The sequence below is a fragment of the Xanthomonas sp. DAR33341 genome, from assembly GCF_003992815.1.
GTDB classification, from domain to species: domain Bacteria; phylum Pseudomonadota; class Gammaproteobacteria; order Xanthomonadales; family Xanthomonadaceae; genus Xanthomonas; species Xanthomonas cissicola.
The window spans coordinates 1-57,671 of the sequence record NZ_QEYV01000039.1; the positions used below are offsets into that span (position 1 = coordinate 1).

46 protein-coding genes and 1 riboswitch (1 of these 47 running past the window's edge) are annotated in these 57,671 nt (G+C 64.3%); of the genes, 28 read left to right on the plus strand and 18 right to left on the minus strand.

What is annotated here, in order from left to right; genetic code table 11:
* Window positions 1-35: 35 nt before the first annotated feature.
* The 3 genes from flgM to EO156_RS20540 all read left to right on the plus strand — a co-directional run bounded on the left by flgM (window position 36) and on the right by EO156_RS20540 (window position 2,088).
* A complete protein-coding gene (flgM, locus tag EO156_RS20530) occupies window positions 36-347 on the plus strand; it encodes a flagellar biosynthesis anti-sigma factor FlgM (protein WP_003482943.1) in 312 nt (103 codons plus the stop codon).
* Window positions 348-362: 15 nt separating this feature from the next.
* Entirely contained in the window at window positions 363-695 is a 333-nt protein-coding gene (locus EO156_RS20535; protein WP_003482942.1) for a flagella protein, read from the plus strand.
* A 166-nt stretch (window positions 696-861) separates the two neighbouring features.
* Window positions 862-2,088, plus strand: coding sequence for an ATP-binding protein (locus EO156_RS20540; protein WP_003482941.1), 1,227 nt, complete (start codon window positions 862-864; stop codon window positions 2,086-2,088).
* A 127-nt stretch (window positions 2,089-2,215) separates the two neighbouring features.
* Here the strand turns inward: EO156_RS20540 and EO156_RS20545 are convergent, their stop codons facing one another.
* On the minus strand, window positions 2,216-3,937 hold the full coding sequence (locus tag EO156_RS20545) for an EAL domain-containing protein (RefSeq protein ID WP_016848733.1): 1,722 nt from the start codon (window positions 3,935-3,937) through the stop codon (window positions 2,216-2,218).
* 3 nt (window positions 3,938-3,940) lie between these two features.
* Window positions 3,941-6,073: a PAS domain S-box protein gene (locus EO156_RS20550; RefSeq protein WP_016848734.1), complete on the minus strand. Its 2,133-nt coding sequence runs from the start codon at window positions 6,071-6,073 to the stop codon at window positions 3,941-3,943.
* A gap of 120 nt (window positions 6,074-6,193) precedes the next feature.
* Between EO156_RS20550 and EO156_RS20555 the strand changes: the two genes are divergently transcribed.
* A complete protein-coding gene (locus tag EO156_RS20555; RefSeq protein ID WP_016848735.1) occupies window positions 6,194-8,980 on the plus strand; it encodes an EAL domain-containing protein in 2,787 nt (928 codons plus the stop codon).
* Window positions 8,981-9,942: 962 nt separating this feature from the next.
* Here the strand turns inward: EO156_RS20555 and EO156_RS20560 are convergent.
* The 5 genes from EO156_RS20560 to EO156_RS20580 form a co-directional block, all read right to left on the minus strand.
* Window positions 9,943-10,227: a hypothetical protein gene (locus EO156_RS20560; protein ID WP_003482934.1), complete on the minus strand. Its 285-nt coding sequence runs from the start codon at window positions 10,225-10,227 to the stop codon at window positions 9,943-9,945.
* A gap of 86 nt (window positions 10,228-10,313) precedes the next feature.
* On the minus strand, window positions 10,314-11,591 hold the full coding sequence (locus EO156_RS20565; RefSeq protein ID WP_014090132.1) for a methyl-accepting chemotaxis protein: 1,278 nt from the start codon (window positions 11,589-11,591) through the stop codon (window positions 10,314-10,316).
* A 59-nt stretch (window positions 11,592-11,650) separates the two neighbouring features.
* On the minus strand, window positions 11,651-12,265 hold the full coding sequence (gene hflD / locus EO156_RS20570) for a high frequency lysogenization protein HflD (protein ID WP_007964280.1): 615 nt from the start codon (window positions 12,263-12,265) through the stop codon (window positions 11,651-11,653).
* Window positions 12,265-13,401 (minus strand): tRNA 2-thiouridine(34) synthase MnmA, encoded by a 1,137-nt coding sequence (gene mnmA / locus EO156_RS20575; protein ID WP_016848736.1) that lies wholly within the window; start codon window positions 13,399-13,401, stop codon window positions 12,265-12,267. The genes hflD and mnmA overlap by 1 nt, the downstream gene beginning before the upstream one ends.
* Entirely contained in the window at window positions 13,398-13,856 is a 459-nt protein-coding gene (locus tag EO156_RS20580) for an NUDIX hydrolase (RefSeq protein ID WP_003482927.1), read from the minus strand. The genes mnmA and EO156_RS20580 overlap by 4 nt, the downstream gene beginning before the upstream one ends.
* A 250-nt stretch (window positions 13,857-14,106) precedes the next feature.
* Here EO156_RS20580 and clpS point away from each other — a divergent pair, with 250 nt between their 5' ends.
* Window positions 14,107-14,427: an ATP-dependent Clp protease adapter ClpS gene (gene clpS / locus EO156_RS20585; RefSeq protein WP_016848737.1), complete on the plus strand. Its 321-nt coding sequence runs from the start codon at window positions 14,107-14,109 to the stop codon at window positions 14,425-14,427.
* A gap of 142 nt (window positions 14,428-14,569) precedes the next feature.
* Entirely contained in the window at window positions 14,570-16,852 is a 2,283-nt protein-coding gene (gene clpA / locus EO156_RS20590) for an ATP-dependent Clp protease ATP-binding subunit ClpA (protein ID WP_003482920.1), read from the plus strand.
* Between the two features lie 282 nt (window positions 16,853-17,134).
* Here clpA and infA read toward each other — a convergent pair whose 3' ends face one another.
* The 4 genes from infA to trxB all read right to left on the minus strand — a co-directional run bounded on the left by infA (window position 17,135) and on the right by trxB (window position 20,590).
* Entirely contained in the window at window positions 17,135-17,353 is a 219-nt protein-coding gene (gene infA, locus EO156_RS20595) for a translation initiation factor IF-1 (RefSeq protein ID WP_002813418.1), read from the minus strand.
* An 80-nt stretch (window positions 17,354-17,433) separates the two neighbouring features.
* On the minus strand, window positions 17,434-18,183 hold the full coding sequence (aat, locus tag EO156_RS20600) for a leucyl/phenylalanyl-tRNA--protein transferase (RefSeq protein ID WP_003482914.1): 750 nt from the start codon (window positions 18,181-18,183) through the stop codon (window positions 17,434-17,436).
* A gap of 262 nt (window positions 18,184-18,445) precedes the next feature.
* Entirely contained in the window at window positions 18,446-19,564 is a 1,119-nt protein-coding gene (locus EO156_RS20605) for a GNAT family N-acetyltransferase (RefSeq protein ID WP_016848738.1), read from the minus strand.
* A gap of 57 nt (window positions 19,565-19,621) precedes the next feature.
* On the minus strand, window positions 19,622-20,590 hold the full coding sequence (trxB, locus tag EO156_RS20610) for a thioredoxin-disulfide reductase (protein WP_016848739.1): 969 nt from the start codon (window positions 20,588-20,590) through the stop codon (window positions 19,622-19,624).
* Between the two features lie 283 nt (window positions 20,591-20,873).
* Between trxB and EO156_RS20615 the strand changes: the two genes are divergently transcribed.
* From EO156_RS20615 to lolA, 3 genes are all read left to right on the plus strand, one after another.
* The gene (locus EO156_RS20615) at window positions 20,874-23,231 is read left to right on the plus strand and encodes a DNA translocase FtsK (RefSeq protein ID WP_016848740.1); all 2,358 of its coding nucleotides are present in this window, start codon (window positions 20,874-20,876) and stop codon (window positions 23,229-23,231) included.
* Window positions 23,232-23,381: 150 nt separating this feature from the next.
* A complete protein-coding gene (locus EO156_RS20620) occupies window positions 23,382-25,310 on the plus strand; it encodes a DUF3857 and transglutaminase domain-containing protein (RefSeq protein WP_050595537.1) in 1,929 nt (642 codons plus the stop codon).
* A gap of 64 nt (window positions 25,311-25,374) precedes the next feature.
* Window positions 25,375-26,046 (plus strand): outer membrane lipoprotein chaperone LolA, encoded by a 672-nt coding sequence (gene lolA, locus EO156_RS20625; RefSeq protein WP_015472033.1) that lies wholly within the window; start codon window positions 25,375-25,377, stop codon window positions 26,044-26,046.
* 121 nt (window positions 26,047-26,167) lie between these two features.
* Here the strand turns inward: lolA and xopZ are convergent, their stop codons facing one another.
* On the minus strand, window positions 26,168-30,403 hold the full coding sequence (gene xopZ, locus EO156_RS20630) for a XopZ family type III secretion system effector (RefSeq protein WP_016848742.1): 4,236 nt from the start codon (window positions 30,401-30,403) through the stop codon (window positions 26,168-26,170).
* A 169-nt stretch (window positions 30,404-30,572) separates the two neighbouring features.
* On the opposite strand from xopZ, the gene EO156_RS20635 reads away from it, so the two are divergent.
* A complete protein-coding gene (locus EO156_RS20635; RefSeq protein WP_003482897.1) occupies window positions 30,573-31,946 on the plus strand; it encodes a replication-associated recombination protein A in 1,374 nt (457 codons plus the stop codon).
* Window positions 31,947-31,948: 2 nt separating this feature from the next.
* Window positions 31,949-32,016: riboswitch (Fluoride riboswitch) on the plus strand.
* A 108-nt stretch (window positions 32,017-32,124) separates the two neighbouring features.
* A complete protein-coding gene (gene crcB / locus EO156_RS20640) occupies window positions 32,125-32,526 on the plus strand; it encodes a fluoride efflux transporter CrcB (RefSeq protein ID WP_016848743.1) in 402 nt (133 codons plus the stop codon).
* 316 nt (window positions 32,527-32,842) lie between these two features.
* Here the strand turns inward: crcB and EO156_RS20650 are convergent, their stop codons facing one another.
* From EO156_RS20650 to EO156_RS20660, 3 genes are all read right to left on the minus strand, one after another.
* Window positions 32,843-34,048 (minus strand): acetyl-CoA C-acyltransferase, encoded by a 1,206-nt coding sequence (locus tag EO156_RS20650; protein WP_016848744.1) that lies wholly within the window; start codon window positions 34,046-34,048, stop codon window positions 32,843-32,845.
* Between the two features lie 156 nt (window positions 34,049-34,204).
* Window positions 34,205-36,577: a 3-hydroxyacyl-CoA dehydrogenase/enoyl-CoA hydratase family protein gene (locus tag EO156_RS20655; protein WP_016848745.1), complete on the minus strand. Its 2,373-nt coding sequence runs from the start codon at window positions 36,575-36,577 to the stop codon at window positions 34,205-34,207.
* A 24-nt stretch (window positions 36,578-36,601) separates the two neighbouring features.
* On the minus strand, window positions 36,602-37,234 hold the full coding sequence (locus tag EO156_RS20660) for a TetR/AcrR family transcriptional regulator (protein ID WP_003482890.1): 633 nt from the start codon (window positions 37,232-37,234) through the stop codon (window positions 36,602-36,604).
* A 218-nt stretch (window positions 37,235-37,452) separates the two neighbouring features.
* Between EO156_RS20660 and ndk the strand changes: the two genes are divergently transcribed.
* The 8 genes from ndk (at window position 37,453) to glp (ending at window position 45,623) form a co-directional block, all read left to right on the plus strand.
* Window positions 37,453-37,878 (plus strand): nucleoside-diphosphate kinase, encoded by a 426-nt coding sequence (gene ndk / locus EO156_RS20665; RefSeq protein WP_016848746.1) that lies wholly within the window; start codon window positions 37,453-37,455, stop codon window positions 37,876-37,878.
* 30 nt (window positions 37,879-37,908) lie between these two features.
* Window positions 37,909-39,102, plus strand: coding sequence for a 23S rRNA (adenine(2503)-C(2))-methyltransferase RlmN (gene rlmN, locus EO156_RS20670; RefSeq protein ID WP_005914477.1), 1,194 nt, complete (start codon window positions 37,909-37,911; stop codon window positions 39,100-39,102).
* 10 nt (window positions 39,103-39,112) lie between these two features.
* A complete protein-coding gene (gene pilW / locus EO156_RS20675; protein ID WP_016848748.1) occupies window positions 39,113-39,901 on the plus strand; it encodes a type IV pilus biogenesis/stability protein PilW in 789 nt (262 codons plus the stop codon).
* Entirely contained in the window at window positions 39,898-40,758 is an 861-nt protein-coding gene (locus tag EO156_RS20680; RefSeq protein ID WP_016848749.1) for a helix-turn-helix domain-containing protein, read from the plus strand. The genes pilW and EO156_RS20680 overlap by 4 nt, the downstream gene beginning before the upstream one ends.
* Before the next feature lie 70 nt (window positions 40,759-40,828).
* Entirely contained in the window at window positions 40,829-41,467 is a 639-nt protein-coding gene (locus EO156_RS20685; protein ID WP_016848750.1) for a tetratricopeptide repeat protein, read from the plus strand.
* Window positions 41,467-42,684 carry an outer membrane protein assembly factor BamB gene (gene bamB / locus EO156_RS20690; RefSeq protein ID WP_011051284.1) on the plus strand — a complete coding sequence of 406 codons (1,218 nt, stop codon included), beginning with the start codon at window positions 41,467-41,469 and terminating at the stop codon, window positions 42,682-42,684. Before EO156_RS20685 ends, bamB begins: the two co-directional genes overlap by 1 nt.
* A 10-nt stretch (window positions 42,685-42,694) precedes the next feature.
* Window positions 42,695-44,092, plus strand: a complete 1,398-nt coding sequence (gene der, locus EO156_RS20695) for a ribosome biogenesis GTPase Der (RefSeq protein WP_003482878.1) — start codon at window positions 42,695-42,697, stop codon at window positions 44,090-44,092.
* Window positions 44,093-44,402: 310 nt separating this feature from the next.
* Window positions 44,403-45,623: a gephyrin-like molybdotransferase Glp gene (gene glp, locus EO156_RS20700; RefSeq protein WP_016848751.1), complete on the plus strand. Its 1,221-nt coding sequence runs from the start codon at window positions 44,403-44,405 to the stop codon at window positions 45,621-45,623.
* Between the two features lie 351 nt (window positions 45,624-45,974).
* On the opposite strand, the gene moeB is transcribed toward glp, so the two are convergent.
* Entirely contained in the window at window positions 45,975-47,180 is a 1,206-nt protein-coding gene (gene moeB / locus EO156_RS20705; protein ID WP_016848752.1) for a molybdopterin-synthase adenylyltransferase MoeB, read from the minus strand.
* A 183-nt stretch (window positions 47,181-47,363) separates the two neighbouring features.
* On the opposite strand from moeB, the gene EO156_RS20715 reads away from it, so the two are divergent.
* From EO156_RS20715 to EO156_RS20735, 5 genes are all read left to right on the plus strand, one after another.
* Window positions 47,364-50,027 (plus strand): TonB-dependent receptor, encoded by a 2,664-nt coding sequence (locus EO156_RS20715; protein WP_033482713.1) that lies wholly within the window; start codon window positions 47,364-47,366, stop codon window positions 50,025-50,027.
* Window positions 50,028-50,109: 82 nt separating this feature from the next.
* Entirely contained in the window at window positions 50,110-50,325 is a 216-nt protein-coding gene (locus EO156_RS20720; RefSeq protein WP_003482865.1) for a hypothetical protein, read from the plus strand.
* 377 nt (window positions 50,326-50,702) lie between these two features.
* Window positions 50,703-51,287 carry a DUF4142 domain-containing protein gene (locus tag EO156_RS20725; RefSeq protein ID WP_016848754.1) on the plus strand — a complete coding sequence of 195 codons (585 nt, stop codon included), beginning with the start codon at window positions 50,703-50,705 and terminating at the stop codon, window positions 51,285-51,287.
* Window positions 51,288-51,290: 3 nt separating this feature from the next.
* Window positions 51,291-51,821, plus strand: coding sequence for a hypothetical protein (locus tag EO156_RS20730; protein WP_011051290.1), 531 nt, complete (start codon window positions 51,291-51,293; stop codon window positions 51,819-51,821).
* Between the two features lie 13 nt (window positions 51,822-51,834).
* A complete protein-coding gene (locus EO156_RS20735; RefSeq protein WP_005914488.1) occupies window positions 51,835-53,004 on the plus strand; it encodes a zinc-dependent alcohol dehydrogenase in 1,170 nt (389 codons plus the stop codon).
* A 194-nt stretch (window positions 53,005-53,198) separates the two neighbouring features.
* Here the strand turns inward: EO156_RS20735 and EO156_RS20740 are convergent, their stop codons facing one another.
* Window positions 53,199-53,969, minus strand: a complete 771-nt coding sequence (locus EO156_RS20740; protein ID WP_026006777.1) for an OBAP family protein — start codon at window positions 53,967-53,969, stop codon at window positions 53,199-53,201.
* Between the two features lie 147 nt (window positions 53,970-54,116).
* Between EO156_RS20740 and xth the strand changes: the two genes are divergently transcribed.
* On the plus strand, window positions 54,117-55,109 hold the full coding sequence (gene xth / locus EO156_RS20745) for an exodeoxyribonuclease III (RefSeq protein ID WP_005933347.1): 993 nt from the start codon (window positions 54,117-54,119) through the stop codon (window positions 55,107-55,109).
* A 36-nt stretch (window positions 55,110-55,145) separates the two neighbouring features.
* Here the strand turns inward: xth and EO156_RS20750 are convergent, their stop codons facing one another.
* Window positions 55,146-55,421 carry a PQ-loop domain-containing transporter gene (locus EO156_RS20750; protein WP_005916089.1) on the minus strand — a complete coding sequence of 92 codons (276 nt, stop codon included), beginning with the start codon at window positions 55,419-55,421 and terminating at the stop codon, window positions 55,146-55,148.
* A gap of 180 nt (window positions 55,422-55,601) precedes the next feature.
* On the opposite strand from EO156_RS20750, the gene EO156_RS20755 reads away from it, so the two are divergent.
* The 3 genes in view from EO156_RS20755 to EO156_RS20765 are tightly spaced (at most 37 nt apart) and all read left to right on the plus strand, a layout consistent with a single transcriptional unit that may run on beyond the window.
* Complete coding sequence (locus EO156_RS20755) at window positions 55,602-56,876, plus strand: molybdopterin molybdotransferase MoeA (RefSeq protein ID WP_016848756.1); 1,275 nt, start codon at window positions 55,602-55,604, stop codon at window positions 56,874-56,876.
* Between the two features lie 37 nt (window positions 56,877-56,913).
* On the plus strand, window positions 56,914-57,483 hold the full coding sequence (locus tag EO156_RS20760) for a molybdenum cofactor guanylyltransferase (RefSeq protein WP_016848757.1): 570 nt from the start codon (window positions 56,914-56,916) through the stop codon (window positions 57,481-57,483).
* Window positions 57,467-57,671: the 5' portion of a hypothetical protein gene (locus tag EO156_RS20765; RefSeq protein ID WP_005933360.1), read on the plus strand. Its footprint extends 158 nt past the window's final position; 205 of the gene's 363 nt are visible here — the first part of the coding sequence; its start codon is at window positions 57,467-57,469; its stop codon lies beyond the right edge, outside the window. The genes EO156_RS20760 and EO156_RS20765 overlap by 17 nt, the downstream gene beginning before the upstream one ends.

Sequence of the window (57,671 nt, forward strand, 5' to 3'; positions counted from 1 at the left end):
CGTTATCCCCTACGACCTGTAGAGGAGTTCCTGACATGACCCAGAAAATCGAAGGCAATCTACCGACCGCTGCCACCCTTCGCACCACGGCCACCAGCAGCAAGATCGCTTCGGCCGGCGAAGATCGCGCGTCCCCGGTTGCCGCAACCCCGCCGACCGACAGCGTCAAGTTGACCGGCGAAGCCACCAACCTGCAGAACCTGCAGCGCGAGCTTTCGCAGTCCTCGGCGATCGACACCGGTCGCGTCCAGGCGGTGAAGGATGCATTGCAGAACGGCAGCTATTCCATCAACCCGGACGCCATCGCCAGCCGCATGATGGATCTGAATCAGCAACTGGCGGGTTGATCCCCGACTGAAAGGATGAACGTGAACGAGTTCCTGCAACGTCTCAGCGATGCGCTGGCCGGCGAACGCCAGGCATTACTCGAGAACGACATCGACGGGCTGATGCGACACACGCAGGACAAGCTCTCGGCGCTGCAAGCGCTGGAAGCGGCGATGCCTGCAGGCGAAGAAGAGCGGCTGCGTGAGCTGGCCGAAGCCAATCGCGCCAATGGTGCGCTGTTGGCACGCCGGCGCCGCGAAGTGAACTGGGCGCTGCGCCACCTCGGCCGCACCGAAAGTGCGCCGTCCTACGATGCCAAGGGGCAATCGAGCGTACTGCGCGGCGGGCGTTCGTTGGCCGTGGCCTGAGTTGCACGCTGTTTCGTGGCACACCCGGTGGCAGATGGTGCGGCAGGCTTAGGCGAGCAGGCAGGTGCCGTTCGCTCTGCGACGCGCCGCCGGCTAATGCAAAACGACAATACGGAGCGTCAATGGTTCGGCGTATATTGAGGCATCCTCTACGCCGCCTGCTCCCGTGACCGCCAAGTTTTTTCTCAATCAAGCCTTATTGCCGTCCCCGGATATCCTGCGCGCCTTCGGCGACCAGATGATGGAGGGGCTGCTGCTGTTCCGCGCAGACGGAAAGCTGATTCTGGCCAATGCCATCGCACGCCAGAGCCTGTGCAAGGAAGACCCCACCGACGATCGCAATCTGGGCGAGCGCATCTCGCAGGTATTGCCATCGGATGCACTCAATCAAGCGCGCAGCAAGGGCAGCTGGACCGGCAGCCTGCCGGTTGCCGACCGGGTGGTCATTGCGCACCTGTATTACAACGAAGAGTGCGGGCCCGGGCATTTTCTGGCGCTGTTCCACAACATCGAAGGCCAGCAGGATTACGAGCGCGAGCTGCAACAGCGCCACGCCGAATTACGCCAGGCCTATCTGCGCTTGAACGGTGCGCAGGACAAATTGCTGCAATCGGAAAAAATGGCGTCCATCGGCCAGTTGGCCGCAGGCGTGGCGCACGAAATCAATAATCCGATCGGTTATGTGCACTCCAATTTGGGCAGCCTGCAGGAATATCTGCGTAGCCTGTTCACCCTGATCGAAGCGTATGAGCGCGCGCTGCAGGCGCCGGACCCCAAGGCGCTGATTCCGGAAATCGACGAGATCCGCAACCGCGCCGACATCGACTTCATCAGCCGCGATCTGCCGCAACTGATGGCCGAATCGCGCGAAGGCATCGAGCGGGTGACCCGCATCGTGCGCGACCTCAAGGACTTCTCGTACTCTGACCGGTCCGAGTCGTGGAAGATGGTCGACCTGCATGCGGGCCTCGAATCCACCATCAACATCATCTGGAACGAGCTCAAGTACAAGGTCACGCTGGAGCGCAACTACGCCGAGCTGCCGCTGGTGGAGTGCCTGCCATCCGAGCTCAACCAGGTCTACATGAACATGCTGCTCAATGCCGGCCAGGCCATCGTCGAGCGCGGCACGATTGCCGTGACCACCGGTCGCGACGAAGCAGAAAACGTCTGGATCCAGTTCCAGGACAGCGGCGCCGGCATTGCCCCGGATCTGCTGCAGCGCATCTTCGACCCCTTCTTCACCACCAAACCGGTCGGCAGCGGCACCGGCCTGGGTCTGTCGATTTCCTACGGCATCATCAACAAGCACCACGGCCGCATCGACGTGGAAAGCACGCCGGGGCAGGGCGCCAGTTTCAGGATCACGCTACCGATCCGGCAGCCGCGGTAGCGCTGACGCGCTGGGAATGGGGAAGGGGGAATCGGTAAAGCAGCTTTCCGCTCGCTTGATCTGGCTGCGTGTCTGAGAAGCAACAAGACGCAGAGGTCTGCTCTACCGATTCCCCAATCCCGATTCCCTATTCCCGGCCGTTACGCAACTCATCATGCGTGCGGAACGCCTGGCGAATATGCTCGCGCAGTTCGTCGTCGTTCCAGGGTTTGGTCAGGAAACGGTAGATCGCGCCGCGGTTGATGGCCTCGGTGACGGTGGCCAGGTCGGTGTAGCCGGAGAGCACCAGGCGCACCGTGTCGGGGTAGAGCATCTTGACCCGTCCCAGGAATTCGGTGCCGCTCATGTCGCTCATGCGCTGGTCGGACAGGATCACCTGTACATCGTTGGTGGCCAGCAGGTCGAAGGCGTCGCGCACGTTGCCGGCCGCCAGAATCCGGTAACCGTCGCGGCGGAACAGGCGCACCAGCGAGCGCAGCACGTTTTCTTCGTCGTCCAGCAGCAAGAGCGTGCGGTCGGGGCGGCTTTCGGCGAACGATTCCGGGCGCAGGTAGCGCCGCCGTAGTGCCATGCCCGCCGACTCGGCCGACATCGGCTCGCCGAACAGGTAGCCCTGGAAGATGTCGCAATCGTTACGGCGCAAAAAGCCCAGCTGCGCCTGCGATTCCACGCCATTGGCAATCACCGTCATGCCGAGCTGGTGGCCCATGGCGATGATGGCGCGCGCGATCGCCGCCTCGCGGCTGCCGGCCGGTGCGCTCTTGATGAAGCTGCGGTCGATCTTGAGCCGGTCCACCGGGTAGCGCACCAGCGCGCTCAGGCTGGAATCGCCGGTGCCGAAGTTGTCCAGGCTCAGGCTGATGCCTTCGTTGCGCAGGTTGGCCATCGTCTCGTGGACGAAGTTGACGTTGTTGGTCAACGCGCTTTCGTTGATCTCCAGCGTGACGAACTGCGCCGGTACACCGGCAGTCTGCAGCATCGCCATCACTTCGTTGAAGAAGCCCGGGCGCAGCAACTGCAGCGTGGAAACATTCACTGCGATGCTGAAATCGTCGAAACCCTGGTCGCGCCACAGCCGCGCCTGGCACACCGCGTTCTGCAGCACCCATTCGCCGATCTGCACGATCACGCCCAGGCGCTCGGCGGTACGCATGAAGCGTTCCGGCACCAGCATGCCCAGGGTGGGCGACTGCCAGCGCAGCAGCGCTTCCATGCCCACGATGCGGCCATCGCGCGCACTCACCAGCGGTTGGTAGCGCAGGCGCAATTCGCCGTGCGGAATCGCATCGACGATCTGCCGCGCAATGATGCTTTCGCTATGCGCGTTGGTGGCCGAGTTGCGCGTGTATAGCCGCACCGTGTTGCCGCCTTCGCGCGCGGCCTGGTAGCTGGCTTCTTCGGCGTAATCCAGCAGCGTGGACAAGGAGGTGGAATGTTCCGGACACAGGCTGATGCCGACCTTGCCGGTCATGAACAAGGTATACGGCAGCACCGACAGCGGCAGTTCCAGTTGCTGGCGGATTTCCTCGGCAAAATCTTCCGGCAAGGGCGTGTCGTCGCGGCGCACCGCCACAACCACCATTTCATCGCTGCCGTGGCGCCACAGCTTGCCGCGCGCGCCTAGAAATTCCTGCAGCCTGCGCGCTGCCAGCGTCAGCGCCTGGTCGCCGACCTCGCCACTCATGTTCTCGTTGATCGAGGCGAAGTGATCGATATCGACGTGGAAGATCATCAGCGGCGGGCCGCCGGACGCGGCCGCATCCACCAGGTGCAGCAATTCGGGATTGCCCGCGCCAAGCCGGGTGGGCTTGACGATTTCCAGTCCGGGCGGGATTACGGGGCTCCACATGACTCAACGTCCACCATCGTCGTGGACGGACTCGCCGACCGGGTGATAGGGCAGGCGCAACGTCACGCGCGTGCCTGCTCCGGGAGCCGATTCTATCGCGAGCGTGCCGCCGACGGTTTGCGCACGCTCACGCATCACGATCAGCCCCAGCCCACGCGGACCCTCCGGCTCGAAGCCATCGCCGTCATCGCTGACTTCCAGGCGGAAACTGTCGCCGTCGATCGAATGCAGACGCAGGTGCACTTCGCCGGCGCAGGCGTGCCGCAGCGCGTTGGTCAGGCTTTCCTGCGCGATCCGGAAGCAGGCCTGTTCGATCTCGTTGCCCGGCCGTTCGTCCAGCGCCTGAATATCCAGCTCCAGCCGCACTTGCGAGGCGCGGAACAGCATCGACGCCTGCCAGCGCAGCGCTGCCTCCAGGCCCAGGGCATCGAGTTGTGGCGGGCGCAACAGCATCGACAGATTGCGCAGCTTGGTCACCGTGGTATCGGCCAGCGACACCACTTCCAGCAGGTCCTCGCGGCGCGCGTCCGCGTCCGGCTCATCCAGGGCCGCGTGCGCGGACAACTTCATCGCGGTGATCGCTTGTCCGATGTCGTCATGCAGGTCGCGCGAGATGGCGCGCCGCTCATCTTCTTGCAACGAAAACAGACGTTTGGCCATCGCCTGCAGCTCGACATTGCTCTCGGCCAGGGCATCGCGCATGCGCTCGGGTTCGCTCAGATCGCGCACCACCAGCAACTTGCAGCTGCGTCCGCCATAGCGGATGTCGCCGGCCGACAGACCTGCGTAGAAGGTGCTGCCGTCGCGACGACGCATCGCGCGTGCGCTGGAGACCGGCTCATTGCGATCGCTGCCTGCGCGCAGGTAGTCGCGCACCACCGGCAGGTCGTTGTCGCCCACCAGGGTCTGCAGCGGTTCGCCCAGGATGGTTTCGCCCTGGAAGCCGAACTGGGCCGAGCCGGCCGCGTTGGCGTACATCACATGCTCGTCGGCGAGAATCAGCACCCCGTCGGGCAGCACGCGCACCAGTTCGCGAAACTGCTCCTCGCGTTCGCGCAGCAGCCGGCGCGATTGCTCGCGTTCGCTCACATCCTGCAAGGTGCCGTGCACATGGCGCACGCCGCTGGGGCTGGTCACGCTTTCGGCGCGCAGATGCACCGTGCGCGGTTGCGAATCGCCACCGGTCAGCGGCAGCAGCACATCGATCTGCACCTGGCCACCGGTACACATGTCTTCGATCATGCGTTCGATGCGCGCCTGGGTCGCGCTGTCGGAGGCGGTCAGCAATTCTTCCAGCCGATGCTCGCGACGATGCATCGGTACGCTGCGCCCCAGCAGGCGGTAGACCGCTGGCGAATAGCGGCCCAGGCCGGTCGTGCGATCCAGTTGCCAGGAGCCCAGCCGCGCGATGCTCTGCGCCTCCTCCAGCCGTTCGAGTGCCTCGTCGCGCAGATCTTGCGCCTGGCGCTCTTCGCTGCGGTCAACGGTGACGACCAGGCGGGCAGGGCCGCTGGCCAGATGCAGCTGGTTGCTCCGCACCTCGACATGCCGCGTGCCGCTGCGCGTCATCAGGTCTTCGTTCAACACGCAGGTGGCATCTCCCTTGCTGCGGATCTGCGCAATGATCTCTTCCAGCCGCTCGCCATCGGCATTGGGCCAGATCGCCTGCAGCGTCTGCTGCAGGAACTCGTCGCGTTCCCAGCCGAAGAATTCCAGCGCCGCCGGATTGGCGTCGAGGATGCGCATGGTGGCCAGGTCGTAGATGAAGGCCGGGCTGGGCAGTGCCATGAACTTGGCTTGCAGCAACGCCTCGGACTGCGCCAGCTGGGCGTACTCGTTCACGATCAAGCCCGTGAAGCGGCGCAGCACCAGGTGGATGACGATGCTGGACAGCACCAGAAAGCTCGCATCAGACCAGCGCTCCGGCATGGCGGCGCCGGCCAGGTAGAGCAACCGGTTGCCCAGCAGCAGCCAGATCACGCCCACCAGCAGATACAGGCCGGTCAGGGTCCACAGGCCTTGCTGCAGGCGCTCGGCGAGACGAAGACAGGAGACGGGGGCTGACGAAAATGCGGGCGCGGCGACGGGCTGTTGCATGGATCCGCGGACGACCTTGAGTGCTGGCGATGCGGCCATCTTAGCCGTAACTCGGGCCGGTTCGGTCCAGCTCGCAACAGGTGGCTCAACTATTCGCCGGCACTGCCGTTATCCATTGCGACCCCGAAGGCCGGGGTCGATTCTTCGGAGTGTTCCAGAGTGGACTCAGGCGTCATTGCAAGCATGCTGCAGCACCCGCTGACCTCGGCGGTGGTGTTGTTGGATGCGCATGGCCAGCCTCTGGCGGCCAACCGCGTTGCGCAATCCCTCGGATTGCCGGCAACCCTTGGCGCATACGCCGATGTGTTGGAAAGCAGCCGTGCCCAGCTGGCCGACAGCGGGGGCATGGCGCCCTGCGTGTTGCCGGGCAGCGGCGGCGGGCGGCTGGAGGGCTGGCTGCGCGCGGTCTGCGACGAGCAGGGCCAGATCATGGCGTTCACCCTGAGCATTCCAGAACCGAAGGGTGCCGATGGCACCAGTCGCTGGGAGATGGGCCTGGACAGCGCCGACCACGGCTTGTGGGATTGGGATATTCCGGCCGATGTGGTGTATCGCTCCGAGCGCTGGACACGCATGCTCGGTTATTCCGAGCAGCCGCTGCCGAACAATCTCACTGCCTTGTCCGGGCTGATTCATCCGGAAGACCACGCGCATGTCAGCGCGGCGGTGCAGGCGCATCTGGAAGGCCGCACCGATACCTATGTGGCCGAATTCCGGCTGCGCCAGCACGACGGCCAGTGGCGCTGGATCTTGGATCGCGGCCGCGTGGTATCGCGGACCGCGGACGGACGTCCATTGCGCATGGTCGGCACGCATACCGACGTGCACCATCAAAAATTGCTCGAGCAGCAGCTGCGCGATCAGCAGGCACAGCTCGAAGAAGCCCAGCGCATCGCCAGCATGGGGAGCTGGAGCTGGGATTCGCATCACGATGCCCTGTGGGTGTCGCAGGATTTCATGCAACAACTGGGCATGACCCATGTTCGTCTGCAAGGCATCCGCGACATCCTGCGCCTGCTGGCTGGGCCTTCGGTCGCGCAACTGCGCAGCGCCTGGCGCAAGATCAAGCACGAAGGCATGCCGGTGCATTTCGAACTGGAAATCAACGGCCTGCTCGGTGCCAACCCGCATCATCTGCGGGTGTGGGCACAGCCGGTGTTCGATGGCGACGGCAGCATGGTGCGCGTGCTTGGCCAGCTGCAGAACGTCACCGAACAACGCCAGACCGACGCGCTGATCCGTTGGCGCACCGAATTGCTCAATCGCGTGTCCGCGCTGGGCAAGATCGGCGGCTGCGAGATCGAGGTCGACACCCGGCGCATGCAATGGACCGAGGAGTGCTATCGCATTCACGGCCTGCGCAAGGAAAACATCACCCTGGAGCAGGCGCTGTCGCTGTATACGCAGGATTCGCGCGACGCCTTCGAGGCGGCGCTGCTGCGGATCTCCGATGGCGGACTGCCCGAACAGCTGGAGCTGTGTTTCTATCGCAACTCCGGCCAGCGTGTCTGGGTGCAGGTACTGATCGAGCTGGATCGTCGTGAGGGCTTGCCGCCGCGGTTTGTTGCCTTGTTCCGCGATATCACCCGCGAACGCGAAGCCAACGAGCGCATCGAGCTGCTTGCCCATTACGACCGCCTGACCGGTTTGCCGAACCGCTTCCTGTTGCGCGAGCAGGCAGAAAACGCCATTCGCGAAGCGAACGAGCGCGGCCAGACACTGGCGATGCTGTTGATCGATCTGGATGGCTTCAAAAGCATCAACGATTCGTTTGGCCATGCCACCGGCGACAACCTGCTCAAGCTTGCCTCGGCGCGCCTGCATCAGCATCTGCGTAATAGCGACCTGTTCGGCCGCTTCAGCGACGACGAATTCATCGTGCTGCTGCGCGATATGTCCGAGCCCGAAGATGCCGGCCACGTGGCGCGCAAACTGATTGCTGCGCTCGGCGAGCCGCTACGCAAGGAGCACGTCACCCTCAAGCTCGGCGCCAGCATCGGCATCGCGCTGCAGGGCGAAGGGCTATCGGATTTCGACAGCCTGCTGCGCGCCGCCGACGCGGCGATGTACGCAGCCAAGGAGTCCGGGCGCAATACGTACCATTACTACAGCCAGGACGTGCTGCTGCGGGCGCAGCGCCGCCTGGAGCTGGAGCATGCGCTGCAAGGCGCGCTCGACCGCGAAGAATTCACGCTGGTCTATCAGCCGCTGGTCAACACCGTGGACGATGCATCGCCGGCGATCGAAGCGCTGATGCGCTGGAATCGCCCTGGCCATGGTCCCTGCAGCCCGGTCGAATTCATCCCGATTGCCGAAGAATGCGGCGAGATCGTGCGTCTGGGCGAGTGGGTCATCGGCGAAGCGTGCCGTCAGGCCGTGGTCTGGGATCGTGCCGGCCTGCATTTCAGCCGCGTTGCGGTGAATGTGTCTGCCGTGCAATTGCGCGAGCGCGGTTTTGCCGAGCGCGTGCTGGAAATCTGCCGCGACAATGGCTGGCCGCCGTCGCGCCTGGAGCTGGAGCTGACCGAATCTGCCCTGATTCGCGACTCCGATTCGCTACGCCGCTGCTTCGAATTGTTCGAACAGAACGGCGTGTTGCTGGCGGTGGACGACTTCGGTACCGGCTTCTCGAATCTGCATTACCTCAACCGGTTCCCGGTGCAGCGTTTGAAGATCGACCGCAGCTTCGTGCAAGGCATGCTCGACGACGCCAATACGGCCGAAGTCACTCAGGCCATCGTGCATCTGGGGCATGCCCTGGGCATGCAGGTGGTCGCAGAAGGCGTTGAAACCGTGCAGGAAGATGCGTTGCTGCGCCAGCAGGGCTGCGACGAAATCCAGGGCTATTTCTACTCACGTCCGTTGTCGCCACGCGACATGGCGCAGTGGTTGCGCGAAGCCGACGCCGGCATCCGGTTGGGCGCGCGTCTGGTCATCGCCAACTGACGCAGTGTGCAGCGTTGCGTGTTTTGAGCCGCAGCGCAGCCGTCCTGCAAGTCGTCGGTGTGTACTGCCCAATGGCTTGAAGACATCAGAGCTGGCGAGCCGTAGCGGCGTTCGAATGCCGCTCATCATTTGTTGGGTCGAGCACGCAGCGCCTCACCAGCGACGGGGCAAACCATGAGGGCGTCCACACATGGTTTGTGGCGGCATCAACGACGCCCAAGCTGACGCTAGCTGCAGGACCATCAACAACGTACTAGCGTCGAAGGCGGCGCATGGCCTCACCGCGCGCGGGACTCGGTGTGGCCCATCTATTGAAGCACAATGGCCGCATCCATGCCGCGCCGGTGGTCCCGCACTGGGCGAGGCATCGCACCGGAGAGTTGGCTGGTCGATAAGTGAAAAGCAGGGATCGATGCCACGCACATCGCGCACCGACCATCTCGATAGTCGCTGCCCGCCCAGCGTTGCGGTACCTCGAACGGCATGGATGTCGCATGAGCTCTACAGGGTGTAGTTGCATCTGTCCTGCGATCAGGCGCGCGCAAGGACCCCGAAGCCAAACTACGAATCAGCGTCGCTGCAACCGACGGGGCCACGTCCACCGCTGGACTGATTCGGGTCGCTCACGCGGCAAAGACGCACTTCGAGTGTGCACCGCAATAGAGAGAAGGAGTTCTGCAGCCACGTAGCAGACGCGCAATTCCCTTCACATGCTCATTCCAATATTGCCGTACCGATCGAAGACTCACGTCAGTCATAAGAATCGCTGAGCAGACGGGCAGGGGAGCGCTCACCCTGACGCTGCAGTCGATCAGTGCCGCGCGCGCGGGGCACTGCTTATCGGTACGGCATGATGCAGAACCACCTTGGCGGCAAGGCGTGGCGCAATCGCATCACTCTCGGGCAGTGGAGACAACCAGCGGGGCGCCTGCCGAGGCACGCCCCGCTGTACGGCGCTGGGCTTACCGCGCCGATCCGCTGACCGCGGCACCATCCAGACCCAAATCCCAGGCCACCGTGGCGAACAACAGCTCCTCTTCGCTGCATGCGCGGCGCGGGTTGATCAATGCCAGCAGCTCTGCGCGTGCGCTGCTTTCCAGCCGTTCCAGCGCGGCCGGTATGCGCACACGTCGCAGTGCAGGCCTGGCCGAATCGCTTTGCGCGATGCGCTCGGCCTGTGCGGCTGCCAGGGCAGCGGCCTGCAGTGCGGCGGTAGGGGCGTCGATGGTCGGGGCAAGAAGTGTCATGGGCGGAACACCAGGTCGTAACGGAACGACAAATCCCCGGAAGGCCGGGGAATGTCGGAATCAGCAGCTGCGTGGCGGCATCGGTCTCAGAACAACTCGACCGTGCCGGCGCCCATGCCCTGCTGTGCCACCGGCTTGTGCGGCGGGCGTTCCCACTCCACGCGCATGTCGCGCAGGCGGTTGGACACCTTGGCCAGCGCGGCGACCAGGTCGCTGTCGTACACGCCGCCATTGCGATGCAGCAGTTCCTGCAGCGCCACCGCTTCGCGGTTGATCGCGGTCAGGCGATCCAGGTGGGTGTGGATGCCACTGAGCGTCTGGGTGGCGATGTCCTCGAACTGCAGGGCACGCACCGCTTCTGCCACGCTGCCATCGATCGAGCGTGCGCATTCGGAGATCTCGCGCATGCCATCGCCCAACGAGGCGTTGATCTGGGCGACGTTCTCCAGCATGGCGGCCGATTCATGGCGCGCCTCGCGGGAGCGGTCCATATGGCGCGATGCCAGCTGCGAGACCGTTTCACGCACCTTGGCGATCGATTCCTTGGAGCTGTGTGCCAGCTTGCGGATCTGCTCGTTGAAGGTGGTGGAACGCTCGGACAGGTTGCGCACTTCGTCGGCAACCACGGCGAAGCCGCGACCGGCCTCACCGGCACGCGCTGCTTCGATGGCGGCGTTCAGGGCCAGCAGGTTGGTCTGGTCGGCGATCGACTTGACGTCTTCCAGCAGCGCGAAGATGCCATCCAGATGCTGAGCCATCTCGTCGATGTGATGGACGGTATTGGTGCTTTGGCCGCTCACCTGTTCCAGCGCTTCCACCAACTGCTCCATGCGGGAGCTGGCATGCTGGGCGAAGCGGGCGACGTCGACGCCGGCGCTGCCATCGTCGCCGGCGCGGTCGACGATGCGGGCCAGTGCCTGGCTTTGCTGACGCGATTTGCGATTCATCGCTTCGAAGCTGCCACCCAGGCCGGACACGGCCTGGCGGATCAGTTCGCGGGCACGCTCGACTTCCGAGCGCGATCCGTCGACTTCGTTGCTGACGAACGTACGCAGTTCGTTGAGCAGTTGGTCCTGCTCGCGCAGGATGCGGGCCTGGTCCGGATTAGGCCGGAACTGGGAATACGTCACCCAGGCAGCGAAACCCAACCAACTGAGGGTCATGGTCGCCAGGATCGCCCAGCGCACCGAAGCGGGCCAGTCGAATCCGACAGCGAAGGGGAACAGCAAGGTCAGAGCCAAAGGAGCGGCTAGACGGATGAGTGGACGTGAATACATGGGCGTTCTCGGCAGAGTCACGGTTGCTGTATCGGCACTGCCCCCATTGTCTTTAGCGACGATCGCCACATCGCCTGGTCCATTCAACCGCCGTTGGCGCGCCTCAGCGGCCGCCAGCGCGCAGATGTAAGCGGTTTTCGCGCCGATTAGCGCAGCGCGCGGTCCACCGCCTCGATCATCGCGCGTTTGGCGAACAGGAAATCCCACAGGCTGCCGCCCATCTGCCGCCACAGCACCGCCGAGCGCAGTGCCGCCAGCAACAGTGCGCGGATCTCCGCGACCACGCCAGCCTGGCCCAGGTAGTGCGGGTTGCCTTGCACCATGACCTTGGGCCGCAAGTGGCTGATGGTCTGCGCGTACAGCCCGCCGAGCGAACCCAGCACGTCGGGATGGCTGCTGTCGCCCAGCTGCTGGGCCTGACGCGCTGCCGCGTCGATTCCGCTGGCAACAGTGGCGACGGTGCTGGCATCGCGCACGAACCGGCGCTCCAGCTGCAGCACGGCCAGTGCCAGACGCGGCAGCACCTCGTCTTGGCCCTGATTGCGGAAGTAGTTGTGCAGCAGGCGCAGGCCGGGCGCCAGCGCCGCTGCCGAGCCATAGACGGCCTCTGGCGAGGCGGCGTCCACACGGAACACGCTGTCCATGGCAGTGCGCACCGTCGCAGCTTCCGAATGCCCGGTCTCGGCGATCCGCCGCACCTGTTGCAGGGCCTGAGCGACGCCGGCAAGCGCCAGCACACGATGATCCATGGAAACACTCATCAAGCCACTACCTCAGAGGAAAAAGAAGATCCCGCCAACTGGCGTTCCAGCGGCGCGTCGGTGGCGGCGATGACCGCGCCGCCCAGGCACTCCTCGCCGTCGTACAGCACCAGCGACTGCCCCGGCGTCACCGCCCGTTGCGGCCGTTCGAAGCGCACCTGCACGCTGCCATCGTCCTGCACATCCACCGTGCAGGACTCGTCGGGCTGACGGTAGCGCGTCTGCGCGGTGCAGCTGAACCGGCGCGCCGGCGGCGCCCCGGTCACCCAGTGGGCTTGTTCGGACTGTAGCCAGCGCGATTGCAGCAGCGGGCTGTCGCGGTCCTGGTCCACATACAGCACATTGTTCGCCACATCCTTGCCGACCACGTACCACGGCGCGGCCGCCCGCCCGCGCACGCCGCCGATGTTCAGCCCCTCGCGCTGGCCCAGTGTGAAATAGAACACCCCCGGATGCTCGGCGATGCGCTGCCCCTGCGGGTCGCGGATCTCGCCGGTGCGCGCCGGCAGGTAGCGGCCCAGAAACTCACGGAAATCGCGCTCGCCGATGAAACAGATGCCGGTGGAATCCTTCTTGGCATGGGTCGGCAAGCCGGCATCCTGGGCGATCCGGCGCAAAGTGCTTTTTTCCAGGTCGCCGATCGGGAACAGGGTGGCGGCCAACTGCGTCTGCCCCAGTTGATGCAGAAAATAACTCTGGTCCTTGCCGCGGTCGGCGCCACGCAGCAGGCGCCACCGCCCACCGCGATGCGCCACCTGCGCGTAATGGCCAGTGGCGATGCGCTCGGCACCCAGCGCCTGTGCTGCATCCAGAAAATGCTTGAACTTCACTTCGCGGTTGCACAACACGTCCGGGTTGGGCGTGCGTCCGGCCGCATATTCGGCCAGGAAATGCTCGAACACGCCGCTCCAGTATTCGCCGGAAAAATCGCGGAAATGAAACGGGATGCCCAGCACGCCGCACACCGCCACCGCATCGCGGCGATCGTCTTCGGCGCGGCAGTCGCCGCTGCCGTCGTCGGCCCAGTTCTGCATGAACAGCCCCGCGATTGGCTCGCCCTGCTGCGCCAGCTTCCACGCCGCCACCGACGAATCCACGCCGCCGGACACACCCACCACGATGCGCGGCGTACTCATGCGACGTGCCGCACCAGGGAGAGTGGATGACGCTGCCCGGCCAGGTAGTCGGCAACCACCTCCCACACCAACGGGCTGCGCAGGCGCTCGATCGAGGCGCGTAGTTCATCCGGGGTCATCCACAGCGCGCGCACCACGCCGGTATCGAGGCTGCGATCGGGGTGATGGGTCAGCGCATCGGCAACGAACGCAAAGCGCAAGAAGCACTGCCCATTGGGCGCAACCCATTGGTAGGTGCCGATGAACTGGGTCAGGCGCACGTCCCAGCCGGTCTCCTCCAGGGTTTCGCGCACGGCCGCGTCCAGCAGGCTTTCGTTCGGCTCCAGATGTCCGGCAGGCTGGTTCAACAGCAAGCGGCCGCCGATGGCTTCTTCCACCTGCAAAAAGCGTCCATCGCGCACCACAACTGTGGCAACCGTCACATCAGGATGCCAGCGTTGCTCGGTGACACTCATCAAATTTGCTCCAGCGCGAATGGTGGCGTGTGTGCTGCCTCTGCAGCGGGACTAGCACCGCGGTGCCACCCTGGCACGGTTGCGCCGTCGTCTGCCGTGCGCGTCCGGGCATCGGCGGTAGACGGCGGCGCCAGCAGCGGCGCGGTCATGGAATCGGTCATCAAGGGCCAGCCAGGAAATTGGACACAAATTGTGCGGGGCACAGCGCAAATCGTCCAATGCATGCAAGGTTGAACCGTATAATGGCCGGATGCCTCGGAATACCTCACACGAACACGACCACGGCCTGATGGTCGAAGCCAGCAAGCCCGAAGTGGCGCCACCGCCGCGCTACCAGGTACTGTTGCTGAACGACGACTACACCCCGATGGACTTCGTGGTGACCGTCCTGGAGCAGTTTTTCAACATGAACTTGGAGCAGGCCACCCAGATCATGCTGCACGTCCACACCCGCGGGCGCGGCGTGTGCGGGGTCTACAGCCGTGAGGTTGCAGAGTCGAAGGTGGCCCAGGTCAACGAATTTTCGCGCATGAACCAGCACCCGCTGCTGTGCACGATGGAACAGGCCTGAGACGCTCTGTAGATCATTCCAGCAGCGCAACAGTGTGGCTGCGATCACGTGCTAACGCTGTCTGAACATGCCTATCCGATAGGGTTGTGGAAAATCCCAACAAAAGCCGCATATTGTTGGCAACAGCCGTTCGGAGTTACCAATGTTCAGCAAAGACCTAGAGCAAACCATCGGCCAGTGCTACAAGCGAGCACGCGAGGCGCGTCATGAGTTCATGACCGTCGAGCACCTGCTGCTCTCGCTGCTGGACAATCCTTCCGCCCAGGCCGTGCTCAAGGCCTGTGGCGCAGACCAGGTGCGCCTGCACAATGACCTGGAGCAGGCAATCGAGGCCTCGGTCTCGCGCCTGGCCGAGGACGACGGGCGCGACACGCAGCCTACCCTGGGATTCCAGCGGGTGTTGCAACGCGCCGTCTACCACGTGCAGTCCTCGGGCAAGAAGGAAGTCACCGGCGCCAACGTGCTGGTCGCCATCTTCGGCGAGAAGGACTCGCACGCAGTGTACTTCCTGAACCAACAGGACATCACCCGTCTCGATATCGTCAATTACCTTTCGCACGGCATTGCCAAGCTGGGTGAAGACGGCGAACAGCCGTCCGCGCCGGATGGCGAGTCCAAGAGCGAAGGTGGAGAGGGCGAGGCCAAGGGCGACGCGCTGGCCGAGTTCGCCAGCAATCTCAACGAGCAGGCGCGCAACGGCAAGATCGACCCGTTGGTCGGCCGCAGCGACGAGATCGAGCGCACCATCCAGGTCCTGTGCCGCCGGCGCAAGAACAATCCGCTGTACGTGGGCGAGGCCGGCGTCGGCAAGACCGCGATTGCCGAAGGTCTGGCCAAGCGCATCGTCGACAACGACGTGCCGGAAGTGCTTGCCGATGCAGTGATTTACTCGCTGGATCTGGGCGCACTGGTGGCTGGCACCAAGTATCGAGGCGATTTCGAAAAGCGTCTCAAGGGCGTGCTGGCCGCGTTGAAGAAGGTGCCGAATGCGGTGCTGTTCATCGACGAGATCCACACCATCATCGGTGCCGGCTCGGCGTCGGGCGGCACCATGGACGCCTCCAACCTGATCAAGCCCGCGCTGTCGTCTGGCGAGCTGCGCTGCATCGGCTCGACCACGTTCCAGGAATATCGCGGCATCTTCGAGAAGGACCGTGCGCTGGCGCGTCGGTTCCAGAAGATCGATATCGTCGAGCCGACTGTGGGCGAAACCTTCGAGATCCTGCAGGGCCTCAAGCCCAAGTACGAGGCGCATCATGGCGTGACCTACGCCGACGACGCGCTACAGGCGGCCGTTGACCTGTCGGTGAAGCATATCGGCGACCGCTTGCTGCCGGACAAGGCGATCGATGTGATCGACGAGGCCGGCGCGCGTCAGCGTCTGCTGCCGGAAGGCACGCGCAAGGAGCTGATCGATATCGAAGAGATCGAGACCATCGTGGCCAAGATGGCGCGGATTCCGGCCAAGCAGGTCAGCGCGACCGACAAGGACGTGCTACAGCACCTGGAGCGCAATCTGAAGATGGTGATTTTCGGGCAAAACCCGGCGATCGAAACGCTGGCCGGTTCGATCAAGCTGGCACGCTCGGGCCTGGCGAACCCCGAAAAGCCGATCGGCAATTTCCTGTTCGCCGGTCCCACCGGTGTCGGCAAGACGGAGGTCACCAAGCAGCTCGCGCTGCAGCTGGGGATTGAACTGGTGCGCTTCGACATGTCCGAGTACATGGAAGCGCATTCGATCAGCCGTCTCATCGGTGCTCCCCCGGGCTACGTCGGTTTCGACCAGGGCGGTTTGTTGACCGAGAAAATCGTCAAGACGCCGCACTGCGTGCTGCTGTTGGACGAGGTGGAGAAGGCGCACCCGGACATCTTCAACATCCTGTTGCAGGTCATGGACCGCGGCATCCTCACCGATACCAACGGGCGCGAGGCCAACTTCAAGAACGTGATCCTGGTAATGACGACCAATGCCGGCGCCACGCAGGCGTCGCGGCGTTCGATCGGCTTTACCAAGCAGGATCATTCCACCGATGCGATGGAATCGATCCGTCGCGGCTTCACGCCCGAGTTCCGCAACCGTTTGGATGCGATCGTGCAGTTCCAACCGCTGGCGTTCGACCACATCCTGCGGGTGGTGGACAAGTTCATCATCGAGCTGGAAATGCTGTTGCAGGAAAAGCACGTCTCCCTGTCGGCCACCCCGACCGCGCGCGACTGGCTGGCACAGCATGGCTTCGATCCGCTGATGGGTGCGCGGCCGATGTCGCGGGTGATCCAGGAAAAGATCAAGCGCCCGCTCGCCGACGAACTGCTGTTCGGCAAGTTGGTGGACGGTGGCCGGGTCAACATCGACGTCAAGGATGGCGAACTGGTGGTCGAGGCGCATCCGGAACCGGAGCGCCTGCTGCCCGCGACGGTGGACTGATCGCCATAGGATGTTTGGCAGGTAAGAAAAGCCGCTCGAGAGAGCGGCTTTTTACGTTTTCAGCGGCCCTCGCAATCACGCGTGCCGACGATGGCAGTGCTTGACGCGGGTGCCGGATGCTGGACGCAGCACATGGTGCAAGGCACCGACCGAAGAACCGCCGCCCTGTCTCGCACCGGTTGCTCTGCGGAACTTGCCTGCAGTAGAAACGCATCACTGCTCGAATTATGGGCACGACAAAAAGCGGCCAATGGCCGCCTCGCGCCTCAGCACCAGAACCGCTTACTTCATGCGGTAGGTAATACGACCCTTGGTCAGGTCGTAGGGAGTCATCTCAACTTTGACCCGGTCGCCGGTCAGGATGCGGATGTAGTTCTTGCGCATACGGCCGGAGATGTGGGCGATGATTTCATGCCCGTTTTCCAGCTTGACCCGGAACGTGGTGTTGGGAAGCGTCTCGCTGACGCTGCCTTCGAATTCAATGGAGTCGTCTTTCGACATGTAATCCTGTGCAATCACGGCTGGCCCGGCAGGGCCGTAAGGGACGGCATTTTACGCGCCATCTCCCCCTGGTGCAAATTTTATGTTAAGCGGGCTTCACCAAGCGCGCTGGCGGGGCGTTGTCCGTAGCGTCCGGACCACGTGCCGGGCAGGGCGGGGCGGGCGACCTGCAACTGTACCTGTTGCAGAAACTGCGCGCGCGGCAAGCGCTGCGCTCCCAGGCTGAGCAGGTGCGGGTTTTCCACTTGCGCGTCGAGCAGCGGCCAACCTTCGGTGTGCAGATGCATCGCTAGCGCGGCCAGTGCCACCTTGGAGCCGCCGCTTTGGGCGCTGAACATGCTTTCGCCGAAAAACATCTGGCCGATCGCCACGCCGTAGATGCCGCCCACCAGGCGCGTGCCGTCGAACACTTCCAGTGAGTGCGCATGGCCCAGCTCGTGCAACGCGATGTATGCCTGCTGCATCTGTGCGGTGATCCAGGTGCCGTCCTGGCCAGCGCGCGGAACCGACGCGCAAGCGTCGATGACTTGTTCGAAGGCGGTGTCGGCACGTACGGTCCAGCTGCTGCTGCGTAGCTGACGCCTGAAACGCGACGACAGGCGCAGCGCATCGGTGCGAAACACCATGCGCGGGTCCGGACTCCACCACAGGATCGGCTGGTCCTGCGAAAACCACGGGAAAATGCCATGCGCATAGGCATTGAGCAGCCGCTGCGGCGCCAGGTCGCCGCCGATGGCGAGCAGGCCGTCCGGGTCGCGCAGGGCCTGTGCGGCCGGCGGAAACGGTGCCGTTGGATCGGCATCGAGCAGAAAGGGGAGATGGCGCGCCATCTGCGCAGTGTAGGGCAGCTGGCAAGCCGACTGCGCTGACCGCGGCACGAGCCTGCCGCAAGGTGAATCTGCGACCGTTTCCCGGAATCGGCGTGCACCGGAGCGCAGACTCCGGTTCCTGCGCACCGTCCGCGTCCACCTGGCGACTGCCCACGCGGTTTGGCGGTCGCTCCAGCGTGTGCGCTGCTCGACGATTGCGCCGTGCATGCACGCCGCAATCGTCGAGCATTCAATCAACGTCGCTCATACCGCCTGACTTGGATCAATCGCGAAAAGGGCTGCGCTCGGACAGTTCCCGTGCATGTTGGGCCACAGCATCGCGCTCGTCTGCACACCACTGTGCCAGGGGTTCGCGAAAGCCCGGGTCGGCGATCCAGTGCCTGCTGCGCACCAGCGTTGGCAGAAAGCCGCGCGCGATCTTGTGCTGGCCTTGGGCGCCAGGCTCGAAGCGGGTCAGGCCTTCGCGCAGGCAATATTCGATGCCCTGGTAATAGCAGGTCTCGAAATGCAGGCCGGGCAGCGCTTGTCCGCCCCAATAGCGGCCGTACAGCGTGTCCTGTCCGCGCAGGCATAGCGCGCCGGCGATGGGGTGCCCCTCGAGCTCGGCCAGGAACATCACCATCTGGCGCGGCATGGCCGTCGCCAAGTGCTGCAGGAACTGCGGCGTCAACGCGGGCGAATTTCCGTATTCGTTGAACGTCTTGAGATAGAAGCCATACATCGCATCCAAATCCGCATCGCTGGCCTCATCGCCATGCACCACGCGCAGTTGCACGCCAGCGCGTTGCACCTTGGCGCGTTCCTGGCGAATGTTCTTGCGGTGCTTGTGATCCATCGCCGACAGGAACGTCTCGAAGTCGTTCCAGCCGCTGACGTTGTGCCAGTGGTACTGCAGGTCGTTGCGCTCCAGCCAGTCGGCATCGAAGCCGGCATCTTCATTTGCAGGATAAAAGTTCACATGCGCCGACGACAGCCCGCTGCGCTCCACCAGCTCGCGCATGGCAGCCAGCAAGTGGCCGCGCCACTTGGGTGCACCGAGCAGACGCGGGCCGGTGACGGGCGAGTAGGGCACCCCGCACAGCCACTTGGGAAAGTATTCCTGGCCATAGCGCTCGTACGCATGCGCCCAGGCGTGGTCGAAGACGAACTCACCGTGCGAATTGTTCTTGAGGTACCCGGGGGCCGCGGCCACCAGGGTGTCGCCCTCCCACAAGGTCAGGTGCAGCGGGTTCCAACCCCAATCCGGGCGCAGGCAGCCCTCACGTTCGAGGCCTTGCAGAAATGTGTGGCTGATGAAGGGATGCGTGCCATCGTGCAGCGCATCCCAGGCGCCGGCTGGCAACTCGTCCAGCTGGCGACACCAGCGGGCGCTTATGCCCATGCGGGCAGCCCTTTGGCGATGCTGGCCGCGTCGCGCGGCCGGCAATCAGGCGCCATCTCAGGCGCTCTTGTCGAGGAAGCGTTCGGCATCCAGCGCGGCCATGCAGCCGAAGCCGGCCGAGGTGATGGCCTGGCGGTAATGCTGGTCGGCCACGTCGCCGGCGGCGAACACGCCGGCCACCGAGGTTTCGGTCGCCGCGCCGTTCAGGCCGGAACGGATCTCCAGGTAGCCGTTATTCATTGCCAGCTGGCCATCGAACAACTGCGTATTCGGGTGATGGCCGATCGCCACGAAGAAACCATGCGCATCGATATCGCGGGTGTTGCCGTCGATGGTGGACTTGACCCTCACCCCGGTGACCCCGGCATCGTTGCCCAGTACCTCGTCGATGGCATGGTGCCAGACGGTCTCGATCTTGCCGGCGGCCACCTTGGCGAACAGCTTGTCCTGCATGATCTTTTCCGCACGCAGGGTGTCGCGGCGATGTACCAGGTAGACCTTGCGGGCGATGTTGGACAGGTACAGCGCCTCTTCGACCGCGGTGTTGCCGCCGCCGACCACCACCACATCCTGGTCCTTGTAGAAGAAGCCGTCGCAAGTGGCGCAGGCGGAGACGCCGCGGCCCTTGAAGGCTTCTTCGGTAGGGATGCCCAGGTACTTGGCGGTGGCGCCGGTGGCGATGATCAGTGCGTCGCAGGTGTACTCGGCACCGTCGCCGATCAGCCGGAACGGGCGTTGCGACAGGTCTGCCGTGTGGATATGGTCGAAGATGACCTCGGTCTCGAAGCGCTCGGCATGCGCCTGCATGCGGCTCATCAGGTCCGGGCCCATCAGGCCATGGGGGTCGCCCGGCCAGTTGTCCACTTCGGTCGTGGTCATCAGCTGGCCGCCTTGTTGCAACCCGGTGATGACCACCGGCTTGAGGTTGGCGCGGGCGGCGTAGACCGCGGCGGTCCAGCCGGCCGGGCCGGAGCCCAGGATCAGCAGGCGGGAATGCTTGGCGGGGCTGGCAGAAGAGGCGCTCATGTATACTCGCGATCTAGGAATTGGTGGGGAAGGCGAAGTCTTTCGCGCCCCCGTGGCGGCATAGAGTGGCGGTCCCCACCTGGTGAATCAAGGCGGCGCGATGGAACTGCTTGAACCGCAGATGGCATGGTCCGCTCAAACCACGTGCTCGACGCCGCCTTGTGCGGCGTTTTTCGTTGAGCCGCACTTGGCTGGATGGCCAGGGCGCATGCAACTGCTGAAACCGTGGCTTCAGTCGTTTATTATCAAACACTAACAGCATTTTTCTAAGGTCTGGCTACAGGTGGCAAAGCAGGTTCCCGAACGCAGCAGCAAGCCCGCAGAGGGCAAATCGTCGTCGCGCAAGACGGCGGCGGCGGACAATCCGCGGCGGCAGAAGCTCTGGCGCGATCTGGCCTTGATCGCGGTAGCGCCATTGCTGCTGTATCTGCTGGCCAGCCTGTTCACTTATTCGGCGACCGATCCGGGTTGGTCGCGCACCGGCAATCTGGTCGCGCCCATCCACAACATGGGCGGCCGATTCGGCGCGCTGGCGGCGGATGTGCTGCTGCAGCTGTTCGGGTATGTGGCCTTCCTGCTGCCGGTACTGTTGGGGGCGGTGGCCTGGATCGCCTTGATCGGTGACCGCGAAGAGCAGACCCAAAGCGATCTGGGGCCGGCGCTGCGCCTGGTCGGCATGGTGGGGTTCCTGATTTCGTCGACCGGCTTCCTGCACCTGCGCCTGTTCCAGGGCGAGGTGGCCGAGGCCGGCGGCATCCTGGGCAAGTTGGTCGCCGGCTCGCTCAGCTCCGGCTTCGGTGCCTTGGGCGCGAACCTGTTCGTGCTGGTGCTGCTGCTGGTCTCTATCACCCTGGCGACCGGCTTGTCGTGGTTTGCGGTGATGGAGCGCATCGGCAAGTGGGTGCTGGCGCTGGGGCCGCTGATGCAGCGCAAGACCCATCAGGCCACCGAGTGGCAGCAGACCCGGGTGATGCGCGAGGAACGCGAGGAAGTGCGCAAGGTCGATGCGGTCAAGCAGGCCAAGCGCGAACCGGTGAAGATCGAGCCGCCGCCAGCGCCGGTAGTGGAAAAAAGCGAGCGCGCCAAACGCGACACCCAGATTCCGATGTTCCAGGGCGTCAGCACCGACGGCTCTGACTTGCCGCCGCTGGCGCTGCTGGACGACCCCAAGCCGCAGACCAAGGGCTATTCCGAAGAAACCCTGGAAACGCTATCGCGGCAGATCGAGTTCAAGCTCAAGGACTTCCGCATCGAGGCACAAGTGGTCGGCGCCTATCCGGGACCGGTGATCACCCGTTTCGAGATCGAGCCGGCGCCGGGCATCAAGGTCAGCCAGATCAGCTCGCTGGACAAGGACATCGCCCGCGGGTTGTCGGTGAAATCGGTGCGTGTGGTGGACGTGATCCCTGGCAAGTCGGTGATCGGGCTGGAAATACCCAACGTCAGCCGCGAGATGATCTTCCTCTCCGAATTGCTGCGCTCCAAGGAGTACGACAAGTCGGCCAGCCCGCTGACGCTTGCCCTGGGCAAGGACATCGCCGGCCGGCCGACCGTGGCCGACCTGGCGCGCATGCCGCACTTGCTGGTCGCAGGTACCACCGGCTCGGGCAAGTCGGTGGCGGTCAATGCGATGGTGTTGAGCCTGCTGTACAAGGCCTCGCACAAGGAACTGCGGATGCTGATGATCGACCCGAAGATGCTCGAGTTGAGCGTCTACCAGGGCATCCCGCACCTGCTGGCGCCGGTGGTCACCGACATGAAGGAGGCCGCCAACGGCTTGCGCTGGTGCGTGGCCGAAATGGAGCGCCGCTACAAGCTGATGAGCGCGGTGGGCGTGCGCAACCTGGCCGGCTTCAACAAGAAGGTCAAGGACGCCATCGACGCCGGGCAGCCGATGATGGACCCGCTGTTCAAGCCGAACCCGGAACTGGGCGAAGCGCCGCGGCCGTTGGAGACGCTGCCGTTCATCGTCATCTTCATCGACGAATTCGCCGACATGATGATGATCGTCGGCAAGAAGGTCGAAGAACTCATCGCGCGCCTGGCGCAGAAGGCGCGCGCGGCCGGCATCCATCTGATCCTGGCCACGCAGCGGCCGTCGGTGGACGTGATCACCGGCCTGATCAAGGCCAATATCCCAACCCGCGTGGCGTTCCAGGTCAGCTCCAAGATCGACTCGCGCACCATTCTGGATCAATCCGGCGCCGAAGCGCTGCTGGGCAACGGCGACATGCTGTATCTGCCGCCAGGCACGGCGCTGCCGGATCGCGTGCATGGCGCCTTCGTCAGCGACGAAGAGGTACATCGCGTGGTCGAGCATCTCAAGGCGAGCGGGCCGGTGTCCTACGTCGAAGGCGTGCTGGACGAAGTCCAGACCATGGGCGATGGCACCGTGGTCGGTGCGACCGGCTTGCCGGAAAGCAGCGGCGGCGGTGGCGACGAGTCGGACCCGTTGTACGACGAAGCCTTGCGCATCGTCACCGAGACCCGGCGTGCCTCGATTTCCGGCGTGCAGCGGCGTTTGAAGATCGGCTACAACCGCGCCGCGCGTCTGATCGAAGCGATGGAAGCGGCCGGCGTCGTCAGCCCGCCCGAGCACAATGGCGACCGTACCGTGCTGGCACCGCCGCCGCCCAAGTAGGCGCCGGCGATGTCGTGACGCGTTTCAGGTGCAGCCCCCGGTTGGGCGCCTGCAGCAATGCCGCATTGTTGGAAGTCCGTGCCTGTCAATGCCGGGTACAACGGCTACCCTGTGGGCGAGGGCCGCTCCGGCCCGCCGTGATCGAGACCCATGTTGCATCGTCCCTCGTTAGTGCTCGTGCTGCTCCTCTGTATTCCGCTGCTTGCCCAGGCACAGCAACGGCCCGCACCCGCTGCCAGCGCTGCGACACGCACGCAGGCCGACACCAATTACAGTTTCGTGCGCTACCGCGCCGACTACGAGGTGCGCGCAGACGCCAGCAGCGTTGAAACCGACGAGTACGAGATCCTGCTCAAGACCAAGTCGGCCGTGGAGCAGTTCAGCCAGGTCCGGTTGAGCTATAGCGAGAAGATGGAAACGCTCGAAGTGCTGCAGGCGTATACCGTCACGGCCGAAGGGCTGCGCCAGGACGTGGCGGCCGACAAGATCTATACCCAGGAAAGCTATTCCAGCGCCTCGGCAGCGATGTATGCCGACCGCAAGGTGAAAGTGGTGGTGTTCCCGAATCTGGCGCCGGGCGCGCGCATTGTGTACCGCGTGCGGCGGGCGCAGAACACGCCGTATTTCCCCGGTTACTTCAGCCTGTGGGAGACCTTCAGCGTGTTCGCGCAGTACGACGATGCCGTGATTACGTTGGTCGCGCCCAAGGGTCTGCCGATGCATCTTTCTGCACGCGGGCTGCAGGGCGGCACCAAGCCAGTGGTGCGCGGCGACCAGGCACGCTGGGAGTGGCGCTACCAGCGCAGCGCGCCGATGAAGAACCAGAACTGGAGCGCGGCCACCTGGGAGTTCAGCCCGACCTTGATGGCCAGCACCTTCGATAGCTGGTCGCAGATGGGCCTGGCTTACCACGTCAAAGGCGGGCGCGCCGCGGCGGTGACGCCGGCGATCCAGGCGCTGGCCGATGAGGTCACGCGCGGTATCGATGCGCCGCGCGCGCAGGCTGCCGCGCTGTATGCATGGGTGGCGCGCAATATCCGCTATGTGGCGGTGTATCTGGGCAATGGCGGGCTGGAACCCAACAGCGCAGAGAGCATCCTGGCCAACCATTACGGCGATTGCAAAGACCACACCGTAATTCTGGAGGCCCTGCTTGCGGCCAAGGGAATTGCCAGCACACCGGTGCTGATCGGGGCAGAGGGTGGCCCGACCTTGCCGGAAATCCCGGTGCTGGGCCGCTTCAATCACGCCATCACCTACATTCCCGCATTCGATCTGTACGTGGACTCGACCAACCCCTACGCGCGCTTCGGCCAGTTGCCGGCCGGCGATCTCGGCGCGCCGGTGGTGCATACGCGCGATGGCAAGGTCACGCAGACGCCGCCGAACGACCGCAAGGTCAATCGCTATGTCGCCCGCACCGACTACCGGTTCACGCCGCAGGGCGATCTGCAGGGCACCACCACGCTCGACAGCGGGCAGACCGGCGAAGTGGGCTTGCGCGCGATGTTCGTGCAGCTCAATGCGCAGAATCGCAACCGGATCGAAGAGTCGATCCTTGCCCAGTCCGGTTTCGACGGCACCGGCGATCTGCTGATTCAGGGCGACCCGCTGGATCTGGATGCACCGTTCAACTACCGCTACACCTTCCAGGCCAAGGACGCGGTGGATTTCTCGGTGGTCGGCGGCATGACCTTGCCGGACATGCCCGGGGCCGAGTCAACGCGCGCCATCTACACCACCACCTCGGCCGAAAACAATCTGACCCCGTTTTACTGCAACGACAGCGTGCGCGAAGAAACCTACGTGGTGATCTTTCCCGAGACGGTGCCGATCATCGCCATTCCGCGCAGCAGCACCTTTCGCAATGCCGCCGGCCAATACCAGGCTGAGTGGACACGGCAGGGACAGACGGTCACCGCCGTGCATCGCCTGCAGCGCGCCGCCGTGCGCGGGCCTCAGGCGCTGTGCCAGCCGCAGGATTACCGTGCGTTTCGCGAACTCTATCAACAGGTGAGGCGCGGCTTTCGTGGGCAGATCGTCTATGGCGATCTGACCAGGGTGCAGACGGCACAATGAGGCGGATTGCCGCGCACACGCTGCCATCTGAACACGTCGTGCGATAGCGCTCGCCCATTCATCTATGAAGTATCAGAATCTACGCATTCCCTTCTGGAAGACCGCGATGCATCGCCAGCTCCGTTATGCCGTCCTTGCCACTGCTCTGTTCGCCAGCACTGCGTTTGCCGGTGCGCGCCAGGAGCTGGATACCTTCACGCGAGGGTTGAAGGGTCTGGATGGGCAGTTCAGTCAGCGCGTGACCGACGCGAATGGCCGGGTCAAGGAGACCTCGAGCGGGCGGGTTGCACTGGCAACGCCGCGCCAGTTCCGTTGGGAATACGCCAAGCCCTACAAGCAGCTGATCGTGGCCGATGGCAAGAAGGTCTGGGTATTCGACCCGGATCTGGAGCAGGTCACCGTGCGCGCACAGGGCAGCGAAGAACAGAACAGCCCGCTGGTTGCGTTGATCGACCCGGCGCTTCTGGACAAGAAGTACGACGTCAGCGAAGAAGCCGCGCCACGCGACGGCCTGCAGTGGCTGTCGCTGACGCCCAAGGTAGACACCGACGCCAGCTTCCAGATCGCCTCGCTGGGGTTCGGCAGGGAAGGCCTGGCCAGGATGGAAGTGGTAGACGCGGTCGGCCAGCGCACCGCGATCGGCTTTAGCGGCTGGAAGCGCAATCCGGCGTTTGCTGCAGACACCTTCCGCTATACGCCGGCCAAGGGCGTGGATGTGGTGGGCGACGCGCAGTAAAAGCGTCAGCGGGACGCTCGGATGAAGGCATGGTGTAGCGAGCGGCGGCTGTGCCTGTGAGGGCCGCGGCAGTCGCTGTGGCTCGACCGAGACGCCCTACACAGGGGCGATGCCGGCAGCGCTACGGGACTGGCTCGTACGGGATCCACTGACCGACCGTCCGCATCGCCTCCGCTGCCTGGTTGGTCTGGCGTTTGATGAAGAAATCGATGCCACGCTCGCGCTGGCGTTTGCCCTTTTCGCGCAGGATCAGGATGGTCGGTTCCCAGATGCCTGGGTGGCTGATCAGCTCATCGAAGGCGCGATCGGCCTCCGCCGCCTGCGCTTCGCATCCGGCGACCCGCAATAGCTGGGCCTGCGCGCGCAATGCGTCCAGGTGCGGTGCAGCCTCCGCCTGCAGCACCCAGTCCACGATCAGCGAGGCGAACTTGTTGTCTTGCATGTGGAGGCGGACCCGGTCGATGAAGTCCTGTAACTGGCGCTCGGCCACCATATAGAGGCGCTGGTCGTCGACCTTGCCCTGCAGTTTGGAGATTCCGTAGTGGGTCCATAGCTGCCAGTTGCGTTTCACCTCGCGTTCGAATGAGGCGAAGTTGAAGAATTCGAAGCCACGATCCGTGCGCACAGGATCGATTTCGTTGTTGAACATCCACAAGGTGGAGAACGTATTGCTGCCGGCCGAGCGCAGTTCCCTGCTATAGCCGAGATCGAGCGTGGCCATGGACAGCCGCGCCACTGGCGTGGGCGGCGCATTGCCGGTGCTTGGGTGCGTCCACTGCTGGGCGACGAGACTGGCCGATGCGCGTCCTGCAATCTCCACCCTGGATTGCGCGCTCGAATCCTTCAGCACCATCGTCATGTAGCCTTCGATCGGCGTCTGCGAACGGGAGGTTTCCCGCCGTGCTTTCAGGCCGAGCGATGCCCCCAGGGTGGCGCGGCGGGGTCGGCCGTCCATGTTTCCCACGCGCACGCCGGCAGCGACGCTGAGGCTGGATTCGGTGGCCGTAGCGTTGCGCTCGGCATGGCCGATCAAGCCGACGGTGATGCTGGGGTGGTGCGCCAGCAGCTCGCCCAGAAAGTCGCGCTCGCTCAACTGGCCTGCATCGCCGCCGGATTGCTCGGCGAGTTGCAGCAAGTGTTCAAACATGGCCAGGAATTGCGCGCGCTGCTCCAGCTCCTGGCCCTTGCCCCGCCGTGGTACGCGGATCTGCACGCCGTGCTCGATGCCCGATTCCTTTTTCATGCGCCACTCGGCTGCGCCTGTGATGCCCACCGGTGCGTGTTCGGTACCCGGCAGCAGCACGCCTGCGCTAATGCCGGTGCTGGCGTTGAACTGCCGCGCCTTCTGCCGCCCGATCTGCAGCGACAGCCCGGTTCGCCCCATGTAAATCTCCACCGAGCGATCGGAACTGGTCTGGCCGCCCGCGGAGAGTTTCAGTCCCAGGCCGCTGGGGATGATCGCAAGCGCAGCCGACAGCGGCGTCGTATTGAGTCCGATCACACGTTGCTCGGTGAGACGCAGCTTGTCGCGCCATTCCAACCGTTCCATCAGGTTGCGCAGGCATTCGAATAGCGCGCGTGGCGACTTGACGCGGGAGGTGTCGCCTTCATGCAGAAAGCGACTGGCATGACCCACGGCCCGATGAAAGTGGTCGCGCGCGACCGACGCCAGTTCTTCATCCAACGGCGCTGCACCGACCGGCAGGTCGCTCGGCTGTCCGGCGTGGTCGAGCAGGCCGCGTTGGATCAGACGCAGCGTTTCTGGCAGACGCATGCGGCCCGCGCGTAATGCAGCCCAGGCGGACGCGATCGCTGGATGGCACGCCGCCGGCTGCAGGTCGTCGGCCTCGTTCACGGAGGCAGCCACCGAGCGCTGAAGCTCCTGGGCACGCCGTTCGATCGTGCCCAGCACCTTCGCAGTGAAGGTCAGGTCGGTCGCGTTCTGCTCGTGTGGGAGCCATTGCGCGTATTCCAGTAGCGCCTGCATTGCCAGTTCGTCCTGCGACGGCATTCGCCCGCCCGCCCGCTGGATCTGGCGGCGCGCGACGAGCCAACTGGTCAAGTGGCCGGCCGCCTCTCGGAAAGCGTCGTTGGCACGCCGCTCAGCGGTAGGAAGCGCTTCGGAGGCGCCAACCTTCATTCCCAACGCAAGTGCGTTGAAGGGATTGAGGGCGCGCTTGCCGCGCGGTGCGCTGCCTGCTACCGCCCATTGCGCAAACATCTGCAGGCATGCGTTGACGCGCGCATAGGGCGAACCTGCTCCGGTGGTTTCGTAGCCGTTGCGGAACGCATGAAAGGCGCCGCGCTGGGCATCGGTTGCAGACTGCAGGCCCTGCAGCGGCGAGTCTCCATGCACGGCATGGCGCGCTCCCATTTGCGCATCGCTCAGCCAGGTGCGTTCAGCCTGTTCTGCGTCCGGGGTGAGTGCAAGCCGGTGGCTTGCACGCAGGTGGATCTGCGCCGCCTCCAACCATTCCCTGGAGGGGGGCGTGGGTTCTTCGCGCAGCATGTGCGAAAGAACCTGCATGCCGCGCGGAACGCTGGCCAACAGGCCGACGCAGGCGGTGACCGTCTCCATCGTCGGGACCGCCTCGGCAGCGATGGAGACCTGTGGCGGCGGGATCAGCTCACGCAACTGCACCACGCCCAGGCGTTGCAGCGTGCTGGCCGCTGCCGTGGCATCGCCGTCGCTGGCGATGGCCAAGGCTTGCAGGGCGATGCGCAACGCGTCGACCGGCTGCAAGGCGTCGCTCCCGAACGCAGCGCTGCGGCCATGCAGACCGTCAGCCCAGGCGCGTAGTACCTGTCGATTCACGGGGTCGATGGTTTCCTCGCGAAAGCCGGGTAGGGCCTCGAGCAGTGCCTCCATGGTGTCGGCGACGATATCGGCAGCGACGGGCCGGGCCTCATCGGTCGGCGCATGTGCGGCTGCATGTTCCACCACGCGCTGCATGTCGCCGTTCGCTGCTTCCAGCGCGCTGACCGTCTGTTCGTGCTGCCACAACTCCTCGGTGTTGATTCGCGACGAATGCCGCGCCTGCTGCAGTTTCGCGTCGACCTGGGCGAGGCGCTCCTGTAGGCGCCGCGCATTTCGCTGACAGCGCTCGGCATGCGTGCGTTGCAGGGTCAGCATGTTCTCGTCGCGTCCCAGCCGTGTGCGCAGTGCCTCGATTTCCCGGTTTCGTTCTGCAGCAAGGTGCGAGCCGAGCGTGCGAGGCGCCGGCCTGTTGGCAGAGCTGCTTGCTTGATCCGACTGCAACGCATCGCGCGCTTGCGCATACGCGCTCCGCAATTGATCGATCTCCGCGTTAGCATCCGCAAGTGCTTGCTCTGCTTGTGCTGCCTGTGCCGAGCCGCGGCCGAAAAAGACCGCTTTGGCCAGCGTATCGCCGCGCGCGCGCGCCTGCTGCACTGCGTGTTCGAGCCGAGTGCAGGTGCGCTGCAGCTGTAAGCGATCGACGCCCTGCTGCGCGTCGGCCGAGGATGGGCCCGCGTGCGCTGCGACCGCGCGCGACGGCTGATCGTCCGGTAGCGCGTTCAATGTCGCGCGTGCGGAGAGGATGTCCGACTCGAGATCGTGGATTGCGGCCGCCACTGCATCAGTTTGCAGATGACATCCCTGCAGCTGTCGCAGCAGTTCGGCGCGTTCGCGCGTCAGCACGTGGATGCTGTCGCTGAGGTTGGCGGCGCGCCGGGCTCTCAAGGCCAACTGCCCGCGTGCAGCCTGTAGCGTTTGTGCATGCGCGTAGATCAGTTCGTCCTGGCGACGCCGGGAGATGCGTGCGGCCAGGTCGTTGTTGGATTGCTCCAGGCGGGCGATCAGCGCCTCATTGAGATCCTGGGTGGCATTGGACAGTAACGGGGCTGCTTGCAGATCACGGGCGGTAGTGGCGTTGCGATCCGATTGGCCGGCTGGTGTGTCCCGCTCGTACTGCACCGAGGAATAGCGCAGCAGGCTCGTATGTGGTTCTGGCGAACCGCTACTGAGCCCCAATTGCTCTGCGGCCTTCCTGCAGGGCCGCAGGAGAGCGTGTTTGCGTTTGGGAGCGGCTTTCAATCCTGGGTCGACGACACTTGGCTGTCTCGCTTGCTCAAGCAGCGTCGCGGACCAGCCCAGCGGATCGTCCTGGGCCTGGATCAGTTCCGCCTCGAACGCGCATGGGTCCGGAGTCGCCAATTTGTTGTGCGTCTGCCGCCGCGCAGAAGGCTTGGATGGATGCGAGATGGTCTCGGCCATCCCTGGAAGGCAAGCGGTGATGGCAGAGGGGCGAAGCGGAATGCGGGGCATGGTGAAATCCGTACGCTGAACGTGCCGCTTGCGCTGGCGCAGCTCGTGGCCGATGCGAGGTGCAGGCAAGCGATGACATGCGATGACTCGTTACTCAGTAACAGTATTGCGCTGCGCAGTCGATGCGGTGCACCTGCGCGAAGTGGTCGCTTGGAAAGAGAACGTCGACGTCCCTGCCAGCGACGGCCGAACACTGCGTTGTGGAACGTCCATCAGGCGCAGGCGGTAGAATAAAGGGGTGAGCAAAGCCAAACGTCCCGACTCGATCACACCCGATCTGCTGCATGTCGATCGCAGCGCCATGGGGCCCCTGGCAGAGCGGATGCGGCCGCGCACGCTTGACGAGATGGTGGGGCAGAAACGATTGCTGGCTCCCGACAGCGCCTTGCGGCGCGCGGTCGAATCCGGGCGCGTGCACTCGATGATCCTGTGGGGTCCGCCGGGATGCGGCAAGACCACATTGGCCTTGTTGCTGGCGCACTACGCAGACGCCGAATTCAAGGCGATCTCGGCCGTGCTGTCCGGCCTGCCGGACGTGCGGCAGGTGCTGGCAGAGGCCGCGCAGCGTTTTGCCGGTGGCCGCCGCACCGTGTTGTTCGTCGATGAGGTGCATCGCTTCAACAAGGCGCAACAGGATGCGTTCTTGCCGCATATCGAACGCGGCACGATTCTGTTCGTCGGTGCGACCACTGAAAACCCGTCCTTCGAGTTGAACTCAGCGTTGTTGTCGCGCTGCCGCGTGCATGTGCTGGAAGGCGTGTCGCCGCAGGACATCGTCGAAGCCTTGCAGCGTGCCTTGCGCGATGCCGAGCGCGGCTTGGGGGCCGAGACGATCCAGGTCAGCGAAGCATCGCTGCTGGAAATCGCCAGCGCCGCCGACGGCGATGTGCGTCGGGCCCTGACGCTGTTGGAAATTGCTGCGGAACTGGCGGCAGGCGAGGGTGGCGAGATTACGCCGCAGACGTTGCTGCAGGTGCTGGCCGACCGTACGCGCCGCTTCGACAAGAACGGCGAGCAGTTCTATGACCAGATTTCGGCGTTGCACAAGTCCGTGCGCAGCTCCAACCCGGATGCAGCGCTGTACTGGCTGACGCGCATGCTCGATGGCGGGTGCGACCCGGCGTATTTGGCGCGTCGCTTGACCCGCATGGCGATCGAGGACATTGGCCTGGCCGATCCGCGCGCGCAGAGCATGGCGCTGGAAGCCTGGGACATCTACGAGCGCCTCGGCAGCCCGGAGGGCGAGTTGGCATTCGCACAGCTGGTGCTGTATCTGGCCAGCACTGCCAAATCCAACGCCGGCTATGCTGCCTTCAATCAGGCCAAGGCCGAAGTGCGCGCCACCGGCACGCAGGAGGTGCCGCTGCATCTACGCAACGCACCGACCAAGCTGATGAAGACGCTGGGTTACGGCCAGGATTATCAGTACGACCATGATGCCGAGGGCGGTATCGCGCTGGATCAGACCGGCTTCCCGGATGCGATGGGCGAGCGCGTGTACTACAACCCGGTGCCGCGCGGGATGGAGATCAAGCTGAAGGAAAAGCTCGATCGGCTGCGCGAGGCGCGTGCGCAGGCACGGGCTGACAAGGCCGGCAAGCCCACGGCATAATCGGCCGCACAGGAGATGGCATTCCTCCTCGAACCGCGCGCACCCGCGCGCTAATGATGCCTGCCCACCCCGCCGGGGCGGCAGGTCTGTGCCCCGGCATCGCTCTTGACTCAGGAAGGATGACGCCGATGTCGCACACTATTTTTTCGAAAGCACGCTTCGGTCGCGGGGTGCGCGCATGAACGCACCGGTGTGGTGGCAACAGCTGTTGCTGGCGATGACCGGTGGTGCGCTGGGATCCGGTTTGCGTTTTGCGATCGGTGCCTCGTTGATCCAGCGCTTCGGTACCTTCTTCCCGTGGGGAACGCTGACGGTGAACCTGCTCGGGTCGTTCGTTGCCGGCGTGTTGCTGGTCTGGCTGGATGCACGCGGGCCATCGAGCTGGCCGCTGCGGGCCTTGTTGATCGTTGGGGTGATCGGTGGGCTGACCACGTTTTCGTCGCTGATGATGGAGTGCCTGGTATTCGCGCGCACCGACCGCTCGACGATGATCGGCATCTATCTGGCGGTGACCTTGCTGGCTGGACTGGCGCTGGTCTTCGCAGGTGCGCGGACCGGTCAATGGCTGGTGACGCGCTGAGCGCGACCGCCTGGTCGCGGTGTGTGCGGCGTGCCCATTGCCGTATCTACATCGCCAGCTTCAATCGCCGCGGCCGAGATGACCGATGCAGCAGAATGCAATGCATCGCGTTTCAATGACGCGGGGGGATATGCGTTGGATCGCCTCGCCGCGACGTTGGCGAGACCGCGTTGACCGGCAGAGCAAAGGGCGTGCTTGCGCACGCCCTTTTGGCGACAGCATGGAGATTTGATCGCTGACCTGATCTCCGCAGGTCGATGACACCGATGGAGACACCAGATCGACCCGGAAGGCCGACCCGGCGCTCCAGCGCGCCTTACAGCGCTTCGATGATGCCCGCAGCGCCCATGCCGGTCCCGATGCACATGGTGACCATGCCGTACTTCTGCTGACGACGGCGCAGGCCATGCACCAGCGTGGCGGCACGGATCGCGCCGGTGGCGCCCAGCGGGTGGCCAAGGGCGATTGCGCCGCCCAGTGGGTTGACCTTGGATGGATCCAGCTCGCTGTCGCGGATAACCGCCAACGCCTGTGCCGCGAAGGCTTCGTTGAGCTCGATCCAGTCCAGCTGGTCCTTGGTCAGGCCGGCCTGCTTGAGCGCCTTGGGAATGGCGGCGATCGGTCCGATACCCATGACTTCCGGGCGCACGCCAGCGACCGAGAAGCTGACGAAGCGGGCCAGCGGAGTCAGGCCGTAATCCTTGATCGCCTGCTCGGAGGCCAGCAGCACCGCGCCGGCACCATCGCTCATCTGCGACGAATTGCCGGCGGTGACGCTGCCGCCGAACTGGCCGTTGCGGAACACCGGGCGCAGCTTGGCCAGGCCCTCGATCGAGCTGTCCGGACGCGGGCCTTCGTCCGTATCGACCAGCTTCTTGCGCAAGGCGATGACGTTGCCGGCCAAGTCGGGCTGATGCGAGTGGATTTCGTACGGGCTGATTTCGTCGCGGAACTCGCCGGCCGCAATCGCCGCGATCGCTTTCTGGTGCGAGGCCAGCGCGAACGCATCCTGGTCTTCGCGCGACACCTTCCACTCTTCTGCGACCTTCTCGGCAGTGATGCCCATGCCGTACGCAATGGCCACATGGTCGTCGGCAAACACGCTTGGCGACATCGCCACCTTGTTGCCCATCATCGGCACCATCGACATCGACTCAGTGCCGCCGGCCAGCATCAGGTCGGCATTGCCCAGACGAATCTGGTCGGCCGCCATGGCGATGGCCTGGATGCCGGACGAACAGAAGCGGTTGATGGTCTGACCGGCCACCGAATTGGGCAGGCCCGCCAGCAGCACGCCAATGCGCGCCACGTTCATGCCTTGCTCGCCTTCGGGCATGGCGCAGCCGATGATGGCGTCGTCGATGCGCGAGGTATCGATGCCCGGCGCCTGCGCGACCACGGCGCGCAGCACGTGCGCCAGCATGTCGTCGGGGCGGGTGTTGCGGAACACGCCCTTGGGCGCCTTGCCTACCGGCGTACGCGTGGCGGCGACGATGTAGGCTTCTTGAATCTGTTTGCTCATTTGGCTATCTCCGAAAGCCGGGAATGGGGAGAGGGGAATCGGGAATCGCAAGTGCGGATTCGCCTGGGTTCGCCATCTTCATCACCCGGCAGATAATTGGGAGAAGCGGGGAGTAGGTTGGGCTTTTACCCATTCCCGATTCCCCGCTCCCGATTCTCAGTTCCTCAACGGCTTGCCCGTCTTCAACATGTGCCCAATCCGGGCCTGGGTCTTTTCCTGCTGGGCCAGTTCGACGAAGTGCTTGCGCTCCAGCTTGAGCAGCCATTCTTCATCGACCAGCGCGCCGCGATCGACTTCGCCACCGCACACCACCGTGGCGATGCGGCTGGCGATTTCATAGTCGTATTCGCTGATGAAGCGACCTTCCAGCATGTTGACCAGCAGCATCTTGAAGGTGGCGATGCCGACGTCGCCGGCAACCTGGATATGGCGTGCCGGCAGCGGGGCGCGGTAGCCGCCCTCGGCCAGTGCGCGCGCTTCGGCCTTGGCGATGTGCAGGCTCTCGTAGCTGTTGAACACCACTTTGTCGGTGGCGCGCAGCAGGCCCAGTTCCTTGGCATTGACCGCCGAGTTGGAGACCTTGGCCATTGCCACGGTTTCGAAGGTCTTTTTGAGCTCGGCAAACACGTCGCCGCCCGGGCCTGCGGCGATCGATGCACGTACCGCGATTTCCTTCAGGCCGCCGCCGGCCGGCAGCAGGCCGACGCCAGCTTCGACCAAGCCGATGTAGCTCTCCAGCGAGGCCACCGTCTTGGCGCTGTGCATCTGGAACTCGCAACCGCCGCCCAGTGCCAAGCCGCGCACGGCCGAGATCACCGGCACCTGCGCGTACTTGATGCGCTGGCTGGTGGCCTGGAAATTGGCGACCAATGCTTCGAAGGCATCGACCTTGCCAGCCTGCAGCAGGCCGAGCGCGCCGGCCAGATCGGCGCCGGCGGAGAAGGGCTCCTTCTGCTGCCAGATCACCAGGCCGGCGAAGTCCTTCTCGGCGCGGCCAACGACGTCCTGCAAGCCGTTGAGCACGTGGTCGGAAACGGTGTTCATCTTGGTCTTGAAGCTGACCACCGCGATGTCGTCGCCGTCGTGCCACATGCGCACGCCGTCGTTTTCGAACACGGTTTCGCCCGGCGAGAACTGCTCGCCAAGCAACGGATCGGGGAAGCGCTGGCGTTTGTACACCGGCAGCGACGAGCGCGGCAGCTTGGCGTCGCGCGCCGGGCTATACGAGCCCTCGGCGCCATGCACGCCATCGCGACCGTCGAACACCCAGTTAGGTAACGGTGCGCTGCTCATGCTCTTGCCGTTGGAGATGTCTTCGGCGATCCACTGCGCCACCTGCTTCCAGCCGGCTGCCTGCCAGGTCTCGAACGGGCCCAGCGACCAACCGTAGCCCCAGCGAATCGCCAGATCCACATCGCGTGCGGTCTCGGCGATATCGGCCAGATGGAAGGCGCTGTAGTGGAACAGGTCGCGGAAGCTCGCCCACAGGAACTGCGCCTGCGGATGCTGGCTCTCGCGCAGCTTGGCGAACTTCTCGGCCGGATTCTTGATCTTTAGGATCTCGACCACTTCCGGCGCGGCGCTGCGATCGGCGGCGCGGTAGTCCTGCTTGTGCAGGTCCAGCACCACGATGTCCTTGCCGACCTTGCGGAAGATGCCGGCCCCGACCTTCTGGCCCAGCGCGCCCTTGGCGATCAGCGCCTCCAGCCACTTCGGCGACTTGAAATACTGATGCCACGGGTCGTCCGGCAAGGTGTCGCCCATGGTCTTGATGACGTGCGCCATGGTGTCCAGGCCGACCACATCGGAGGTGCGGTAGGTGGCCGACTTGGGACGGCCGACCAGCGGGCCGGTCAGCGCATCGACTTCGTCGAAGCCCAGGCCGAATTCCTGCGTGTGATGGATGGTGGACAGGATCGAGAACACGCCGATGCGGTTGCCGATGAAGTTCGGCGTGTCCTTGGCATACACCACGCCCTTGCCGAGCGTGGTCACCAGGAAGGCTTCCAGGCCCTCGAGCACGGCCTTGTCGGTGCCCTTGGCCGGAATCAACTCGGCCAGGTGCATGTAGCGCGGCGGGTTGAAGAAGTGCACGCCGCAAAAACGATGGCGCAGCTGCTCGGGCAGCACATCCGACAGCTTGTTGATGCCCAGGCCGGAGGTGTTGGATGCCAGCACTGCATGCTCAGAGACGAACGGGGCGATCTTCTTGTACAGGTCCTGCTTCCAGTCCATGCGTTCGGCGATCGCTTCGATGATCAGATCGCAGTCGCGCAGTTGCTCCAGACCGCTCTCGTAGTTGGCTGGCGTGATCGCCTCGGCCAGCGCCTTGCTGGCGAGCGGGGCAGGGCTCAGCTTGCCGAGATTGGCGATCGCCTTGAGTACGATGCCGTCGGCCGGGCCTTCCTTGGCAGGCAGGTCGAACAACACGGTGTCGACACCGGCATTGGTGAGGTGGGCGGCGATCTGCGCGCCCATGACGCCGGCACCGAGCACGGCGGCACGACGGACTAGCAACGGGTTGGACATAGCGATAGGCCTCTTGTGGAACGTTTACGGTGTGGAATGAGCACGGAAACCGGGTTCCGCGAAACGAATGAGTTCGCGCGCCGCGCGCGCGCGGTGGTCGGCCTCGCTGACGCCCGCAGGCCGCTTGATGAGTCCGAAGTCGGCCATGGCATAGGTCAGTGCGCCGGCAAGAAAGTCCAGCCGCCAGTACAGCTCTTCCTTGCTCAGGCCCGGCACGCAGCCGGCAATGGCCTTGCCGAATTCGCGCAGGACATGCCCGTAGTGGTCGGACAGGAACTTGCGCAGGTTGTCGTTCTTTTCGGCGTACGCGCGTGCGATCACGCGTACGAACGCGCCGCCGTTCTGGCGGTCCTGCGCCATCGCCAACGCCGGCTCGACGAAGGCGGCGAGCACGGCCGTCAGCTCGCCGGGCTGCGACTTCTTCGCCGTTTCCAGCTGCTGCAGGCGCGCTGCGGTCATTTCGTCCATGCGCCGGCGGAACACCTCGTTGACCAGGTTTTCCTTGGAGCCGAAGTGATAGTTGACCGCGGCGATATTGACGTCGGCCTGCGTGGTCAGCTGGCGCAGCGACGTGCCTGCAAACCCGTGCTGGGCGAACAGCTCCTCGGCCGCACCGAGAATGCGGTCCTTGGTGGAGAAGTGGGCGGGCTTGGGCATGCGCGAAGACAGGACTCAATCAAACGATTGTTTGAGTCTACGGGCTCGCCCGCTGGCAGGTCATGTCGCAACGCAGCACGATTCAGGAGGCGGTGTGCAAACGCGGCGTTGACGAGATAGAATTGACCATCGCAAAGAAGCCTAAGCCCGCGTTTTGTCGCGGGTTTTTTTCATGATAACCTCGGGCCTTCAGTGGCCCGCCCAACGGAGAACTTCCCATGGCGCTGGAGCGCACCCTGTCCATCATCAAGCCCGACGCCGTTGCCAAGAACGTCATCGGCGAAATCTACAGCCGCTTCGAAAAGGCTGGCCTGAAGGTCGTGGCCGCCAAGTACAAGCAGCTGTCGCGTCGCGAAGCCGAAGGCTTCTACGCCATTCATCGCGAGCGTCCGTTCTTCAACGCGCTGGTCGAGTTCATGATTTCCGGCCCGGTGATGATCCAGGCGCTGGAAGGCGAGAACGCCGTCGCCGCACACCGTGACCTGCTGGGCGCGACCAATCCCAAGGACGCTGCGCCGGGCACCATCCGCGCCGACTTCGCCGATTCGATCGATGCCAATGCTGCCCACGGCTCGGATTCGGTCGAGAACGCTGCCAACGAAGTCGCGTATTTCTTTGCCGCCACCGAAGTGGTCTCGCGCTGAGGCCGAGTGAGTCGAATCGTGAATGAGGTCGTGATCCCTTCCGTGCTGCAGGACGGCTCCGTCCGTACCCCGGAGCCGCGCAAGCAGAACCTGCTCGACCTCGATCGCGAGGGGCTGGAGCGCTTCTTCGCCGATACGCTTGGCGAGGCGCGTTACCGTGCCCATCAGGTGATGAAGTGGATCCATCATCGCTACGTCACCGATTTCGACCAGATGACGGACCTCGGCAAGGCGCTGCGTGCGAAGTTGCACCAACACGCCGAGGTTCTCGTCCCGAACGTGGTGTTCGATAAGCCTTCGGCCGACGGCACCCACAAATGGCTGTTGGCCATGGGCACCGACGGCAAGAACGCCATCGAAACCGTTTACATCCCCGACAAGGGCCGCGGCACGCTATGTGTGTCCTCCCAGGTCGGCTGCGGCTTGAACTGCAGCTTTTGTTCGACCGCTACCCAGGGCTTCAACCGCAACCTCACCACGGCCGAAATCATCGGCCAGGTGTGGGTGGCGGCGCGCCATCTGGGCAATGTGCCGCACCAGCAGCGCCGTCTCACCAATGTGGTGATGATGGGCATGGGCGAGCCGCTGATGAATTTCGACAACGTCGTGCGCGCGATGAGCGTAATGCGCGACGATCTTGGCTACGGGCTGGCCAGCAAGCGGGTCACACTGTCGACCTCCGGCCTGGTGCCGATGATCGACCGGCTCTCCACCGAAAGCGACGTCTCGCTGGCGGTCTCGCTGCATGCAGCCAACGATGCGCTGCGGGAAAGCCTGGTGCCGTTGAACAAGAAATACCCGATCGCCGAGTTGATGGAGTCGTGCGCACGCTACTTGCGCGGCAGCAAGAAGCGCGATTCGGTGACATTCGAATACACGCTGATGAAAGGCATCAACGACCAGCCGGAGCATGCGCGCCAGTTGGCCAGGTTGATGCGGCAGTTCGACAACGCCGTGCAGTCCAAGGACGCCGGCAAGGTCAATCTGATTCCGTTCAATCCGTTTCCTGGGACGCGCTATGAGCGCTCGGGCGAGACCGAGATTCGCGCGTTCCAGAAGATCCTGCTCGATGCGCAGGTGTTGACGATGGTTCGCCGCACCCGTGGCGACGACATCGACGCCGCATGCGGGCAGCTCAAGGGGCAGGTCATGGACCGTACCCGTCGCCAGGCGGAGTTCCGCCGCACATTGGAAGGGCAGGCCGATCGAGATGCGGCAGCGTGAACTCGCGTTAATGGCGGCCGTGGCGATCGCGCTGAGCGCGGTCGGTTGCGGTGGTCGCAATGCCAAGGCCGGCTCGGCCAAGAGTGTGGAGGAAGTCGCGCCGGTGTATTCGTTCCGCGACGACAAGGCCACCAAGAATCGCCTGGCCGTCCAGGAGAAATTGGGTCTGGCCCGCAACCGGCTGCAGACCGGCGATTACGCCAGTGCCGAAGAGCAGGTGCGCGCCGCCTTGAAAAAGGACCCGCAGTCGGTGGATGCCATCGGCCTGCTGGCGCTGATTCAGGGCGCCAGGGGCGATGCGGCGGCAGCTGGTGCTTCGTACCGGCGGGCCGCAGAAATCGCGCCGCAACGCGGCGACGTGCTGAATAACTATGGCGCCTGGTTGTGCGCGAATGGCTCGCCCGGCGAAGCGTTGACCTGGTTCGATCGCGCACTGGCCGACCGGACGTACGCTTCGCCTGCGTCTGCATTGGGCAATGCCGGCGGTTGCGCGCTTAAGGCAGGACAGCCTGAGCGAGCAGCAGGCGATCTGCGCAAAGCGCTCGATTTAGACCCGAATAATCCGTATGCGCTCGAATCGATGGCACGTCTGGAAGCCGGGCGCCGCAATTATTTCGAAGCCCGCGCTTTTATCGAACGCCGCCTTGCGGCTGCACCGGCAACTGCTTCCGTGTTACAACTCGCCATTCAGATCGAGCAAGGGCTAGGCGACAAGGTAGCTGCCGGCCGTTACCAACAGCGGTTGGTCAAGGAATTCCCTGACGCAGCGACCGCTACTCCCGGGGCCAATGCATTGTGATCAGTGATTCCAATCCGAACCTTTTCGAGCAGGAAAAGGGCTGCGGACAGCATTTGCGCGAAGCGCGCGAGGCGGCAGGCCTGAGTGTGGACGAGGTGGCCGGCAAGTTGCGCATGCCGGCACACGTGGTGCGCGCGTTGGAGCAGGAGGACTGGCAGCGGCTGGGCGCGCCGGTGTTCGTACGCGGGCAGCTGCGCAGCTATGCGCGCTTGTTGCAGGTCGATCTGGAGCCGCTGTTGCAGCAGGCCACGATTGCGCCGATCGAGCCGGTCAAGCTGGTGAGTCACACGCATACGCCGCGTGCGCGGCGCATTCTCGAAAGCACCGCGCGCAAGGCCATGTATGTGGTCATTACCGGCGTGTTTGCGGTACCGGTCTGGTATGCGACGCGCTCGCATCTGGATGGCAAGGCGCCAAGCACGGTGTCCTTGGACAGCATGCCGGAGGCTGCAAAGTCCGCTGCGCCACGCAATCCAGCAACGCAGGCCGCCGCAGCGCCGCGCGAACAGCCGGCGCCGTATATCGCATCGATGACCCCGGTGCCGCGTGCTGCCGCCGACGTCCAGGCGCCTGCGGAGGCAGTTGCTCCTGGCGGCAGTTTGTCGTTGAGTTTCAGCGGCGACAGCTGGGTGCAGATCCTGGCGCCGGATGGCAGTGCGGTCGAAAAAGCCCTGATACGTGCCGGTGAACAACGCACGTATTCGCCCGGTCAGGTGGGGCGCATCGTGCTCGGCAATGCTTCGGCGGTACAGGTTCAGCAAGGCGGCAGTATCGTCGACGTGAAACCGTTCCAGCGCGCTAACGTGGCCCGTTTTGCGGTATCCTCCGACGGCTCCGTGGTACCTGCTTCCGAGTGAAGCGGACTGCGGTTTTTCATTTATCCCTTTTGATGTTCCGCGCCTCCGGGATGACGGAGCGAGAGTACGCATGGCGATCAACGATCTGCTGGACGAACACGAACAAGGTGAACGCGTTCGTTCCTGGTTGAGAAAGAATGGCGCGGGTCTGGTGGGCGGTGTCCTGCTTGGTCTGGCGCTGATCCTGGGTTGGCAGTGGTGGCAGACGCGCACCAACACCGCATTGGTCGAGGCCAATGGCCGCTACGAGGCGGTGGTGAAGTCGATTCAGGCCAAGGACCTGGACAAGGCCGCCAAGGACATCGTGGCGCTGGACGACGGCAAGGGCGGCATTTACGCCGAGCTGGCGGCGCTGCGGCTGGCCAAGGCCCAGGTGGATGCCGGCAAGAATGCCGAGGCGATCAAGACCTTGCGCGACGTGCCCGCCGAAGGCGAGCTCAAGCAGATCGTGCAGCAGCGCCTGGCGCGCCTGCTGACTGAAAGCGGCAAGCCCGACGAAGCGATCAAGCTGCTGGCCGATGCGCAGGATCACGCCAGCCTGGAGATCCGCGCCGACGCGTTGGTCGTGCAGGGCAAGCCGGATGAGGCGCGAGCGCTGTACGCCAAGGCCCTGACCACGGTGGATGTGGCCTCGCCGCAGCGCCGGTTGCTGGAAACCAAGCTGATGGATGTGGGCGGCAAGGTGCCCGATCCGGCGGAGCAGATTTGATGAAGCAGGTTGATATGTACAAGCGCATTGCGTTGATTGCCGTGATGGGTCTGTCGCTGGCTGGCTGCAGCACCGTCAAGGGCTGGTTTGCCGGGAAGGATGCTGCTGCCAAGAAGGCGCAGGAACCTGCCGAGTTGGTGAAGTTCGAGCCATCGGTCAAGGTCGAGAAGATCTGGTCTGCCGGCGTCGGCAAGGGTGAAGGGCATATCGGCGTCCGTCAGCGCCCGGCAGTGGCCGACGGCAAGGTATATGCAGCGGCGATCACCGGTGGCGTGGAGGCACTCGACCTGCAGACCGGCAAGCGCGTCTGGGAATACAAGCCCAAGAAAGAAGAGCGTAACGACCGCAAGTTCAAGCAGCGTCTGTCCGGTGGTCCCGGTGTGGGCGAGGGCCTGGTGGTGATTGGTAGCCTGTCCGGCGATGTGATCGCCCTGAACCAGGCAGACGGCACTGAAAAGTGGCGGGCCAAAGTGCCGAACGAAGTGATCGCTGCGCCGGCCATCGCACAGAACCTGGTGCTGGTGCGTAGCAACGACGGTCGGGTGACCGCGTTTGATGCCGCAACCGGCGAGCGTCGCTGGTTCCACGCCGAAGAAGGCCCGACCTTGTCCGTCCGCGGCAATGCGCCGATCGTGACCGGCCCGGGCGTGGTGTTCGTCGGTAACGACAGCGGTACCTTGAGTGCGCTGGCGCTGCAGGACGGTCGCCCGTTGTGGGAGCAGGCCATCGGCGTGCCGGAAGGCCGTACCGAGCTGGAGCGCATGTCCGACGTCGATGGCGCGCCGGTGCTGGATGGCACCACGCTGTACGCGACCAGCTTCAAGAATGAAACCCTCGCACTGGAAGGCCCGAGCGGCCGTCCGCTGTGGACGCGCGATCATGGCGGCGCCGGCGGCGTTGGTGTGTCGTCGGCGGTCGTGGTCGTATCGGACAACGCCGGATCGGTGTGGGGGTTGGACAAGAGCAGCGGTGCGGCGATGTGGTCGCAGGCTGCGTTGGCACGCCGTTCGCTGACCGGTGTGGCCATCCAGGGCGATTACGCCGTGGTCGGCGACTACAAGGGCTATCTGCACTGGCTGAAACTCAGCGACGGCGCACTGGCCGCGCGCGCACGTGCCGGACGCGATACGCTGCTGGCGCAGCCGCAGGTGGTCGACGGCATTTTGCTGGTACAAAACACCGACGGCGATCTCACCGCCTTCCGGTTGGCACAATAAGGACCTTGCGATGCTGCCCCTGGTCGCCCTGGTTGGACGGCCCAATGTCGGCAAGTCCACCATCTTCAATGCGCTGACGCGCACCCGTGACGCGCTGGTTCACGACCAGCCAGGCGTCACTCGCGACCGCAACTACGGGGTCTGCCGTCTCGACGAGCAGCAGCCGTTCATCGTCGTCGATACCGGTGGTATCGCCGGCGACGAGGAAGGTCTTGCCGGGGCCACGGCCCGCCAGGCACGGGCCGCCGCCGGCGAAGCCGATCTGGTGCTGTTCGTGGTCGATGGCCGCGAAGGCGCGTCCTCGCTCGATGACGAGATTCTGGCCTGGTTGCGCAAATTGGCGCGGCCGACCGTGCTGGTGATCAACAAGATCGACGGCACCGACGAAGAAACCGTGCGCTCGGAATTCGCGCGCTACGGCTTCTCCGACGTGGTGGCGTTGTCTGCCGCGCATCGGCAGGGCATCGACGAATTGCTTGACGAGGTGGGTGCGCGCTTGCCCGAGGAAGGGGCCGGCGAGCTGCTGGACAACGACCCGGCGCGCGTACGCATCGCCTTCGTGGGGCGCCCGAATGTGGGCAAGTCGACCCTGGTCAATCGCCTGCTGGGCGAAGAACGCATGATCGCCTCGGAAGTGCCGGGTACCACGCGCGATTCGATCGCCGTGGACCTGGAGCGCGATGGCCGTCAGTACCGCCTGATCGACACCGCCGGCCTGCGACGGCGCGGCAAGGTGGAAGAGGCGGTCGAGAAATTCAGCGCGTTCAAGACGCTGCAGGCGATCGAACAATGCCAGGTCGCGGTGCTGATGCTGGACGCCACTGAAGGCGTGACCGATCAGGATGCGACGATTCTCGGCGCAATCCTGGATGCCGGGCGTGCCTTGGTCGTGGCGATCAACAAATGGGACGGGCAAAGCGATTACCAGCGTGCGCAGGCCGAAGATCTGCTGTCGCGCAAGCTGGGCTTCGTCAACTGGGCCGAGGCGGTGCGGATTTCCGCATTGCACGGCTCGGGCATGCGCGAGCTGTTCCAGGCGATTCACCGCGCCCATGCATCGGCCACGCATGAGTTCAGCACCAGTGAAGTGAACCAGGCGCTGGAAATCGCTTATGAGACCAACCCGCCGCCGAGCATTCGCGGGCATGTCTCCAAGCTGCGGTATGTGCACCCGGGCGGCGCGAATCCGCCGACCTTCATCGTGCATGGCACGCGCCTGAAGGTGCTGCCGGAATCGTACAAGCGCTATCTGGAAAACTTCTTCCGGAAGCGTTTCAAGCTGGTTGGTACGCCGGTGCGTTTCATCTTCCGTGAGGGCGCCAATCCGTACGAGGGCAAGAAGAATCCGCTTTCCGATCGTCAGGTGGCCCGCAAGCGGCGCCTGATGCGGCATGTCAAAGGGAAGTAACGGCGCGCAGGCCGGCTGAGGCGTGATGTCCAGGCGGTGCGGGAGGCGTGTGGCTCTGTGGCCTGTGCGCGGTAAGTCGTTCTTAGAGCCCGGGATTTGCACGTTCCGTGCATCTTCGTGAGCGTCCGATCGAGGCTGTATGCAGTCCTGCCGCATGCACGCGTTCGTTTGTGGGCACGGGTGGCGGCGCGTGCAGGTGCAAGCGAAAGTCGCTCGTAGCGCAGCGCGTTATTAAGGCCCATCTCCTGCTTCGGCGGCCGAGTGATGCCGCCATCCTTCGCGTTGGCGATGCGCTGGTATCCTGCGCGGCATGACCGATTATCCTTCCCGCATTCCGTACGCGCAGGCGCTGCAGATTCTGCACAGTGTGGCGACCAGCAACCGTTCGCCCGATGAAAACATCGCCATCTCGCGTGCCGATGGGCGGATCTCTGCAGGCGACCTGATCGCACCGCTGGCGCTGCCGCCATTCGCCAACAGCGCGATGGATGGCTTTGCGCTGCGGCACGCCGATATTGCGGCCGGCGACGCGTCGTTGCAGCTGGTTGGCGAACAGTTTGCCGGCGAGCGCTGGGCTGGCACGCTGGCTGCCGGGCAATGCCTGCGTATCACTACCGGCGCGCCACTGCCCGATGGCGCCGATACCGTGATTCCCAAGGAAGATGCCGACGAACGCGACGGCATGGTGCGGTTTCAGACCGCGCCTGCACCGGGCGCAGCTGTGCGCTTGGCCGGCAGCGACGTACGCGCCGGCGATCTGGTGGTCCAGGCCGGGCAGGTGCTGACGCCTGCACGCATCGGTCTGGCTGCTGCGCTGGGGGTGTCGCGGCTTGCGGTCGCGCCGCGCCCGACCATTGCGGTGCTGGCCACGGGCGATGAGCTGATCGAACCAGGCATGCCGCTCGGCCCGGGACAGATCTACAACAGCAACCGCGACATGCTGATGGCGCAACTGCGTGCATTGGGTTACGCGCCGACCGCCTGGCCGACATTGCCGGACGACCCGCAACGTATCCGCACCATGCTGGAAGATGCGGCCGCGGCGTTCGATGTGGTGATCACCTGCGGCGGCGTTTCTGCTGGCGAAAAGGATTATCTGCCGCGTCTGATCGGCGAATTGGGGCGCATCCATTTCTGGCGTGTGCGGATGCGCCCGGGAATGCCGGCGGTGTTGGGGCAGATTGGTCGCTGCCTGGTCTTGGGCCTGCCGGGCAACCCGGTCTCGGTGCTGGCAACGCTGATTGCCTACGGCGTGCCGTTGCTGGATGGATTGCAGGGACGCAGCGAGCCGCGCCCGGTCTGGCATGCGGCCTTGGCAAGCCCATGGGAAAAGCGCCATGAGCGGCTGGAATTCCTGCGTGGGCGATTGGAATGCGGCGAAGATGGGCGGCTGACCGCACTGCCGCACCGCGGCGACGCCTCACATCTACTGCGTGGCGCGGCCGACAGCAATGCATTGATCGTGCTGCCCGAGCAGGCGCGGCGCTTCGAGGCCGGCGAAATCGTGCGGGTGATTCCGTACGCGTTGTGAGCGCTTGCTTGATCGATAGTGCCCGGCAGGATGACGCGCGCCTGGTTGGAGTGTTTACGCAATGCGCAGGGCATGCGACGTGCGGGCGCGACGCGTCAACGTGCAGGATAGTTGCGTAAGCGTTTTGGTCACGGCGTAAAAGCGAACGCTTCGAAAAAGCGAACGCCTCGACATTGAGAGCGAATCGCTCGATAGCCGCTCTCGGCAGGAGAAGGGTCGGGTGAGGGTACGGCGGAAGACAGCCGTCCACGCCCACCTCGCCAAATACTCAACGCAGCGATACACCTCGTTGCTTCGGTGGCAAGGCAATCAGGCAACCGACGGACACCACACCGCGGCTGTGAGTTGACCTCAACCAACCGCACTACCGCAGAACGCCGCGTAATCCGCATAACCGGTAAACACAGCGCCAGGCGCACAGACCGGGCAGTGCGGATCCGGCGGCAAGCGGATGTCGCGGAAGCGCATCGCCAACGCATCGAAACTGAGCAGGCGGCCAGTAAGGCCGTCGCCGATGCCGAGCAGCAACTTGATCGCTTCGGTCGCCTGCAGGAGTCCGATCACCCCGGGCAGTACGCCGAGCACTCCAGCTTCGGCACAACTGGGCGCGAATTCCGGCGGCGGCGGTTCTGGAAACAGGCAGCGGTAGCAAGGCGCATGACCACGGTGGCGGCCGGCATCGAATACGCTGACCTGTCCTTCGAACTGCTGCACGGCGCCGTAGACCAGCGGTTTAGCGAACTTGACGCAGGCATCGTTGAGCAAATACCGCGCGGGAAAATTATCTGCGCCATCGACCACCACATCCACGTCCTGCAGCAGCGCTTCGACATTGTCGGCCGTCACGCGCGTTTGCACCGCCTCGATGTCCACGCGCGGGTTGAGCGCGGCGATGCGCCGTGCGGCGGAGTCGACCTTTGCAGTGCCGACGCTGTCTTCGGTGTGCAGAATCTGGCGTTGCAGGTTGCTGCGGTCCACCACGTCGTCGTCGGCTATGCGTAGATACCCCACACCGGCTGCGGCGAGGTAGAACGCTGCAGGCGAGCCTAGTCCGCCTGCGCCGATCAGCAACACCCGTGCACGTGCCAGGCGCCGCTGACCTTCCAGGCCGACCTGCGACAGACGCAGATGGCGTGAATAACGCTCAAGAAAATCCTGCTCGTCCGCCGGCAATGTCGGGCGTACCAGGGGCAGGCCGGCGCTGGCCCATGCGCTGGTGCCGCCGGCCACCGATGCCACGTGCGCATAGCCGTGCGTGCGCAAGATGGCGGCCGTATGCGCCGAGCGTTTGCCGCTCTGGCAGATCAATACGATTGCGCGGGTTTGCTCGGGCAGATGGACTGCAGGCTCCGTTTCCAGGGAGTTCTGTGCGATCGCCAACGCGCCTTCGGCCTGGCCGCTGGCACGCTCATGCAGTTGCCGGATGTCGACCAGCAAGGCGCCCTGCAGGGCGCGAGCACGGGCGTCGGCGGGAGAGATGTCGTGGCTGCTCATGCGGCCATTGTCGCGCAAACGCAGCAGCTGCGATGTGCAATCTTGCCCACGACACGCACGCACCTCGCTGCTGATGAAAGGCGCGTCATGATCGCGGCGCGATGGCGGATGCGATCACGCTGCACTGCGAGCGGCACCGCTGTAATTCGGCCTTGTTCAACACCTCGCGGCTCGTCCGGCCCGGTTTGCCTGTCTTGCGCAGCGCGCCCAGCCGCGTCGTCGCAGTGTCTGCCTCAGGAGGCCATGATGCTTATTCCATCCCAGCACGCGTACGTTGCGCGACGTGCCAACACGTATCGACCGCTGGGTTTGTGCATCGGACTGGCCCTGAGTTGCAACGCGGCGGCGCAACAGGCCGCGTCCAACGCCGATGGCGCGGCGCCCGCCACGTCCACATTGGAGACGGTGCAGGTCAAAGGCGTGCGCAGCAGCGTGGAAAGCGCCATTGCGATCAAACAATCGAATGCGGAAATCAGCGATTCCATCGTGGCCGAAGACATCGGCAAGCTGCCCGACAACAGCGTGGCTGCGGCCTTGCAACGCGTGACCGGCGTGCAGGTGGCGCGCGCTGGCGGCGAAGTGGGGCAGGTGCTGGTGCGCGGCTTGCCGAACGTCATCACGACCCTGGATGGGCGCAACGTCTTCACAACGGTGGGGCGCGACATGGAGCTGGCCGATGTTCCGGCCGCATTGCTGCGCAGCGTGGAGGTGTACAAGACCACCGGCGCGCAATTTCAGGAAGGTGGCATCGCCGGGGTGGTCGATGTGCATCTGCGGCGACCGTTCGATTTCGATCAGGACAGCACGATTGCCGGCAGCGTAAGCGCGTTGCGGGGCGATCAGTCCGGCAAGACCGTTCCCGATGGCAGCCTCACCATCAGCCAACGCCGCGACACCGCGATGGGCCGCATGGGCTGGATGGGGAGCGTGTCCTATCAACGCCGTCCGTATCAGGAATCCAACACGTTGTATGGCACTTACGATGCGAAGCCGAACCCGCTCGATCCGGCCCAGCAGATTTACGTGCCTTACAGCGCAGGGGGATTGATGGCGCGCGGCGATCGCAAGCGCAAGTCGGCGAATTTTTCGTTTCAATGGGCGCCGAGCGACAACAGCGAGGTGTATTTCGACACGCTGTACATCGGTTACGACAACCGGCCCCAAGTGAATTACTGGTTGCCATTCCCGGGGCTGGCGACGCCAGAGAACACCGAATCGGTCGGTCTGCGGCCGGGCAGTGATGTGCTGGCCGGCCTGGTGGCGCGCGACATGCGCACGCTCTCCAGCACGCAGGCGCACAAGAACGCGTCGGACACCTACCAAGCTGCGCTGGGCGGGCGTTGGAGTGGCGAGCGCATGCGTGCGAGCAGCGAGCTCGCCTATACCTATAGCACCGCCGAGAACCGCTCGTTCACGCTGGACATGAACACGCAGGCGCCGCGATTGAACATGCGTTCGGCGGGAGGCGCTGCAGATGTCTGGATTACCCAGGCCGATGGCAGCGCGTACGACATCACCGCGCCAGGCAATTGGGAACTGAGTCAGTACTACGACAGCTGGAACGCCCAGAAAGGCGAGGAGTGGGCGTGGCGGGCCGATGCCACCTTCGATCTGGAGCTGGGGCCGTTGCGATCAGTGGACGTGGGTGCGCGCGCAAGCAGGCGGACGGCGACCAATCATTCCGGGGATACCGGCGCGCGCGACAATCTGAGCGGCGCACCGATCTACTTGAGCGACGTGCCCGGCCTGGCATCGGTAACGCCCGGCAACATGCTCGACGGTGCGCATGCATTCACCAGCGATCGCTGGGCATCGGCCAACCAGGATTTTCTGCTGCAGCAAAGCATCCAGGTGCGTACCTTGATGGGGCAGCCGCCGGGCCCGCCCGATGAAAACCCTGCCTTGTTCTTCGACGATCGCGAAGACAGCTATGCGATCTATGCGCAGGTGAATTACGGTTTCTCGCTTGGGTCCATTCCTGTGGATGGACGTGTCGGCGCGCGCGCGACGCGATTGGATTCGCAATCGCAGGGCAGCCAGTCGCTGGATGGCGTGCTGAGCCCGATCAGCATCGATCGGCGTATCGACAAGGTGTTACCCAACTACAGCGCCAACCTCACCTTGCATGAAAATCTGATGCTGCGGCTCGCCGGCAGCACGACGATCACGCGACCGGAATTTGCCGATCTCAATCCGCAGCTGGCCTTGTATCAGTCCACCGAATCGTTGCCGGCGCGCGGCAATGGCGGCAACCCGCAGCTGCGTCCGGTGGAATCGCGCAATGCCGATGTGTCGCTGGAATGGTATTTCCGTCCCGGCTCCTTGCTGTCGGTTGCCGGCTTTCATCGCAAGATCGATGGCTATATCCAGAATTACGCAGCCGATGAATCCATCGATGGCATCGTCTATTCGATCAGCCGACCGCGCAATACCGGCGAGGGCAGCTTGAAGGGCGTGGAGGTGGGGTATACGCAGTTCTACGACTTTCTGCCGGGTTGGTGGTCCGGCTTCGGCAGTCAGCTCAACTACACGTATCTCTCGGCCGAGGCCGATTCGCCCGAGGGTATCGGCCAGCCGTTGACCAACGTGTCCAAAAATTCCTACAACGCGATCCTGATGTACGAATATGCGCGGTTCTCGGCGCGGGTCGCCTATAACTGGCGCGGCGACTATGCGGTGAGTTTCAACAGCTCAGGCGATCAGCCCGAGCAGATCAGTCAGGGGCGGGAGAAGTGGCTGGATGCGGCCTTCAATTACGAGCTCAACAAGCATGTGACCTTGTTCGCCGAGGCCACCAATCTGCTCGGCACCACGACCAACAATTATTTCGGTCAGCGGCATGGCGACTTCCCGCGCGAGATCGCATCGCCCGAACGCACTTACACGCTGGGTTTTCGCTTCCGTTTGTGATGCGGATAACGCGGTCTGCGCGAGACGTTGGCATCAGGCTCACCGGCGCAACGGTAGCGTGAGCCCAGCAGAGGAGACCGTGATGACACCTGACATCGATGCACAACTGAAACAGCTTGCCGAAGGGTTGCCGGACATGCGCAGTCAGCACCCGGACGACTTCTGGGATGTGTTCCGAGCCCGTTCCGAGAAAATCACCGGCGCGGCGCAGTCGCAGGAGCAGGCCGCGCAGATCGTCAAACGTATCGACGAGATATTGGCCGCCAACCAGCTGGGGCCGGCCGATCCTGGGGCGTGACGCGGGACCGCTGACGGGATGCGGTAGGTCGAGCGTATGCCGTGAAGTCGACGTTGCAGCGCTGCGGCGCGAGATTCACTTGAGGTGGCTGTGCAGTTGATGCGGGGCAGGCCGGCTCGCGGTGCGCATGCAAGCGATTATGTCCTTCCGGAACAGGATCCTCGTTACCCGATGACGCGTTTCCCGCGTTGCCGCGCGGTGGCGTGTTAGTCCGCGAATTCAAGGCTGGAGAAAAACGTCAGCTGCACGACCTTCGCACAATGTGACGATGCGTTGCGCTGCAGCAGGCGCCCTTCGCCAGGTCTCGACGCTGGCGCGACGACCGAATCACGCAGCGAAGCCCAGCATCGAGCCACATCATCCAGCTGGAGACTTCCATGAGCACGCGCCGCCCGATCATTCTTGTCCTGGCCTTGTGCGTTGGCGTTGGCGTTGGCGTGTCTGCGCAGGCGCAGAACGCGACACAGTCTGCAATGCCCGCCGGGCAGCAAACCGCAGGTGCAGCGACACCTGGCGAGGGCGAGCGCGAGGCGCTCGGCATCTTGAGTGCCATCAACACCAGCGAAGTCAACGCGGCAAATCTGGCATTGCAGAAGCAGGTGCAGGGCGGCGCGCGCGACTACGCCACGCGCATGGTCAAGGAGCATACCGACAACAACCAGAAGATCGCCAAGTGGCAACCGGACACGTCCGCCACGGGGGCAACGCTGCAAATGACAAAGGGCAAGGCGGAATTGGCCAAGCTGCAGAAGCTGGACGGTCATGCGTTCGAAACCGCCTATATCACCGCGATGGTGAAAGACCACAGCGATGCATTGACGGCGCTCGACAAGAAGCTGATCCCGCAGGCGAAGACTCCGCCGGTGCTCGAACACCTGCAGACCACGCGCCATCACGTCGCCGATCATCTGAGCACTGCCAAGGCGCTACAGGCCACCGGCAAGAACGTAGGAGCCCTTTGAGCCATGGCTGCTTTATCGATCAATCCGGTACGCACCGACGATGAAGGCACGCACATCGTGCGCAGCATGACCATTCGTGCCGAACCTCACCAGATACTGGATGCCTGGTGTGATGCAAATGTGCAGCAACGCGTGCTGGAAGGCGCCGCCGAGCTGGTCTCCGGCGACGGCCAGGCGTCACGCTGGAAGCTGCATGCACCACTGCATCAGGATGTGGAGGTGACCCTGCGCCGCGCCGATGCGCGGCTGGGCGAGTCGGTGCGTTACGACGCCGAGGGCGAGCATGGGCTGCAACTCACGATCGTATTGCAGGTGCACCCTGCACGTGGGCGCAAAGCCAGCGAAGCGACGCTAAGTCTGCACTACGCGGTTGAAGGCGTGCTGGCGCAGGTGTTGACCAAGCTGGTGAATCCCGCGCCGTACGTGCTGGCCGGCAAGGGACTACGGCGACTGCGCGCATGGCTGGAAGCCGGCGAGGTGCCGACCTTGTTGCATACCCCAGCGGCGCGTGCGTCGACGCACGCGCATTCTTAAGGAGGGCTTTTCCGTGCGAGCACTTTGCTGGAATGGCGTTAACGATTTGCGCGTGGAAACCGTGCCCGACCCGGTGCTGGTCAACCCACGCGATGTGATCCTGAAAGTCGGGCTTACCACGACCTGTGGTTCTGATCTGCATTTCATCGACGGCTACCTGCCAACCATGCGCGAGGGCGATGTCATCGGCCACGAATTCATGGGTACGGTCGTGGAGGTAGGCACCGCGGTGAAGAACGTGCGTGTGGGTCAGCGCGTGGTGGTACCGTCGTTTATCTCCTGTGGCGGTTGCTGGCATTGCGAGCGCAAGGAATTTTCGCTGTGCGACAACACCAACCCTAACTGGGAGATGCAGGAGCCGCTGCTTGGGCATCCAACCGCCGGCATTTACGGCTATACGCACGCCTTTGGCGGCTACGCAGGGTCGCACGCCACCTACATCCGCGTGCCGCACGCGGATGTCGGGTGTTTCGAGGTGCCTGATGGTGTGTCCGATGAGGACGCGCTATTTCTGTCGGATGCGGGGCCGACCGGTTTCATGGGCGCAGACTTCTGCGATATCCAGCCCGGCGACACGGTGGCGGTCTGGGGTTGTGGTGGGGTGGGGCTGATGGCGCAGCAAAGCGCACGCATACTGGGCGCAGAGCGGGTGATCGGCATCGACCGGTTACCTGAGCGTCTAGCGATGGCGCGCGATGTGTTAGGTGTGGAAGTGATCGACTATTCGGCGGTCGACAGCGTGGTGGATGTCCTGCGCGAAATGACCGGAGGGCGTGGTCCGGATGCGTGTATCGATGCGGTCGGCATGGAGGCGCATGGCACCGGCATCGGCCACACCTACGATCGGGTCAAGCAGGCCTTGCACTTGCACACTGATCGCGGCCAGGCGCTGCGCGAGGCCATCCTCGCCTGCCGCAAAGGCGGCATCCTGTCGGTTCTGGGCGTGTACGGGGTGATGGACAAGTTTCCGCTGGGTGCTGTGATGAACAAGGGCCTGACGGTACGGACCGCCCAGCAGCATGGGCAGCGATACGTGCCCAAGTTGCTGGACCTGGCGCAGGCTGGACGATTGAAATCCGGCTTTCTGCTGACCCATAAGATGCCGCTGGAAGACGCCGTGCGGGGCTACGACATGTTCAAGCACAAGCACGATGGGTGCGTGCGCGCGGGGTTTGTTCCCTAGCGCCAGAGGCCTTGGCAGCACCGAGTTGCCCTGCGAGCGTGGCAGGGAATCGCTTGCCATCTGCATGCGTAACAAGCGCATGGTGCGCGCATACTGCCAGCTGCATCGCGAGTTCTTCATGACTTGAATGCATTGCCAAGCACGTGCACCACGTCTGACCCTGCTGCACGTGTGCAGCAGGGCCTCTTCTGGGCTCAAGGGTGGTTGCCCCTTGCGTCCGTGACGCCAGGAATGGGTTGGGCATCTGGAAAATGTGCATGCAATGCATCCACGCCCTCTTGTGGCTTTGCCAGCGGCACAAGATCTTGACGGTTGGCGCGGCGTTCTGCTGTGGACACCGAGACGGCCCGGTCGCGTTGTGCAACCAACGGCTGCTGCAGTTCCCCATCGCGATTGAACGACCACGCCAGCATCGGCTCGCCCAGCGGCAAGGTGTCGCCGGGCGTGGTGCCCTTGCGCGAATGCCAGGTGTGCCAGGTCTTGCCGTAGCTGTTGATCTTGCTGCGCATCAATTCCTTCTCGGCGAACTGCGGCAGGTTGGGGGCGGAAAGCTGGCCAGAAAGGATTTCACCGTTATGCGGATGCCAGAAGCTGCGCTCGTGTTCCGGCAACTGCGCAAATAACGTCTCCGAGATGATGTATTCGATACCGGTGAGGTTGGCGCGGTCGGTGTTGCCGTCGTAGAGCGCGCATTGCGCAAGATCTTCGTTGACCTGCTGGCAATAGTGATGGGCCTGCATTTGCTCATCTGGTGCGTCCTTCATCGGATGAAAGCCAACCAGGTAGATGTCCAGCTTGCCGACCGGGCCGCTGGGTTGCAGCACTTTCGCGCCGGCTTCCAGCACATTGGTCTTGGCACTTTCCGGTGCGCCCGGCGGGGTGACCGACGGCGGGCTGCGCGAGCAACTGGCGCAGAGCGCAACGCCGATCAACAGTGCGGAATGTCGCATGGCGCTTCCCATCAATGAATGTGCTTCAAGCTAAGACCGCGGGCGGTCTGCCAGGCGTGAGCGCGGGCCGTGTCACGCAGTGCAGCTTCACCTCGCTTGAGCATCGGCTTCATCAGGCGGCGGTCATGCTGTTGCACCACGGAAGCGGCCACTTGCATGCCCATGTCAGGCACCTCACGTAAGATCGCGACGTTCAACGTCAATGGTATCGCCAGCCGTCTGCCGCACCTGCTGGAATGGTTGCAACGCGATCAGCCGGACATCGTGGGCCTGCAGGAATTAAAGTCGACACAGGTTGCGTTTCCTGAGCAGGCGATTCGCGATGCCGGGTACGGTGTGATCTGGCAGGGCGAAAAGTCCTGGAATGGCGTGGCACTGCTTGCGCGGGGTATCGAGCCAGTGGAGATTCGCCGCGGGTTGCCCTGGGATCCGCGCGACACGCAAAGCCGCTATCTGGAGGCGGCGATTCATGGCGTGGTGGTGGCCTGCCTGTATTTGCCCAACGGCAACCCGCAGCCCGGGCCGAAGTTCGACTACAAGCTTGCATGGTTCGAGCGCCTGATCCGGCACGCGAAAACGCTGGTGGACCTGCCGCATCCCGTGGCGCTGATCGGCGACTTCAATGTGGTGCCGACCGATGCGGATATCTACGACCCCAAGGGCTGGCGCAAGGATGCCCTGCTGCAGCCGGAAAGCCGTGCGGCCTACCAGACCCTGCTAGCGCAGGGGTGGACCGATAGCTTGCTGGCAATCCACGGCCAGACGCCGATCTATACATTCTGGGATTACTTCCGTCAGCACTTTGCGCGCGACCGTGGGTTGCGCATCGATCATCTGCTGCTCAATCGCACGCTGGCGCCCGGCTTGCAAGATGCCGGCGTCGACAAGTGGGTACGTGCGCTGGAAAAGGCCAGCGATCATGCACCGACCTGGATCAGCGTGCGCGTGCCGGATGCGCCCGCTGAAGCGGTGCCGGATACCACGCCTGTGGCGAAGGTGCGCAAGCCGGGCGCAGCGAAAAAGGCGGCCGTGCCCAAGGCGGCGGCCAAGAAGACGTCCAGTGTCACTGCAAAAAAAGCGGTGAAGAAGATCGTCGCAAAGAGGGCCACAGCCGGATCGGCGACACCACGCAAGTCGGCGAAAAAGAACAGCTGACTAGCTCACCGGCCGGCCGGAGTCGACGCAGCCTATCTACGCTGCGCGTTCGAGCTTGCGGCGCTTGACCCGCTGCAATGCGTAGCCGGTCAGGGCCGTCAGCAGGATCAGCGCGTTGCTGACGATAAACACCGCGTTGCCAACCAGATAGCTGTAAAGGATGAACAACACCGAGGCGCTGATCTGGCCGAGGAACAACCAGCGCGAGACGCCCTGCGCGGCATCGGAGCGCCATTGTTTGTAGATCTGCCGGATCAAGGTGGCGATCAGGATGATGCTGGCGAGCCAGCCCACGACGTCGACGACTTGCATATGTGCGGTTGATCAGTGACGGCCTGTAACCTTGCAGCGCACACTGTCTGCGTACCGTTCGAGCAGCTTCAAGCGTGGTGCCCCGTGATGCACACCACGATCGCTAGATACACGACGGCGCCGCATTAGCCACGCCTGTACCTGCTGCGCCAGGGGCCGGTATCCTAGCCGGGTCATCCATTGGTCGGCACTGTCCTGCACATGATCAGCTATGCCGAAGCACTCGCGCTGGTCCACGCGCACGTCGCAACCCTGTCCAGCGAGTGGGTGGCAAGCGACGATGCCGAGGGCCGCGTGCTCGCCGACGCCTTGTCGAGCCAGGCAGAGTTGCCGCCCTTCGACAACAGCGCAATGGATGGGTTTGCACTGGCGACCGCGGGCATGGGTGCGTTGGCAGACAGCGAGCACGTGGTGAGCGGCACCGTTGCGGCAGGGCAGGATGCCGGTGCGGCCGCGATCGGCGCGGCCTGGGAAATCATGACCGGTGCCGGCGTGCCCCCGGGTGCCGATGCGGTGGTGCCGATCGAGCAAGTGCAGATCCTCGAACACGACGGCGAGCGCCCCAGCCGCATCCGCCTGCATCGGCCGGTGCGTGCGGGCCAGCACATCCGTCGTCGCGGCGAAGACGTGCGCTTGCACGATCGCGTGATCGATGCCGGCACCGTACTGCGCGGTGCGCATCTGATGCTGCTCGCCGGCCTGGGCTGCGCGCAGGTGCAGGTGCTGCGGCAGCCGCGCGTGGCCTTGATTGCCACGGGACGCGAGCTGATCGGCGACCCCGCACAACCTCTGCAGCCGGGCCAGATCCGCGACGGCACCAGCAGTTATCTGCTGGCTCGGTTGCGTGCCGCCGGCGCCGATGTCGTGTGGCGTGGGCAGGTGGGCGACGACGATGCTGCCTTCGATGCGGCACTGGCCCAGGCCCGCCATGCCGGTGCCGATCTCATCCTGAGCACCGGCGCCGTTTCGCGCGGTCGTTACGATTTCATCCCGGATGCGTTGGCACGCCACGCTGCGGAAGTGCTGTTTCATAAGGTCGCGGTGCGACCGGGCAAACCGGTACTGTTTGCACGCTTCGGCGATGGCGCACTGTACGCGGGCTTGCCCGGCAACCCGATGGCCAGTGCGGCCGGGCTGCGCTTTTTCGTCGAGCCGGCATTGCGCGGTTTGTTGGGCATGCCGGTTGAGCGTGGCTTGCGCGTCGCGTTGGAGGCGCCGATGCAGGCCCGGCCGCTCTGGCGGCAGCATCTGCGGGCACGGCTGCTGTGCAGCGTGGCCGGCGAGTTGTCGGTGCAGATCCTGCCGCAGCAGGAATCCTTTCGTGTGGCGCCGTTGCTGCAGGCCAACGTCTGGGCCGTGCTGGAGCCGCAGGACGAAGGCGCCGCAGCGAGCACGCATGCCGAGGTCTTCGGCTTGGGCCACCTGCAACCGGCCGCGCCGGCCATCGCGCCATGAACCTGCCTGTGCGTGCCATCCATCCTGGGGCTGTTGCATGACGCTGCTGCGGCCGTGGACGGGCGTAGTGCTGGCCGGTGGACGTTCGTCGCGCATGGGGCAGGACAAGGCGTTGCTGCCCTGGCATGGGCGCCCGTTGCTGGAACAGATGCAGGCGTTGCTACGCCGGGCCGGTGCGCAGCACGTGGTGGTCAGCGGCAACCGGCCTGAGTACGCCGGCATTGCCGACCTCCAGCCCGATCTGGGTCCACTCGGCGGGCTGGCGAGCGTGATCGCGGGCGCGAACGACGCGACCACGCTGGTGGTGGTGCCGGTGGATATGCCGCTGTTGTCGGCCGCGTTGCTGGGCAAGCTGCTGGCGCCGTCGCAGCACCTCTGTGTGGCCTTCGAGGACCAGATGCTGCCGATGTGCCTGCGCCTGGATGCCAGCGTGCGCGAGGCGTTGGCGGCGTTGATGGCGGGCGCTGCATCGTCACGCTCGCTGCGCGCCTTGCAGCATTCACTGCAGTGCCATCGCGTGACTGTCACTGCCAGCGAACGCGCCGCGTTCGTCAATTGCAATACGCCCGAGCAATGGAGCCGGCTGATCCATGAAAATCCAGATTGAAGGCCAACATCTGCGCTTTCGTATCGACGAAGACGAGCTGGCCGACCTGCTGGCCGGGCGCAGCGTCGACAATCTCAGCCGGTTGCCGAGCGGGCAGGGCGCACGATTGGTCAGACACAGCGTGAGCCTCACCGGCGGTCACGCCGCGTGCAATTGCGCGACCGATCATTGGCAGCTGGCGATCCCGC

What these genes read in the sequence shown, in the direction of transcription:
- xth (WP_005933347.1), top strand. Translation starts at nt 54,117, where the DNA reads ATGTCAGGCACCTCACGTAAGATCGCGACGTTCAACGTCAATGGTATC.
- infA (WP_002813418.1), bottom strand. Translation starts at nt 17,353, where the DNA reads ATGTCGAAAGACGACTCCATTGAATTCGAAGGCAGCGTCAGCGAGACG.
- crcB (WP_016848743.1), top strand. Translation starts at nt 32,125, where the DNA reads ATGAACGCACCGGTGTGGTGGCAACAGCTGTTGCTGGCGATGACCGGT.
- EO156_RS20545 (WP_016848733.1), bottom strand. Translation starts at nt 3,937, where the DNA reads ATGTGGAGCCCCGTAATCCCGCCCGGACTGGAAATCGTCAAGCCCACC.
- trxB (WP_016848739.1), bottom strand. Translation starts at nt 20,590, where the DNA reads ATGAGCGCCTCTTCTGCCAGCCCCGCCAAGCATTCCCGCCTGCTGATC.
- EO156_RS20620 (WP_050595537.1), top strand. Translation starts at nt 23,382, where the DNA reads ATGTTGCATCGTCCCTCGTTAGTGCTCGTGCTGCTCCTCTGTATTCCG.
- flgM (WP_003482943.1), top strand. Translation starts at nt 36, where the DNA reads ATGACCCAGAAAATCGAAGGCAATCTACCGACCGCTGCCACCCTTCGC.
- EO156_RS20560 (WP_003482934.1), bottom strand. Translation starts at nt 10,227, where the DNA reads ATGACACTTCTTGCCCCGACCATCGACGCCCCTACCGCCGCACTGCAG.
- EO156_RS20725 (WP_016848754.1), top strand. Translation starts at nt 50,703, where the DNA reads ATGAGCACGCGCCGCCCGATCATTCTTGTCCTGGCCTTGTGCGTTGGC.
- EO156_RS20730 (WP_011051290.1), top strand. Translation starts at nt 51,291, where the DNA reads ATGGCTGCTTTATCGATCAATCCGGTACGCACCGACGATGAAGGCACG.
- aat (WP_003482914.1), bottom strand. Translation starts at nt 18,183, where the DNA reads ATGGCGCGCCATCTCCCCTTTCTGCTCGATGCCGATCCAACGGCACCG.
- EO156_RS20720 (WP_003482865.1), top strand. Translation starts at nt 50,110, where the DNA reads ATGACACCTGACATCGATGCACAACTGAAACAGCTTGCCGAAGGGTTG.
- EO156_RS20650 (WP_016848744.1), bottom strand. Translation starts at nt 34,048, where the DNA reads ATGAGCAAACAGATTCAAGAAGCCTACATCGTCGCCGCCACGCGTACG.
- EO156_RS20605 (WP_016848738.1), bottom strand. Translation starts at nt 19,564, where the DNA reads ATGGGCATAAGCGCCCGCTGGTGTCGCCAGCTGGACGAGTTGCCAGCC.
- glp (WP_016848751.1), top strand. Translation starts at nt 44,403, where the DNA reads ATGACCGATTATCCTTCCCGCATTCCGTACGCGCAGGCGCTGCAGATT.
- hflD (WP_007964280.1), bottom strand. Translation starts at nt 12,265, where the DNA reads ATGAGTGTTTCCATGGATCATCGTGTGCTGGCGCTTGCCGGCGTCGCT.
- EO156_RS20535 (WP_003482942.1), top strand. Translation starts at nt 363, where the DNA reads ATGAACGTGAACGAGTTCCTGCAACGTCTCAGCGATGCGCTGGCCGGC.
- EO156_RS20685 (WP_016848750.1), top strand. Translation starts at nt 40,829, where the DNA reads ATGGCGATCAACGATCTGCTGGACGAACACGAACAAGGTGAACGCGTT.
- der (WP_003482878.1), top strand. Translation starts at nt 42,695, where the DNA reads ATGCTGCCCCTGGTCGCCCTGGTTGGACGGCCCAATGTCGGCAAGTCC.
- EO156_RS20655 (WP_016848745.1), bottom strand. Translation starts at nt 36,577, where the DNA reads ATGTCCAACCCGTTGCTAGTCCGTCGTGCCGCCGTGCTCGGTGCCGGC.
- EO156_RS20715 (WP_033482713.1), top strand. Translation starts at nt 47,364, where the DNA reads ATGCTTATTCCATCCCAGCACGCGTACGTTGCGCGACGTGCCAACACG.
- ndk (WP_016848746.1), top strand. Translation starts at nt 37,453, where the DNA reads ATGGCGCTGGAGCGCACCCTGTCCATCATCAAGCCCGACGCCGTTGCC.
- EO156_RS20760 (WP_016848757.1), top strand. Translation starts at nt 56,914, where the DNA reads ATGACGCTGCTGCGGCCGTGGACGGGCGTAGTGCTGGCCGGTGGACGT.
- pilW (WP_016848748.1), top strand. Translation starts at nt 39,113, where the DNA reads ATGGCGGCCGTGGCGATCGCGCTGAGCGCGGTCGGTTGCGGTGGTCGC.
- lolA (WP_015472033.1), top strand. Translation starts at nt 25,375, where the DNA reads ATGAAGTATCAGAATCTACGCATTCCCTTCTGGAAGACCGCGATGCAT.
- EO156_RS20550 (WP_016848734.1), bottom strand. Translation starts at nt 6,073, where the DNA reads ATGGCCGCATCGCCAGCACTCAAGGTCGTCCGCGGATCCATGCAACAG.
- clpA (WP_003482920.1), top strand. Translation starts at nt 14,570, where the DNA reads ATGTTCAGCAAAGACCTAGAGCAAACCATCGGCCAGTGCTACAAGCGA.
- EO156_RS20580 (WP_003482927.1), bottom strand. Translation starts at nt 13,856, where the DNA reads ATGAGTGTCACCGAGCAACGCTGGCATCCTGATGTGACGGTTGCCACA.
- mnmA (WP_016848736.1), bottom strand. Translation starts at nt 13,401, where the DNA reads ATGAGTACGCCGCGCATCGTGGTGGGTGTGTCCGGCGGCGTGGATTCG.
- clpS (WP_016848737.1), top strand. Translation starts at nt 14,107, where the DNA reads ATGCCTCGGAATACCTCACACGAACACGACCACGGCCTGATGGTCGAA.
- EO156_RS20750 (WP_005916089.1), bottom strand. Translation starts at nt 55,421, where the DNA reads ATGCAAGTCGTCGACGTCGTGGGCTGGCTCGCCAGCATCATCCTGATC.
- EO156_RS20660 (WP_003482890.1), bottom strand. Translation starts at nt 37,234, where the DNA reads ATGCCCAAGCCCGCCCACTTCTCCACCAAGGACCGCATTCTCGGTGCG.
- bamB (WP_011051284.1), top strand. Translation starts at nt 41,467, where the DNA reads ATGAAGCAGGTTGATATGTACAAGCGCATTGCGTTGATTGCCGTGATG.